The organism is Halomonas sp. TH-94 (assembly GCF_057473365.1).
Window position 1 is genome coordinate 1 of the sequence record NZ_JBYCKL010000080.1, and the last position, 56,701, is coordinate 56,701.

Annotated in this window: 53 protein-coding genes and 5 tRNA genes (1 of these 58 cut by a window edge); 26 read left to right on the plus strand and 32 right to left on the minus strand. The window is 62.5% G+C overall.

Translation table 11 applies throughout. The features are described from left to right. The 4 genes from AC2VNO_RS14865 to AC2VNO_RS14880 all read right to left on the minus strand — a co-directional run. A partial coding sequence (locus AC2VNO_RS14865) for a proton-conducting transporter transmembrane domain-containing protein (protein ID WP_486934863.1) occupies window positions 1–768 on the minus strand: 768 nt, incomplete at its 3' end. Further along, window positions 765–1,112, minus strand: coding sequence for a Na+/H+ antiporter subunit C (locus AC2VNO_RS14870; protein WP_114480077.1), 348 nt, complete (start codon window positions 1,110–1,112; stop codon window positions 765–767). The genes AC2VNO_RS14865 and AC2VNO_RS14870, both read right to left, overlap by 4 nt. 51 nt (window positions 1,113–1,163) lie before the next feature. After that, window positions 1,164–1,595, minus strand: coding sequence for a Na+/H+ antiporter subunit B (locus AC2VNO_RS14875; protein ID WP_486934864.1), 432 nt, complete (start codon window positions 1,593–1,595; stop codon window positions 1,164–1,166). Continuing rightward, on the minus strand, window positions 1,588–3,921 hold the full coding sequence (locus AC2VNO_RS14880; RefSeq protein WP_486934932.1) for a putative monovalent cation/H+ antiporter subunit A: 2,334 nt from the start codon (window positions 3,919–3,921) through the stop codon (window positions 1,588–1,590). The genes AC2VNO_RS14875 and AC2VNO_RS14880 overlap by 8 nt, the downstream gene beginning before the upstream one ends. A gap of 445 nt (window positions 3,922–4,366) precedes the next feature. Here AC2VNO_RS14880 and AC2VNO_RS14885 point away from each other — a divergent pair, with 445 nt between their 5' ends. From AC2VNO_RS14885 to AC2VNO_RS14910, 6 genes are read left to right on the plus strand one after another with little or no spacing between them, the layout of a single operon-like run. Then, a complete protein-coding gene (locus AC2VNO_RS14885; protein WP_486934865.1) occupies window positions 4,367–7,177 on the plus strand; it encodes a monovalent cation/H+ antiporter subunit A in 2,811 nt (936 codons plus the stop codon). Next, window positions 7,177–7,521: a Na+/H+ antiporter subunit C gene (locus AC2VNO_RS14890; RefSeq protein ID WP_228578114.1), complete on the plus strand. Its 345-nt coding sequence runs from the start codon at window positions 7,177–7,179 to the stop codon at window positions 7,519–7,521. The genes AC2VNO_RS14885 and AC2VNO_RS14890 overlap by 1 nt, the downstream gene beginning before the upstream one ends. Further along, window positions 7,518–9,074 carry a monovalent cation/H+ antiporter subunit D gene (locus AC2VNO_RS14895; RefSeq protein WP_486934866.1) on the plus strand — a complete coding sequence of 519 codons (1,557 nt, stop codon included), beginning with the start codon at window positions 7,518–7,520 and terminating at the stop codon, window positions 9,072–9,074. Before AC2VNO_RS14890 ends, AC2VNO_RS14895 begins: the two co-directional genes overlap by 4 nt. Further along, window positions 9,071–9,568, plus strand: a complete 498-nt coding sequence (locus AC2VNO_RS14900; protein ID WP_486934867.1) for a Na+/H+ antiporter subunit E — start codon at window positions 9,071–9,073, stop codon at window positions 9,566–9,568. The genes AC2VNO_RS14895 and AC2VNO_RS14900 overlap by 4 nt, the downstream gene beginning before the upstream one ends. Continuing rightward, window positions 9,562–9,831: a K+/H+ antiporter subunit F gene (locus AC2VNO_RS14905; protein WP_228578108.1), complete on the plus strand. Its 270-nt coding sequence runs from the start codon at window positions 9,562–9,564 to the stop codon at window positions 9,829–9,831. The genes AC2VNO_RS14900 and AC2VNO_RS14905 overlap by 7 nt, the downstream gene beginning before the upstream one ends. 10 nt (window positions 9,832–9,841) lie before the next feature. Beyond that, complete coding sequence (locus tag AC2VNO_RS14910) at window positions 9,842–10,276, plus strand: Na+/H+ antiporter subunit G (RefSeq protein WP_486934868.1); 435 nt, start codon at window positions 9,842–9,844, stop codon at window positions 10,274–10,276. Between the two features lie 49 nt (window positions 10,277–10,325). Here AC2VNO_RS14910 and hemH read toward each other — a convergent pair whose 3' ends face one another. The 11 genes from hemH to rnr all read right to left on the minus strand — a co-directional run bounded on the left by hemH (window position 10,326) and on the right by rnr (window position 21,018). Beyond that, a complete protein-coding gene (gene hemH / locus AC2VNO_RS14915; RefSeq protein ID WP_486934869.1) occupies window positions 10,326–11,399 on the minus strand; it encodes a ferrochelatase in 1,074 nt (357 codons plus the stop codon). A 118-nt stretch (window positions 11,400–11,517) separates the two neighbouring features. Then, on the minus strand, window positions 11,518–11,820 hold the full coding sequence (locus AC2VNO_RS14920) for a DUF6482 family protein (RefSeq protein WP_228578102.1): 303 nt from the start codon (window positions 11,818–11,820) through the stop codon (window positions 11,518–11,520). Between the two features lie 151 nt (window positions 11,821–11,971). Further along, window positions 11,972–12,265, minus strand: coding sequence for a hypothetical protein (locus AC2VNO_RS14925; RefSeq protein ID WP_228578100.1), 294 nt, complete (start codon window positions 12,263–12,265; stop codon window positions 11,972–11,974). Window positions 12,266–12,341: 76 nt separating this feature from the next. Then, window positions 12,342–13,730, minus strand: a complete 1,389-nt coding sequence (gene dnaB, locus AC2VNO_RS14930) for a replicative DNA helicase (protein WP_486934870.1) — start codon at window positions 13,728–13,730, stop codon at window positions 12,342–12,344. Window positions 13,731–13,888: 158 nt separating this feature from the next. Next, complete coding sequence (locus AC2VNO_RS14935; RefSeq protein WP_486934871.1) at window positions 13,889–15,385, minus strand: carbohydrate porin; 1,497 nt, start codon at window positions 15,383–15,385, stop codon at window positions 13,889–13,891. Window positions 15,386–15,657: 272 nt separating this feature from the next. Continuing rightward, entirely contained in the window at window positions 15,658–16,104 is a 447-nt protein-coding gene (rplI, locus tag AC2VNO_RS14940; RefSeq protein ID WP_228578095.1) for a 50S ribosomal protein L9, read from the minus strand. A 15-nt stretch (window positions 16,105–16,119) separates the two neighbouring features. Next, complete coding sequence (locus AC2VNO_RS14945; RefSeq protein ID WP_486934872.1) at window positions 16,120–16,974, minus strand: hypothetical protein; 855 nt, start codon at window positions 16,972–16,974, stop codon at window positions 16,120–16,122. A gap of 12 nt (window positions 16,975–16,986) precedes the next feature. Beyond that, window positions 16,987–17,214, minus strand: a complete 228-nt coding sequence (gene rpsR, locus AC2VNO_RS14950; RefSeq protein ID WP_010629658.1) for a 30S ribosomal protein S18 — start codon at window positions 17,212–17,214, stop codon at window positions 16,987–16,989. Between the two features lie 24 nt (window positions 17,215–17,238). After that, complete coding sequence (gene rpsF / locus AC2VNO_RS14955; RefSeq protein ID WP_228578091.1) at window positions 17,239–17,625, minus strand: 30S ribosomal protein S6; 387 nt, start codon at window positions 17,623–17,625, stop codon at window positions 17,239–17,241. A 157-nt stretch (window positions 17,626–17,782) separates the two neighbouring features. Next, a complete protein-coding gene (rlmB, locus tag AC2VNO_RS14960) occupies window positions 17,783–18,538 on the minus strand; it encodes a 23S rRNA (guanosine(2251)-2'-O)-methyltransferase RlmB (protein ID WP_486934933.1) in 756 nt (251 codons plus the stop codon). A gap of 80 nt (window positions 18,539–18,618) precedes the next feature. After that, entirely contained in the window at window positions 18,619–21,018 is a 2,400-nt protein-coding gene (rnr, locus tag AC2VNO_RS14965; protein WP_486934873.1) for a ribonuclease R, read from the minus strand. 231 nt (window positions 21,019–21,249) lie between these two features. Between rnr and AC2VNO_RS14970 the strand changes: the two genes are divergently transcribed. The 3 genes from AC2VNO_RS14970 to AC2VNO_RS14980 all read left to right on the plus strand — a co-directional run bounded on the left by AC2VNO_RS14970 (window position 21,250) and on the right by AC2VNO_RS14980 (window position 21,622). Continuing rightward, a tRNA-Leu gene (locus tag AC2VNO_RS14970) sits at window positions 21,250–21,336 on the plus strand. Window positions 21,337–21,403: 67 nt separating this feature from the next. Beyond that, a tRNA-Leu gene (locus AC2VNO_RS14975) sits at window positions 21,404–21,490 on the plus strand. A 45-nt stretch (window positions 21,491–21,535) separates the two neighbouring features. After that, window positions 21,536–21,622: transfer RNA gene (locus tag AC2VNO_RS14980), tRNA-Leu, on the plus strand. A 94-nt stretch (window positions 21,623–21,716) separates the two neighbouring features. On the opposite strand, the gene AC2VNO_RS14985 is transcribed toward AC2VNO_RS14980, so the two are convergent. The 5 genes from AC2VNO_RS14985 to coxB all read right to left on the minus strand — a co-directional run bounded on the left by AC2VNO_RS14985 (window position 21,717) and on the right by coxB (window position 26,944). Next, the gene (locus AC2VNO_RS14985) at window positions 21,717–22,601 is read right to left on the minus strand and encodes a DNA/RNA non-specific endonuclease (RefSeq protein ID WP_486934874.1); all 885 of its coding nucleotides are present in this window, start codon (window positions 22,599–22,601) and stop codon (window positions 21,717–21,719) included. Window positions 22,602–22,675: 74 nt separating this feature from the next. Then, window positions 22,676–22,951, minus strand: coding sequence for an Lrp/AsnC family transcriptional regulator (locus AC2VNO_RS14990; protein ID WP_043510462.1), 276 nt, complete (start codon window positions 22,949–22,951; stop codon window positions 22,676–22,678). Between the two features lie 134 nt (window positions 22,952–23,085). Then, window positions 23,086–23,436: a hypothetical protein gene (locus AC2VNO_RS14995; protein WP_486934875.1), complete on the minus strand. Its 351-nt coding sequence runs from the start codon at window positions 23,434–23,436 to the stop codon at window positions 23,086–23,088. Further along, window positions 23,433–25,964, minus strand: coding sequence for a cytochrome c oxidase subunit I (ctaD, locus tag AC2VNO_RS15000; RefSeq protein ID WP_486934876.1), 2,532 nt, complete (start codon window positions 25,962–25,964; stop codon window positions 23,433–23,435). Before ctaD ends, AC2VNO_RS14995 begins: the two co-directional genes overlap by 4 nt. Then, the gene (gene coxB / locus AC2VNO_RS15005) at window positions 25,961–26,944 is read right to left on the minus strand and encodes a cytochrome c oxidase subunit II (RefSeq protein WP_486934877.1); all 984 of its coding nucleotides are present in this window, start codon (window positions 26,942–26,944) and stop codon (window positions 25,961–25,963) included. Before coxB ends, ctaD begins: the two co-directional genes overlap by 4 nt. Before the next feature lie 114 nt (window positions 26,945–27,058). On the opposite strand from coxB, the gene AC2VNO_RS15010 reads away from it, so the two are divergent. Then, complete coding sequence (locus AC2VNO_RS15010; protein WP_228578842.1) at window positions 27,059–27,523, plus strand: DUF2231 domain-containing protein; 465 nt, start codon at window positions 27,059–27,061, stop codon at window positions 27,521–27,523. 54 nt (window positions 27,524–27,577) lie between these two features. Here the strand turns inward: AC2VNO_RS15010 and AC2VNO_RS15015 are convergent, their stop codons facing one another. Then, window positions 27,578–27,997, minus strand: coding sequence for a CopD family protein (locus AC2VNO_RS15015; protein WP_486934878.1), 420 nt, complete (start codon window positions 27,995–27,997; stop codon window positions 27,578–27,580). A 360-nt stretch (window positions 27,998–28,357) separates the two neighbouring features. Between AC2VNO_RS15015 and AC2VNO_RS15020 the strand changes: the two genes are divergently transcribed. After that, entirely contained in the window at window positions 28,358–28,672 is a 315-nt protein-coding gene (locus AC2VNO_RS15020) for a high-potential iron-sulfur protein (RefSeq protein ID WP_486934934.1), read from the plus strand. A gap of 39 nt (window positions 28,673–28,711) precedes the next feature. Here the strand turns inward: AC2VNO_RS15020 and AC2VNO_RS15025 are convergent, their stop codons facing one another. The 8 genes from AC2VNO_RS15025 to AC2VNO_RS15060 form a co-directional block, all read right to left on the minus strand. After that, on the minus strand, window positions 28,712–30,268 hold the full coding sequence (locus tag AC2VNO_RS15025) for a SpoVR family protein (RefSeq protein ID WP_486934879.1): 1,557 nt from the start codon (window positions 30,266–30,268) through the stop codon (window positions 28,712–28,714). A gap of 17 nt (window positions 30,269–30,285) precedes the next feature. Then, a complete protein-coding gene (locus tag AC2VNO_RS15030; RefSeq protein ID WP_486934880.1) occupies window positions 30,286–31,569 on the minus strand; it encodes a YeaH/YhbH family protein in 1,284 nt (427 codons plus the stop codon). 23 nt (window positions 31,570–31,592) lie between these two features. Then, window positions 31,593–33,515: a PrkA family serine protein kinase gene (locus AC2VNO_RS15035; RefSeq protein ID WP_486934881.1), complete on the minus strand. Its 1,923-nt coding sequence runs from the start codon at window positions 33,513–33,515 to the stop codon at window positions 31,593–31,595. A 416-nt stretch (window positions 33,516–33,931) separates the two neighbouring features. Next, window positions 33,932–34,558 carry a hypothetical protein gene (locus AC2VNO_RS15040; RefSeq protein WP_486934882.1) on the minus strand — a complete coding sequence of 209 codons (627 nt, stop codon included), beginning with the start codon at window positions 34,556–34,558 and terminating at the stop codon, window positions 33,932–33,934. A 147-nt stretch (window positions 34,559–34,705) separates the two neighbouring features. Beyond that, window positions 34,706–36,649, minus strand: coding sequence for an FAD-dependent oxidoreductase (locus AC2VNO_RS15045; protein ID WP_486934935.1), 1,944 nt, complete (start codon window positions 36,647–36,649; stop codon window positions 34,706–34,708). 282 nt (window positions 36,650–36,931) lie between these two features. After that, a tRNA-Asp gene (locus tag AC2VNO_RS15050) sits at window positions 36,932–37,008 on the minus strand. A gap of 43 nt (window positions 37,009–37,051) precedes the next feature. Beyond that, window positions 37,052–37,127 (minus strand) — tRNA-Val (locus AC2VNO_RS15055). A 128-nt stretch (window positions 37,128–37,255) separates the two neighbouring features. Then, window positions 37,256–37,987 (minus strand): alpha/beta family hydrolase, encoded by a 732-nt coding sequence (locus AC2VNO_RS15060; RefSeq protein WP_486934883.1) that lies wholly within the window; start codon window positions 37,985–37,987, stop codon window positions 37,256–37,258. Between the two features lie 159 nt (window positions 37,988–38,146). Here AC2VNO_RS15060 and ccoN point away from each other — a divergent pair, with 159 nt between their 5' ends. From ccoN to fnr, 11 genes are all read left to right on the plus strand, one after another. Further along, window positions 38,147–39,571: a cytochrome-c oxidase, cbb3-type subunit I gene (gene ccoN, locus AC2VNO_RS15065; RefSeq protein ID WP_486934884.1), complete on the plus strand. Its 1,425-nt coding sequence runs from the start codon at window positions 38,147–38,149 to the stop codon at window positions 39,569–39,571. A 22-nt stretch (window positions 39,572–39,593) separates the two neighbouring features. Beyond that, window positions 39,594–40,202, plus strand: coding sequence for a cytochrome-c oxidase, cbb3-type subunit II (gene ccoO / locus AC2VNO_RS15070; protein ID WP_228578834.1), 609 nt, complete (start codon window positions 39,594–39,596; stop codon window positions 40,200–40,202). A gap of 2 nt (window positions 40,203–40,204) precedes the next feature. Continuing rightward, a complete protein-coding gene (locus AC2VNO_RS15075) occupies window positions 40,205–40,444 on the plus strand; it encodes a cbb3-type cytochrome c oxidase subunit 3 (protein ID WP_228578833.1) in 240 nt (79 codons plus the stop codon). Beyond that, the gene (gene ccoP, locus AC2VNO_RS15080; protein ID WP_486934885.1) at window positions 40,441–41,370 is read left to right on the plus strand and encodes a cytochrome-c oxidase, cbb3-type subunit III; all 930 of its coding nucleotides are present in this window, start codon (window positions 40,441–40,443) and stop codon (window positions 41,368–41,370) included. The genes AC2VNO_RS15075 and ccoP overlap by 4 nt, the downstream gene beginning before the upstream one ends. A 127-nt stretch (window positions 41,371–41,497) precedes the next feature. Then, window positions 41,498–42,937: a cytochrome c oxidase accessory protein CcoG gene (ccoG, locus tag AC2VNO_RS15085; RefSeq protein ID WP_486934886.1), complete on the plus strand. Its 1,440-nt coding sequence runs from the start codon at window positions 41,498–41,500 to the stop codon at window positions 42,935–42,937. A gap of 2 nt (window positions 42,938–42,939) precedes the next feature. After that, complete coding sequence (locus AC2VNO_RS15090) at window positions 42,940–43,449, plus strand: FixH family protein (RefSeq protein WP_486934887.1); 510 nt, start codon at window positions 42,940–42,942, stop codon at window positions 43,447–43,449. Between the two features lie 30 nt (window positions 43,450–43,479). Further along, entirely contained in the window at window positions 43,480–45,957 is a 2,478-nt protein-coding gene (locus AC2VNO_RS15095) for a heavy metal translocating P-type ATPase (protein ID WP_486934888.1), read from the plus strand. After that, on the plus strand, window positions 45,954–46,184 hold the full coding sequence (ccoS, locus tag AC2VNO_RS15100; RefSeq protein ID WP_486934889.1) for a cbb3-type cytochrome oxidase assembly protein CcoS: 231 nt from the start codon (window positions 45,954–45,956) through the stop codon (window positions 46,182–46,184). The genes AC2VNO_RS15095 and ccoS overlap by 4 nt, the downstream gene beginning before the upstream one ends. Then, window positions 46,184–46,885, plus strand: a complete 702-nt coding sequence (locus tag AC2VNO_RS15105) for a sulfite exporter TauE/SafE family protein (protein WP_486934890.1) — start codon at window positions 46,184–46,186, stop codon at window positions 46,883–46,885. The genes ccoS and AC2VNO_RS15105 overlap by 1 nt, the downstream gene beginning before the upstream one ends. A 106-nt stretch (window positions 46,886–46,991) precedes the next feature. Next, window positions 46,992–48,407, plus strand: a complete 1,416-nt coding sequence (gene hemN, locus AC2VNO_RS15110) for an oxygen-independent coproporphyrinogen III oxidase (RefSeq protein WP_486934891.1) — start codon at window positions 46,992–46,994, stop codon at window positions 48,405–48,407. A 114-nt stretch (window positions 48,408–48,521) separates the two neighbouring features. Then, a complete protein-coding gene (gene fnr, locus AC2VNO_RS15115) occupies window positions 48,522–49,268 on the plus strand; it encodes a fumarate/nitrate reduction transcriptional regulator Fnr (RefSeq protein ID WP_486934892.1) in 747 nt (248 codons plus the stop codon). Window positions 49,269–49,340: 72 nt separating this feature from the next. On the opposite strand, the gene ttcA is transcribed toward fnr, so the two are convergent. The 3 genes from ttcA to AC2VNO_RS15130 form a co-directional block, all read right to left on the minus strand. After that, window positions 49,341–50,279, minus strand: coding sequence for a tRNA 2-thiocytidine(32) synthetase TtcA (gene ttcA / locus AC2VNO_RS15120; protein WP_486934893.1), 939 nt, complete (start codon window positions 50,277–50,279; stop codon window positions 49,341–49,343). Between the two features lie 88 nt (window positions 50,280–50,367). Further along, window positions 50,368–50,997 carry a 3'-5' exonuclease gene (locus tag AC2VNO_RS15125; RefSeq protein WP_486934894.1) on the minus strand — a complete coding sequence of 210 codons (630 nt, stop codon included), beginning with the start codon at window positions 50,995–50,997 and terminating at the stop codon, window positions 50,368–50,370. Window positions 50,998–51,022: 25 nt separating this feature from the next. Continuing rightward, window positions 51,023–52,843 (minus strand): DUF294 nucleotidyltransferase-like domain-containing protein, encoded by a 1,821-nt coding sequence (locus AC2VNO_RS15130; protein ID WP_486934895.1) that lies wholly within the window; start codon window positions 52,841–52,843, stop codon window positions 51,023–51,025. 669 nt (window positions 52,844–53,512) lie between these two features. On the opposite strand from AC2VNO_RS15130, the gene AC2VNO_RS15135 reads away from it, so the two are divergent. From AC2VNO_RS15135 to AC2VNO_RS15150, 4 genes are all read left to right on the plus strand, one after another. Continuing rightward, on the plus strand, window positions 53,513–53,773 hold the full coding sequence (locus AC2VNO_RS15135; RefSeq protein ID WP_486934896.1) for a DUF4212 domain-containing protein: 261 nt from the start codon (window positions 53,513–53,515) through the stop codon (window positions 53,771–53,773). Between the two features lie 6 nt (window positions 53,774–53,779). Further along, window positions 53,780–55,576 (plus strand): sodium:solute symporter family protein, encoded by a 1,797-nt coding sequence (locus tag AC2VNO_RS15140; RefSeq protein WP_486934897.1) that lies wholly within the window; start codon window positions 53,780–53,782, stop codon window positions 55,574–55,576. 94 nt (window positions 55,577–55,670) lie between these two features. Continuing rightward, window positions 55,671–56,186 (plus strand): hypothetical protein, encoded by a 516-nt coding sequence (locus AC2VNO_RS15145; RefSeq protein WP_486934898.1) that lies wholly within the window; start codon window positions 55,671–55,673, stop codon window positions 56,184–56,186. Window positions 56,187–56,287: 101 nt separating this feature from the next. Further along, window positions 56,288–56,701, plus strand: the 5' portion of a protein-coding gene (locus tag AC2VNO_RS15150) for a hybrid sensor histidine kinase/response regulator (RefSeq protein WP_486934899.1). It continues 3,540 nt past the right edge of the window; 414 of the gene's 3,954 nt are visible here — the first part of the coding sequence; the start codon lies at window positions 56,288–56,290; its stop codon lies off the right edge, out of view.

A 56,701-nucleotide genomic window follows, 5' to 3' on the forward strand; every position in this document is an offset into this window, starting at 1 on the left:
CAGGGCGTACACGCCCACCTTGGTCAAAAGCCCGGCAAACAGCGCCGATACCGCCACCGGCGGGGTGTGGTAGGAAGCCGGAAGCCAGAAGAACAGCGGGAACGCAGCGGCCTTGATACCGAACGCCACCATGAACATCACCGCCAGTACTTCGACCATGCCCTGATGTTCCGCCACCGCCAGACGCTGGGCGGCATCCGCCATGTTGAGCGTACCGACCATGCCGTACAGCAGACCCACGGCTGACAGGAAGATCACCGAGGCCAGCAGGTTGAGGGTGACGTACTTGATCGCCCCCTCCATCTGCGCTTTCTCGCCACCCAGGATCAGCAGCGCGAAGGAGGCCACCAGCATGACCTCGAACCAGACGTAGAGGTTGAAGACGTCGCCGGTAAGAAAGGCACCGGCAACGCCTGCCAGCAGTAGGTGCATCAGCGGATAAAAGCCGAAGCGCTCGTGGCCTGGCCCGGTGGTGGCCAGCGAGTAGATCGACAGCGTCAGGCCGATGATGCCGGTCAGCACCACCATGACGGCACTGAGCATGTCGGCCACGAGGGTGATGCCGTAGGGCGCCTGCCAGCCGCCCATCTGGATGACCACGTAGCCTTCCTGGCTGACCGAAACCAGCAACCAAAGCGCCACACCGAGCAGAGCGAGGTTGCCGGCCACGGCGGTGAAACGCTGCATGGGGCGGGTACGCCAGAAGAGCAGCGAAATGGCGCCCGACAGCAGCGGGAGAAGAATGGGGAGCGCGACTTCGGGCCTCACGTATCGGTTTCCTTCATCTTGTCCAGGTCATCGGCTTTGACGATTTCATAGGCCCGACGGATCAATACCACGGCAAAAGCCAGTACGCCGAAGGCGATCACGATGGCGGTCAACACCACCGCCTGCGGCAGCGGGTCCGCCACGGGGCCCAGCGGCGCCGCAAGCCCTTCGGGTATCAGCGGCGGTGCGCCGCGGGTCATGCCGGCCGACGTGAAGATAAGCAGGTTGGCGGCATTGGAGAGCAGCATCAGTCCGATCACCAGCTTGACGATCGATCGACGCAGCATGAGAAAGATGGCGGCTGCGTAGAGCAGGCCAATGGCCACGGCCATTACCGGTTCCATAGCATTCCTCCCTGCGGAATCGGGGATAAGGCACCCGCAGCGCCCACGTGCTCAGGGTTCATCCTTGTCCACCTCCATCAGTGTCATGACCATGGCCAGCACCGAGCCCAATACGGCGAGGTAGACGCCGATATCGAAGATCAGCGGGGTCGAGGCATAGAAATCGACCCCCGGGATCGTCCACCACTGGGCCGTGAGGAAGGGCTCGTCGACGAACCAGGCCGGGAAGACCGAGATCATGCCCAGCAGCAATCCCATGCCGATCAGATCGCGAGGATCGACCATACGCAATACGTCACGCGTGGCACTGACCCCGAAAGCAAACAGGTAGAGGGTAAAGGCCCCTGCCGCTACCAGCCCGGCAATGAAGCCACCGCCAGGCTCGTCATGGCCGCGCAGCAGCAGGAACACGGAGAACAGCAGCTGCAGGGGCATCAGAATGCGTGCCGCGGTATGCAGTATCAGGGTTCCCGACTTAACCATGGCTCGACTCCTTCTCCGGCGCTGCCGGCTTGGCGGGCTTGACCGGCGCTCTCAGCTTGAGCATGGCGATGACCCCGATCGCGGCCAGGGCCAGGACGAAGATCTCGCCGAGGGTATCCAGTGAGCGATAGTCGACCAGTATGACGTTGACGATGTTGCGTCCATGGGCCAATGGGACGCTGTTCTCGATCATGTAGTCGGAAATCGGGATGAATTGATCGATGCCCCATGCCGTGAGAATGAGCAGGGTGACCAGTATACCCACGCTCCCTGCCACCAGAACGTCTCGCACCCTCTCGAGCGGCGTCGACAGACTGGCGAAACGCGGCAGGCGGAACAGCACCAGCACCAGCAGGATCACCGTCAAGGTCTCCACCAGCAGTTGGGTGATTCCGAGATCCGGGGCGCTGAAAAGAATGAAAGTGAGGGCAATGGAAAAGCCCATGATCCCGACCGACACTACGGCACTGAGCCGCGAGCGGGCGATGGCGGCAAACAGGGCGCCGAACACGATCATGGCGACCACGACCACTTCATGGAAGCGCACATCGAGTTCGAAGGCGATTTCGAGGGGATGCCTGAGCAGCAGCGAGTTTCCCAGCAGGGCGATCAGCACCAGCACCATCACCAGTATGTAGTTGCGCATGTAGCCGTTCTGGAGAATGCGCGTCTGCCAGTCGGACACCACCGTGACCCAGTGCATGAAGGCTTCGTAACCCGCCTCGGGACCGCGCGCCATGATGGGGTCGAGCCGCGCCAGGGTGGCACGTACGCGATCCCAGCGTTTGAACAGCAGGAAGCCCAAAGCCAAGGTCACGATCGACATGATCAAGGGCAGATTGATGCCGTGCCACAAGGTCAAGTTGACCGTTACCGGCTCGCCCATGACCGCCGATGCCGCAGCCGTGAGCACCCCCATGCCGGCGAGTACCGGCAAGACACCAAGCAATAGCGACAGGGCTGCCAGGCAAGCCGGGCCGAGCAGCATCGACAGCGGCGCCTCGTGAGCCACCCGCGGGGTCGCACGCCGCTCGCCGAAGAATGGCCGCAGGGCGATGATGGCCGCCACGGCAATGGTGAGGAATGCCGAAACGAAGGCGAGCAATAGAACGAGCCAGCCGAAGGCGTCCGCGTCCAGCACCGCTTCGAACATCAGCTCCTTGGCGATGAAGCCGAACAGCGGCGGCGCCCCGGCCAGCGACAGCGCCGCAATGACGGCGATGATCGCCGTTACCGGCATCAGAGGGCGCAGCCCCCCCATGGCGGTGATGTCCTTGGTGCCGGTCTCGTGGTCGAGTATGCCTGCCACCATGAACAGCGCCCCCTTGTACAGGGAGTGGGCGAGCAGGAAAGTGACGAAGGTGATCAACGCGCCTTCGGTACCGATGCCAAGCAGCATCGTCAGGGTGCCGAGCGCCATCACCGTAGAGTAGGCGAGCATCTTCTTTATGTTGGTATGACGTATGGCCAGAAAGGCCCCGGTGAACATGGTCAGGGCGCCGACCACCGAGAGAATGCCGATCCAGGCTTCGGTACCGCCCAGGCTTGGCTGCAGGCGCGCCAGCAGGTAGATGCCGGCCTTGACCATGGTGGCCGAATGCAGATAGGCCGACACCGGGGTCGGCGCCGCCATGGCATTGGGCAACCAGAAATGGAACGGAAACTGGGCCGACTTGGTGAAGGCCGCCAGTAACAGACACAGCAGCATGGGCAGGTAGAGGTCATGTTCACGCAGGTCGATGCCACCGGCACTGATCTCGGCCAGCGACCAACTACCGCCAGCGTTGCCCAGCAACACCAGCCCCGCCATCAAGGCAAGCCCCCCGCCGAAAGTGACGAACAGGCCTTGGCGTGCCGACTTGCGCGCCTCGATGTCGGCATGACTGAAGCCGATGAGCAGGTAGGAGGTGATGCTGGTCAGCTCCCAGAAGACGAACAGGGTCAGCAGGCCGTCGGCCAGCACCAGGCCCAGCATCGACACCATGAAGGCAAGAATGACGATGTGAAAACGCACCAGGTCACGGTGCCCTTTGAGGTAGCCCCCGGCATAGATGAGTACGAAAGTGCCGATTACGGTGATCAACAGCGCAAACAACAGCGCCAGGCCATCGATGACGAAACTCAGGCTCATGCCGAGAGACGGCACCCAATCGAGCTCCAGGAAGAGCACCTCGCCACTCATGATCGCCGGCATCAGGCTCAGGAACCAAAGCGCCAGCATGGCGGGAAAAGCGGCCAATACGAAACTGGCACGTTCACCGAACCAGCGATGGAGCAATGGAGCAAAGGCGGCCAGCACGAACCCCGATAGCACGGCAAATTGCATCATGCAGTTCCCTTCTGTCTGTTCATCGTCCGGACACGTTGCCTCACCACCTGACACGCACGTGCCAAGCCGTCGGCAGCCAGGCTAGCGCTGTCCGGGTGCCCCACAAAATCGTACGTCGCGATTAAAGAAATCTTGGCATCGGCCGAAAAAAAATACGCCCAAAGGATGAGCGTCGGCAGCCCGGTCCAGTCTGTTTATTGCAGCGCAAAACGATTAGACTTTGCGCCGCGGCTGGCACCGGTGAGCGTTGATTTCACGACGAAACGGCTTGCTAGTATAACGATTTTACAACGTTTCTTCATTCACCGTTCCCAACGACCGGCCCACCGATCCTCGATCGCCAAAACTTAGCCTGTGTGTGGTACTCGGGCACACTACCTCACGGCTCATCTCCGTGCCGTGGTGCGATGCACCGACCCGCCGCCAGAATGGACGAACCACCATGTCGTTGCTGTGGATTCCCCTTCTCACCATTATCGGCATCATCGTACCGGTAATGACATCACGTCACGGTCGCAGGGCCTGTGTCACCGCTACTCTAATCGCCCCCCTGCTTGCCCTCGGTCTGGTTCTCCTGCATGCACCCGCCGTCTTGGCCGGCGACGTGGTCAGCCTACGGATACCCTGGATGCCCCTGCTTGGCCTCGATCTCGCCCTGCGCATCGATGGCCTGACGCTGCTGTTCTCCCTGCTCATCCTGGGTATCGGTAGTCTGATCCTGCTCTATGCCGGTTTCTACCTCTCCGCCGAGGAGGACGACGGCCGCTTCCTCTCCTACATGATGCTGTTCATGACGGCCATGCTCGGCATCGCCATGGCGGACAACTTGATCCTGCTGTGGCTGTTCTGGGAGCTCACCAGCATCTCGTCCTTCCTGCTGATTGGCTTCTGGGGCCACCGCAGCGACGCCCGACGCGGCGCTCGCATGGCCCTGACGGTAACCGGGGCCGGCGGCCTCGCTCTGCTGGCCGGCGTCCTGCTGATCGGCCAGGCGGTAGGCAGCTTCGCCATGAGCGACGTGCTGGCTTCCGGCGATGTCATTCGTGGCTCCGACCACTATCCGCTGATTCTGGCGCTGGTCCTGCTGGGCGCCTTCACCAAGTCGGCCCAGTTTCCGTTCCATTTCTGGTTGCCTCACGCCATGGCAGCCCCCACGCCGGTCTCCGCCTTCCTGCATTCGGCCACCATGGTCAAGGCGGGCGTTCTGCTCATGGCCCGGCTCAACCCGGCCCTCGGCGACACCGCGCTGTGGGCGGTGAGCCTTTCGTTAGTGGGCCTGGCGACCATGCTCTACGCCGCCTGGTTTGCCCTGCTGGAGCGTGACCTGAAAGGCATACTGGCCTTTTCCACCGTCAGCCATCTGGGCCTGATCACCCTGCTGCTGGGGCTCGGCAGCCCGCTGGCCATCGTCGCCGCGGTGTTCCACATCCTCAACCACGCCACCTTCAAGGCGGCGCTGTTCATGATGGTGGGCATCATCGATCATGAAACCGGCACCCGCGACATCGACCGTCTCGGCGCGCTGTGGTCGATGATGCCGCTGACCGGCACCATGACCATCCTGGCCGGCTCCGCCATGGCCGGTTTCCCGCCATTCAACGGCTTCCTGTCCAAGGAGATGCTGTTCGAACAGAGCCTGATCAACAACCTGCTCGGGGCGCTCAGCATCGTCATTCCCCTGCTGGTGGTGGTGGCGGCCATGCTCTCGGTGGCCTATTCGCTGCGCCTGATCTGGAGCCTGTTCTTTGCCGAGCCCAAGCTGACCCGTGAGCAGAAGGCGCTGCCGCCGATGAAAGTCCATGACCCGTCCCGCGGCATGCTTGCACCCGGCCTGTTCCTTGCCGCCACGAGCCTGCTGGTGGGGCTTTTCCCGATGACTCTGGCCGCCCCGCTGCTGCACGCAGCGAGCCTCGCCGTTCAGGGCGAGACCACCCCGGTCGTCAGCCTGGCCTTGTGGCATGGCTTCAATCTGCCGCTGCTGATGAGCCTGTTCGCCGTCGCGGGCGGCATACTGGTGCTGCGCCAGCATCGCCGTCTTGCCGCTATCGCCGCCCTGTTCCATGAGCGCAATGCCGGCCTGATCTTCGAGGCCATGGTTCAGCGCTTGATCAAGGCCACGCTGTGGCTGACCCTGCGCCTGGAGAATGGCTCCCTGCAGCGCTACCAGGCACTGCTGATCCTGACGGCGCTGGCCATGGCCGCCATCGGCCTGACCCAGCTGGAATCGCTGACCGGCGAGCGCGGCCTGCAGCCCCTGGACGGCATGCTGTTCCTCGGCGCCGGGCTGATGGTGTTCGGCGCCATCGGCAGCGCCCTTAGCCATCGCTGGCGACTGGTATCGCTGCTGATGCTCTCGGTGGTCGGCTTGTCGGTTTCGCTGACCTTCGTGCGTTTCTCCGCCCCCGACCTGGCCCTGACTCAGCTGTCGGTGGAAGTCGCGTCGATGATCCTGATGATCCTGGCCCTGTTCTTCCTGCCTCAGCGCCCCCCGCTGCTGGTATCGGGGCGGCGCATTCTACGCGATCTCATGCTCGCCGCCTCGCTGGGCCTGGTGGTGGCCATGCTCAACTACGCCATGCTCACTCGCGAGACCCTCACCATCGCCGACTATTTCCTGCGCGAGAGCGTTCCCGGCGGCGGCGGCACCAACGTGGTCAACGTCATCCTGGTCGACTTCCGCGGCTTCGATACCTTGGGCGAAATCACCGTATTGACCCTGGCTGGCCTTGCCACCTTCAAACTGCTCAACCGTCTGCGCCTGTTCATGCCCTCGGGCAACATCGAGGGCATTCGCTGGTCGCAGCATCGCTACCCGCTGATTCTCTCGGTAGTGGCACAGATTCTGCTGCCGCTGGCGCTGCTGGTATCGGTCTATATCTTTCTGCGCGGCCACAACCAGCCGGGCGGCGGCTTCATTGCCGGCCTGATCACCGCCACCGCGCTGATTCTGCAGTACATGGCCCGCGGTCACGACTGGACCCGCGAGCGACTGCCGGTTTCCTATTCGATCATTGCCGTCTCGGGGCTGGCCATCGCTCTGGCCACGGGCCTTGGCAGCTGGCTGTTCGGCTACCCCTTCCTGACCACGGCCTTCGGTCATTTCCACTTGCCTGTGATTGGCGAGTTCGAATTGGCCACCGCCATGCTGTTCGATCTCGGCGTCTATCTGGCCGTGGTCGGCGCCACGCTGATGATTCTGATCAACCTGGGCCGCGTCACCACCATCAACCGCCCAACGCTGGAGGAACGCTGATGGAAGCCCTCTTCTCGCTCGTCGTCGGCGTGCTCACCGCAAGCGGCATCTACCTGCTGCTGCGTGGACGCACCTTCCCAGTGATCGTCGGCCTGGCCCTGCTCGGCTATGCGGTGAACCTGTTCCTGTTCTCGACCGGCGGCCTGAACACCCACGCCGCGGCCGTTGTCGGGGAATCGCTGACGCCTACCGACCCCCTGCCCCAGGCTCTGGTGCTCACCGCCATCGTGATCGGCTTCGCCATGACCGCCTTCGTCGTGATACTGGCGATTCGCGCCCGCGGCGACCTGGGCTCCGACCATGTGGACGGCCAGCAGGGTGAAGAAGGAGACGCACCGCGATGAGCCAGCATCTGCTTACCCTGCCCATTCTGTTGCCGATGCTCGGCGCTCTGGTCCTGCTGCTGTCGAGCCGGGCCAGCGACCAGACCCATCGCCGTATGAGCCTGATCTTTACCGCCCTGCTGGTGCTTGCCTCGCTGCTGCTGCTGCGCCAGGCCGCCGGGGGCGAGCTGGTCTTCTATGCGCTGGGCAACTGGCAGGCACCCTTCGGCATCGTACTGATGCTCGACCGGCTTTCGGCAATGATGGTGGCTCTGACCGCCGTACTGGCCATGGGCTGCGTGATCTTCGCCAGCGCCGGCGATGACGTTCAGGGCAGCAATTTCCACGGTATCTTCCAGCTTCAGCTGATGGGCCTCAACGGCGCCTTCCTGACCGGTGACATCTTCAACCTCTTCGTCTTCTTCGAGATCACACTGCTGGCATCCTATGCCCTGCTGATGCATGGCGGCGGCAAGGAGCGGGTCGGTGCCGGACTGCACTACGTGATTCTCAATCTGGCCGGCTCGGCGCTGTTCCTGATCGCACTCGGCGTGCTTTACGGCGCTACCGGCACCCTCAACATGGCGGACATGGGACGCCGGGTCGCCAGCATGTCCGGCGACCAGGCAGCACTGGTCACCGCGGGGGCGCTACTGCTGATCGTGGTCTTCAGCCTCAAGGCGGCCCTGTTGCCGCTCTACTTCTGGCTGCCTCGCACCTATGCTTCGGCGCCCGCCCCCGTGGCAGCGCTGTTCGCCATCATGACCAAGCTCGGCCTCTACGCCATACTGCGCGTCCACAGCCTGATTTTCGTCGACAGCGCCGCCGAGCCCGCCATTCTGGGCTGGCTGTGGTGGTCAGGGCTGGCCACCATCCTGCTGGCCGCCTTCGGGGTCCTCGCTGCCCGTGACCTGCGGCCGCTGGTGGCCTACCTCGTGCTGATCTCGATCGGCACCCTGCTGGCGGCAACCGCACTGGGCACAACCGACGCTACCACTGCCCTGCTCTACTACCTGCCTCATACCACCTTGATATGCGGCGCACTGTTTCTGATCGCCGAACTGATCGGTCAGCAGCGCGGCAAGGCAGGCACGCGCCTGGTGCGGGCACGCCGACTGCATCAGCGCTATCTCCTCGGCGGCCTGTTCCTCACCGCCGCCGTAGGCGTGGTCGGCCTGCCGCCCATGGCAGGCTCGCTGGCCAAGCTGCTGCTGATGCAGGCCACCGAGGGCGGCGCCCGCGTCTGGCTTTGGCCACTGCTGCTGCTGGCCGGCCTGTGTACCCTGATCGCCATGTCACGAGCGGGCTCGGTGTTCTTCTGGGCCAGTTACAAGGGCGAAGTGACTGCCGGAAAGGTCAGCAGGCTCCAGCTCACCGGCGTGGCCTGGTTGCTCGCAAGCGCTCCCATACTGGTCGTCTTTGCCGGCCCCATCAGCCAATACACTCATGCCGCCGCGGAACAGCTGGCCCAGCCGCAGACCGTGATCCAGCAGCTGCTGGGAGAGGCCGCTCCCAACGACCTGGTACAGAGCGCTCCCATCCCCCACGATGAAGCCCAGGGAGGCACACTATGAAGGCGCTGGGACGTTTTTTACCTACCCCCACCCTTTCCCTGGTGCTGCTGGTGGTATGGCTGCTCATGGTACGCAGTATCGCGCCCGGCCAGGTGCTGCTGGGCCTGATTCTAGCGGTGGGCATCCCCTTGCTCACTCAGGGTTTCTGGGAACCCCTGCCACGGGTCAAGCACCCGCTCAAGCTGGCGATGTTCGTGCTCGTGGTGCTGTGGGACATCGTCAAGGCCAACATCCATGTCAGCCTGCTGATTCTGCTGCCGCGCCGCGAGCCCCACCCCGGTTTCGTCGAGTATCCGCTGCAGGTGACCGATCGTCTGGCCGTTACCCTGCTGGCGAACACCATCACCATGACGCCCGGTACGGTATCGACCAACATCCGCCTGGATGGCTCATCGCTGCTGATCCATGTGCTGGATCTCGACGATGAACAGGCCTTGATCCGCGAGATTCACGAGCGCTACGAGCGGCCGCTCAAGGAGATCTTCGAATGCTAGATACTGCCTTGCTGATCACGCTGACGCTGATCGTTCTGGCCATGGCGATGAACGTCTACCGCCTGGCCATCGGTCCGGACGTACCCGACCGGCTGCTGGCTCTCGATACGCTCTATGTGAACTCCATTGCCCTGATCGTGCTGCTGGGGCTTTGGCTCAACACCAAGACCTATTTCGAGGCGGCGATCCTGATCGCCATGCTTGGCTTCATCGGCACCATGGCCGTGTGCCGCTATCTGCTTCGCGGCGACATCATCGAATAGGGGACGCCAAATGACCTTCTACGTGATTGCCGAGGGCGTTATCGCCTTCCTGTTGATTGCCGGGGGCGTTTTCGCCTTCACCGGCTCGCTCGGCATGCTGCAGTTCAAGGACTTCTTCACCCGCCTGCACGGCCCCACCAAGGGCACCACACTGGGCATCGGCTCCATCCTGGTCGCCTCGATGCTCTACTTCACCATCACCCAGCGCGAGCTGCACGTGCAGGAATTGCTGATTACGCTTTTCCTGTTCATCACCGCCCCGGTGACCGGCCACATGCTGGCCAAGACCGGACTCCACATGCACCTGCGCTTCACCACCGGCACCCGGGGTTCAGTGCCGGAGTTTCGCGATGAGGACGTAGGCCAGAGCCGCGTGGCACGTCCGGCACGCGCCAAGCACCCGTGGAAATACCGCAAGCAGAAACGCTCGCGCCTGTTCCGCTGAAACAACAAGGCCGCCTGAAGGCGGCCTGACTTGCTCCTCGCTCTACGCCTCAGACCCAGCCGCCCAACTCGTTGTCGATGATGCCGAGCAGCGCCTCGATGTGATCGTCGCGATCGTTGAGACAGGAAATGTAGGTAAACTTTTCACCCCCCGCGGACAGGAAACTGTCGCGAATCTCCTCGTTGATTTCCTCGAGCGTTTCCACGCAGTCGGAGGCGAAGGCCGGTGAAATCACGGCGATATGCTTCTTGCCCTGGCGTGCCAGCTCGGCCACGTGCTCGACCGTCTGTGGCCCAACCCACTCCTCGGGACCGAATTGCGACTGAAAGGCGGTCTGCAGCGCCTCCTGCTCCCAGCCCAGCTGCTCGCGCAGCAAGCGGGTGGTCTTCTGGCACTGGCAGTGGTAAGGGTCGCCCTCGAGCAGGAAACGCTTGGGCACACCGTGATAGGAAGCCACCAGCACCTCAGGCGGCGTCTCGGCGGCGGCATAGGCCTCGCGCACCGAATTTGCCAGCGCCTCGAGATAGGCCGGGTGCTCGAAGTAAGCCGGTACGGTACGCACGGCCGGCTGCCACTTGAGCTTCATCAGGGTACGGAACGCATGATCGTTGGCGGTGGCCGTGGTCGGCGAGGCGTACTGCGGATAGAGCGGGAAGAAGAGGATACGCTCGCAGCCCGCCGCCTGCATGCGACGCAGCACGCTGTCGGTAGAAGGATTGCCGTAGCGCATGCAGAAGTCGACCAGCACCCGGTCGCCATGGCGAGCCTTCAACCCCTCGGCCACCTTGTGGGTCTGATCCCGGGTGATGGTCAGCAGAGGGCTCTCGTTCTTCTCGGTATTCCAGATACTGCGATAGGCCTCACCCGACTTGAACGGCCTGCGCGAGAGAATAATCAGCTGCAGCAGGGGCTGCCATTTCCAGCTCGGGTAATCGACGACTCGCTTGTCGGAGAGGAACTCGCTCAGATAGCGTCGCATGGACCAGTAGTCGGTCGCATCCGGCGTGCCCAGGTTGGCCAGCACCACCCCAATCTTGGGTCGGGTGATCGCAGGATGATCCGCCGGAGCATGGGTAGGACGTAGAGGCTCCGGCGAGCCCGATTCCACTTGCGATGCCGCCATGCGCTGCGCTCCTCGTGACGAAAGACAGGGAGCGTCATTGTATCAGGCACAAGCCTGGCAGGGGCATCGAGTTATACTATGAAATCGATTTGTATAACTTGGATCAAGGTTAAAAGGCCTAGAAGACCAGCGGCATGCGTGACGTGAGCGGGTCGTGATAGTGGGCCTCGCGGCCTACGACCTCGTCTTCCGGTACGTGCTGGACCAGGAAGGCGCGATGAATGCCGGCACGCTGCAGCTCGAGGTACACGTCCTCCAGCGAGCGGAACACCATCGGCTTGCCACGCCGCGCCAGCATGTGGCGCGCCCCCTCCACATCTTCGAGCTCTACCTGATAGCAGTGGCTGCCCGAATGGGTAATGACCCGCACCTCGAAGTTGTCGTGGTGGGCGACGAACTGCTTCAACTGTTCGAATTCCATGGCTCCCTCCATGTCCTGAATCGTTCCGTAGGGTCTGTGGATATGCTTCGGGCACAGCATGACTGTGCCCGATATCAATCACATGACGCTAACGTATCGAAACTATGACAATGGAATCGCCGCGGGGTTCAAAGTCGTCTCGCCTGAATCGTCACTGATATTCCGAAGGATCGATCGCCTTGGCCAGCGAGTTGCGGTCGACCCACTTGCCCGCCTTGGTTTCCTTGTAGCGAAACACTACGCGGTCGCCCTTCGCCACGGTGAGCTCGGCGTCCTCGGTCTGATAGCTGTAAGCCTCGCCGTCGACGATCAAATGAAAACGATAGAGATCCGGCATGCCGAGCCACTCCTTGAACGGCCCTTCGCGCTCCAGCGACTCGAGTACGCCGCGTGCTTCCAGCTTGGGGGCGCGCTGACGCTTACCGCGTCTAAATCCGCCTGCCATGGTCACTCCTCGAAAAACGTCTGTCGGGGGCTCGGCATTATACGGAGCCCAACGCAAGGCTCAAGCGCTCCCGCCCTCACTCGCCGAATGCCTCACCGTAACTGTCGGGCGCCAGGTCCTCGAAGCGGGTGTACCTTCCGATGAAAGCCATGTGCACCGTACCGATGGGACCGTTACGCTGCTTGCCGATGATCAGCTCCGCCAGGCCCTGGTTGTCCGGGTTATCCGGATTGTAGACCTCATCGCGGTAGACGAAGGCAATCACGTCGGCATCCTGCTCGATGGCACCTGACTCGCGCAGGTCGGACATGACCGGACGCTTGTTGGGGCGCTGCTCCAGCGAACGGTTGAGCTGCGAGAGTGCGACCACGGGGCAGCCGAACTCCTTGGCCATACCCTTGAGCGAGCGCGATATCTCGGAGATCTCGCCGGTACGGTTCTCCGAAAAACCGGGGATCTGCATCAGCTGCAGGTAGTCGATCATCACCAGCGCCATGTTGCCGTGTTCACGCACCAGGCGACGAATGCGCGAGCGCATCTCGTTGGGCGACAGGGCCGCGGTGTCGTCGATGAAAAGCTGCTTGTCCTTGAGCAGGTTCACCGCCGACGTCAGACGCGGCCAATCCTCGTCCTCGAGCTGGCCGGTACGCACGCGGGTCTGGTCGATGCGCCCCAGCGACGAGAGCATACGCAACATCAGCGATTCGGCGGGCATCTCCATGGAGAACACCATTACCGGCTTGTCGCTGGCAATGACGGCATGCTCGACGAGGTTCATGGCGAAGGTGGTCTTGCCCATGGAGGGGCGACCGGCAATGATTACCAGATCCGACGGCTGCAGGCCCGACGTCATCTCGTCGAGATCGCGAAAGCCGGTGGAGAGCCCCGTCATCTCGCCCTTCATGTTGAACAGCTCGTCGATGCGGTCCACCGCCTTGGCCAATAGCTCGCTCATGCCGATGGGTCCGCCCGACTTGGGGCGTTCCTCACTGATCTGGAAGACCAGACGCTCGGCCTCATCGAGCAGCTCGTCGGCGGGCCGCCCCTGAGGGCTGAAGGCGCCGTCGGCGATCTGACTGGCCGCGCGGATCAGCTTGCGCAGCGTGGCCCGTTCACGAACGATGTCGGCGTAGGCGCGAATGTTGCTCGCCGAAGGCGTGTTGCGGGCCAACTCAGCCAGATAAGCCAGCCCGCCGACGGTATCGAGCTGATCGCGCCCCTCCAGCGCTTCGGAGAGGGTGACCACATCGAGCGGCTTGCTCGCTTCGGCAAGACCGGTCATGGCGTTGAAGATCAGGCGGTGCTCGTAGCGATAGAAGTCGTCGGCGACCAGGCGATCGGCCACGTTGTCCCAGGCCTGATTGTCGAGCATCAAGCCACCCAGCACCGACTGTTCCGCCTCCAGCGAGTGGGGGGGCACCTTCAGCGCAGCGGTTTCCTTGTCGAGCTCGAGCGTATCGTTCATGAAGCAACAACCTTGGTGAGAACAAGCCGAGCCATTCTACCCGATGCCCGAAGCCCGCCCTACCTCCCGGGACAACAAAAAAGCCGCGACCGAAAGCGGTCGCGGCAAGGTATCGAAGCAGCTTGCGAGCAGGGGTCCGGCAATGTGTGGCCGTTACGTCAGAACCATACCTCCGTCTGCACGCCGAAGCTCCACTGGCCACCGGTGAAACCGTCGCTGCCGAAGGCGCTGGCGCCGTAGTCGTTGAGTTCGCTCGACCAGTCGGTGTAGGAGGCGAAGGCGCGGATTTCGGGTCGCTGCCAGAAACCGCCTACCTGGGGCTTGAAGGTCGGTGCGATGGTGAGCTTGCCGAAGTCCCCGCTCACCGCGTTGCGGCCATCGAAGCCGTTGGGATCGAGGTCCATGTACTGATAGCTGGCCTCGTACTGCATCTCGAAATTCTGGGTGATCTCGTTTGCCACACGGGCACTCAGGGTCAACCACTTGTAGTCGTCACCGTCGACGTAACGATCCTTGCTCATTTCACCGAACAGTACCGGGGCAATGCGCCAGTTGGGTGCCAGGTAGGTGGTGCCGTAGATACCGAGGCGGGTGGCCTGGGCGTCATCGGTCAGGTTGCCGTCGCTGCCGAGCCCCTTTACCTCGGCGCCCAGGCCCTGGCCGTGCAGCAGCGCCACCTTGAAGTTGCCCTCGCCCAGGCCGAAGAAGCTGTCGCCGTGGTAGGCCACCATGGTATGGAAGCCGCTATCGGCGGCGGTCTGTCCTGAGCCGATGTCACGCTCGTCGTTGTCGGCTGCCGAGAGGGCATTTACCATCCACTGCCAGTTACCGAAGTAGTTGTTCGAGGTCAGGATCAGGCTGTCCGTGCTGCCATCATCCCCCGGATACTCCGGACGCACCGGAAAATCGCTGAAGCTGCGCCCGTAGAGCGAGAAGTTGGAGCGCCAGCTGTCGGCCAGCTGCACGTCATAGATACCGGCGCCGGTACCGGCGAGGAAGATGAAGTCGCTGTCGAGCCAGTGGATGTCGAAGTTGTCGCGGTCGAAGCGCTTGCCGGCCCAGATCGAGGCGTTCTCGAAGGCGCCGGTGAAGCTCGGCAGGTCACTGAACTCGGCGTATACCTGACGCACGTTGAGGTTTGAGTCGCCGTCCCAGTCGTTGCTGGTGGTAGTGCCGCTAGCCAGCATGGTGCGGTAGTGCGCCCGGGCACCGTTGTCGAACTGCATGCGGTAGTTGAGGATGGCCTCGGCGTAGGTGTCGTCCTCGTTACCCAGGCGCCCTACCGCGCCCCCCAATCCACCGGCCGGCGTCACGTAGGGCCCACCCTCGATGCTCTTGCGATCCTCGCCCAGCAGCAGCCCCGAGCGGGCATAGACGTTGAACGAGAAGCCCTCTTCACCGCTGGCCTGACGCTCCACTCGAGCCAGTCGCTCCTCCATGACCTCGTCATTGACGCGTCCCGCCGCCTGAGCCTCGGCAATTTCAGCCCGCTGCTCCGCAGAAGTGGCGCGTTGCTCGGCAGCGGCAATGCGATTCTCGAGCTCCAGAAGGCGCTGTTCAAGGGCCGAAGTGTCGGCAACGGCATGGCCGATCATGCCAAAGCTGGCCACAGCCACGGCCATGACCAGTGGAGTTCTTGGCAAGGCAGTCTTCATCGAGGTTGATCCTTTGTGTTTGTTTGATTGTGTACTCAAGGAGACGCTGGGAAGCACGGCACTGTATCGTTTAAGACAAGCATCGGATCGATACCGCATTACCTTGCTGCCCCAACCTGAACGCGATCGTCAGGCAGAAAAAACTTAATCGTTTAAGTGCGGTGACGCAAAGCCAAACCGTAATATTACTACCAATGTCTAAGACGCATACGACAAGGGGGCGCAGGCAATAATGCCTGCGCCCCCTGGGTCGGTCGAGCTAGCGGTAACGCTTACTCGGCGACGACGACCACACGAACGGTGGCATCGACTTCGGCGTGCAGATGCAGGTCGATGTCGTACTCACCGGTCTGGCGGATCGGACCTTCGGGCATACGAACTTCGCTCTTGGCGACATCGATGCCAGCCTGGCCCAGCGCTTCGGCCAGGTCACGCGGGCCGATGGAACCGAACAGCTTGCCTTCTTCACCGGCCTTGGCAACCAGCGACAGTTCGATCTCGGCCAGCTGAGCGGCACGGGATTCGGCAATCGCCTTGCGTTCGGCAGCCTGTGACTCGAGCTCGGCGCGCTGCGCCTCGAAGGCTTCCACGTTGTCCTTGGTGGCCGGCACGGCAAGACCGTAAGGCACCAGGTAGTTACGGCCGTAGCCGGGTTTCACGGTGACCTTGTCGCCCAGGCCACCCAGCTTGCCGATGTTGTCGAGCAGAATGACTTCCATCTCGTTAACCTCTTGTCAGTCGCCGCGAGGGGCCAGACGGCTGCGGAAGTCCGCAAACACATCGATGAAGGCCACCAGCAGCACTATCAGAATCATGGGCCAGGTGGTGATCAGCAGTACGTAGAATGCGATCAACCACAGCCCGTTCATACCCTTTATCCCAATGAAGCCATGCACCAGGGCGATACCGGCAACCAGCAGCGGCACCCACACCAGCATGGAGAGCGACGGCAAACCCAACACCATCCCCACCACGCCGAGCACTACCAGCAGCAAGAGTTCTCGCGGCGCCAGGCGCAACGCGTGAAACTCCTCACGAAAGCCGCCGGGGTTGTAGAGCCCCGCTTGCCAGGCCCTGGCCAGCGCCAAGCAGCCCACCGCGGCCATCAGCACGACCAAACCCGTAATACCACCGATCAGCAGCGTTGCCAGCTCTTCGGTATCCAAGCCCTGGCGTCCCAGCTCGGTCAGCATACGGTCGATCTCGGCCGACCCCTGACGCAGCTGTTCCAGCAGCGGCCCTGTGCCGCCCGGCGGCACGAAAACGCCGAGCTGGATCATCGCCGCTGCGGCCAGCGTGCCAACCACGAGCGCCTCGCTCCAGCGCATGCGGGAGCGCAGCACCACTGCCATCAGCGTGACCAGCAGTACGCTGGCCAGCGGAATGGCATCGCCCTGAGTCCACCACCAGCCGGCAGGGACGGCTGCCGCCACCATGACCGGCAAGGCAGGCGACAGGCCGCGACGCAGCGTGACCAGGGCCACGATGGCGCCACTTAGCCAGAACAGCCAGGGAATGACCGCAGCCAGCGCCGCCCCGCCTACGGCATAGGGCGTGCCGCGCATCAACCATCGGGCAATGGGCAACATCGAGTCAGCGGCTTACTGGTGGCTGTCGGTGTAGGGCAGCAGAGCCAGGTAGCGCGCGCGCTTGATGGCGGTTGCCAGCTGACGCTGGTAGCGGGCCTTGGTACCGGTAATGCGGCTGGGTACGATCTTGCCGGTTTCGGTGATGTAGGCCTTCAGCGTGTCCAGATCTTTGTAGTCGATCTGCTTCACGCCTTCAGCGGTGAAACGGCAGAACTTGCGACGGCGGAAAAAGCGTGCCATGTAGAGACTCCTCGGTACGTGCTATCAGTGGGCTTCGGCAGTTTCTTCTTCTTCAGCGCGCGGCCGCTCTTCGCGACGCGCTCGCTTGTCGTCTGCCGGCTTCATCATTGGCGAAGCTTCGGTGATGGCTTCCTTGCAGCGCACCACCAGGCTGCGAATGATGGCGTCGTTGAAGCGGAAGATGTTCTCGATCTCGTCGAGAGTCTCGCCGCTGCATTCGACGTTCATCAGCACGTAGTGAGCCTTGTGGATCTTGTTGATCGGGTAGGCCAGGTGACGACGGCCCCAGTCCTCCAGGCGATGCACGGTGCCACCGCTCTCGGTGACGATGCTGGAGTAACGTTCGACCATGGACGGCACTTGCTCGCTCTGGTCCGGGTGAACCATGAACACGATTTCGTAATGACGCATGGGATCTCCTTTCGGGTTGGCAGCTTCCGCGTGCGCGATTGGCGTCAAGGGAAGCAAGGAGGTGATTTTGAAATAGCAATGCCCGCTCACGCAGGAACGGGCGCCTGCATTCTAGTGGCCTGCGCCGCCACATGCAAGCCAGCGGCGCACCGCCAGCTCAGCCGGCGGTGCGCCGCTGGCGCACGACCTCGAACAGGCAGATGCCGGTGGCCACGGAGACGTTGAGGCTCGAGACGCTGCCGGCCATGGGCAGCTTGACCAGCCCGTCACAGGCCTCGCGGGTGAGGCGTCGCATGCCCTTGCCCTCGGCACCCATCACCAGGGCCATGGGCCCTGTGAAGCCGGCCTCGTAGAGCAGCGCATCGGCCTCGCCGGCGGTGCCGGTGATCCATACGCCGAACTCCTTGAGCCGGGCCAGGGCGCGGGCCAGGTTGGTCACCTGGTAGACCGGCAGGCTCTCGGCGGCGCCGCAGGCCACCTTGCGCACCGTAGCGTTGAGCGGAGCGGCCTTGTCCTTGGGCACGATCACGCCGTGCACGCCGGCGGCATCGGCGCTGCGCAGGCAAGCACCGAAGTTGTGCACGTCGGTCACGCCGTCGAGAATCAACAGTAGCGGTGGCGTCTCGTGGGGCCAGGCTTCCAGCTTGAACCACAGCGCCGCCTCGCTCTCGAAGGCAAGCGGTGCGGCAAAGGCGACGATACCCTGGTGCGACGCTTCCTGGGCCAGGCGATCGAGGACGTCGCGCGGCTGAAGCTCGACACGCGCCCCGCCCCGCCTCGCCTGGTCGATGAGATCGGCCAGGCGTTGCTGCGCCTCCCCCTCCTGCACCCAAAGCTGTCTGGGCACTTCGCAGCGAGCCAGCAGCGCCCGCACCGCGTGCACCCCGAAAACGGCATCCAGCCCGCCGGGCATGCCCGACGGGGCGGGCTTGTGCTGCCGCCCCCTCTTCTTGGAGCCGGCATCACGGCCCGGCCCCTTTCGACCGGCCGCCATCAGCTACGCGCCTGCGACTTGCGCGGCCCCCGGCGACGCCTGCCGCCTTTACCCTTGCCGCGCTCACCCTTCTCCTCGACCTTGCCGGCGTCCGGCTTGGGGGTGAAGGTCGCCTCCGGCTCACCGCGCCGCTTGCGCGGTTGACGCTTGGGGCGCGGCTTCTCGTCTTCCAAGGCAAAGTCGATCTTGCGGTCGTTGAGATCCACACGCGCCACCTGCACCGTGACCCCGTCGCCGAGACGATAGCTCATGCCGGTGCGCTCGCCTTTCAGGCGGTGCTTCTCGGGCTCGTAATGGTAATAGTCCGAGGGCAGCGAGGTAACGTGCACCAGCCCCTCGACGTAGACCTCGTCGAGGCGTACGAAGATGCCGAACTGGGTCACCGAGGCGATGGTGCCCTCATAGACTTCGCCGAGCTTGTCGGACATGAATTCGCACTTGAGCCAATCCTCCACGTCTCGAGTGGCGTCATCGGCGCGCCGCTCGGTCATCGAGCAGTGCTCGCCGAGCTCGAGCATCTGCTCGAAGGTATAGGGACACCACTTGCTCGGCGGCTCCACCTTGGCGCCCTCGGCGCGCAGCACGGTGTTGGTCTGACGCGGCCCGCGCACCACCGAGCGAATGGCACGGTGGACCAGCAGATCGGGATAGCGGCGAATCGGCGAGGTGAAGTGAGCATAGGCCGGATAGGCCAGACCGAAATGCCCCTCGTTCTGGGGCGAGTACACCGCCTGGCTCATCGAGCGCAGCATCACGGTCTGGATTACGTCGGCATCCGGCCGCCCGCGAATCGCCTCGGCCAGCGCCTGGTAGTCCTGCGGCGTCGGTTCGTCGCCGCCGCCGACCGCAAGGCCCAGCTCGTTGAGGAACAGGCGCAGCTTGTCGAGGCGCTCCGGCGAGGGACGCTCGTGGATACGGTAAAGTGCCGGCAGGTCGTGCTTGTCGAGGAAACGTGCGGTGGCGACATTGGCCGCCAGCATGCACTCCTCGATGATCTTGTGGGCATCGTTGCGCTTGCGCGGCACGATCTTTTCGATCTTGCGCTCCTCGTTGAAGAGGATGGCCGTCTCGGTGGTCTCGAAGTCGATGGCGCCACGCTCCTCCCGGGCCTGACGCAGCACCCGGTAAAGCTCGTGCAGCCCCTGGAGTGGCTTGACCAGCTCGCGGTATTCCTCACGCAGGGCATCCGCCTCGGCATCGTCGCCATCGAGGATCGCCGCCACCTTGTTGTAGGTCAGCCGGGCATGGGAGCGGAACACCGCCTCGTAGAAGCGGTAACGGCTGATCACTCCCTGCTTTGAGATATTCATCTCGCAGACCATGGCCAGACGGTCTACGCCGGGATTGAGCGAGCAGAGCCCATTGGAGAGCAGCTCGGGCAGCATCGGCACTACCTGCCCGGGGAAATAGACCGAGTTGCCACGCCGAATCGCCTCCTCGTCGAGGGGCGTGCCGGGACGAACGTAGTGGGACACGTCAGCGATGGCGACGATCAGCTTCCAGCTGCCTGACTTGGTCTTCCAGGCGCACACCGCGTCGTCGAAATCCTTGGCGGTTTCGTCATCGATGGTGACCAGCGGAATATCGCGCAGATCGATGCGGTGCTGCTTGTCCTGCTCGGCCACCTCGGCCGACATCTCGGCAATCTGATCGTGCACCTCAGGCGGAAATTCGGCGGGAATTTCATAGCTGCGGATGGCGATGTCGATTTCCATGCCGGGGTCCATGCGCTCGCCGAGCACCTCGACCACCTCGCCCACCGGCTGCACCCGGGTTTCGGGCTGCTGCACGATCTTGGCCGACACCACCTGACCGTCCCGAGCGCCGCCGCAGGCGCTATGTGGAATGATCACCTCTTGGGTGATGCGCGGATTTTCGGGAATCAGCACGCCGAATTCGGACGTGTTTTCGCGATAGACCCCAACGATGGTCTGCGTATTGCGTGAGAGCACCTCGGCAATGGTGGCTTCGTCGCGGCCGCGACGGTCACGCCCGCTGACGCGTACCAGGACATGGTCGCCGTGGAAGACGCGACGCATCTGACGGGGCGGCAGCACCAGGTCAGGTTTCTTGCCGTCGTCACGCAGCACGAAGCCGAAACCGTCGCGATGCCCCAGCACCTTGCCCTTGATCAGGTCGAGCTTGTCGATCAGAGCATAGGCGCCAGCACGGTTGCGAAGCACCTGGCCGTCGCGCTCCATGGCTCCCAGGCGGCGGCGCACCGCCTCCTGCAGCTCCTCGTCTTCGAGTCCCAGCATGCGGCTCATCTTCTCGTGAGTCACCGGCTTGCCGTACTCCTCGAGACGTGCCAGCAGGTATTCTCGGCTGGGAGCCGGATTGTCGTATTTATGTGCCTCTCGGCTAGCGTGGGGATCGTCGCTGAGCGTCCAATGAGTCATGCGTAAGGCGTCCTTGGCAACGGGGACAGCGTTCCGGGAAGGGCGCGGGTGTCAGGCCGCGAACGTAGGATGTTGCTAATGAAGTCGTTTGTCATCCCGGCAGTATAGCGCCCGCGCGGACGCGACCCAACCATGGTCGATGCCTGGTGGCGAACATACCGGGAATTTTCTCCTTTTTCCCGCCCGACGGTCTTGCATTGGGCCGCCAATTGGGTAAGATACGCGTCGCCTGCCCAGATGGCGGAATTGGTAGACGCGCTAGCTTCAGGTGCTAGTATCCTTACGGATGTGGAGGTTCAAGTCCTCTTCTGGGCACCATCGCTCGCTTCGGGAGCCTTGGCCGGGTGGGCGTCCACGCTATTGAAAGCTCGAAAGTCTCGTGTTCGCCCAGGTGGCGGAATTGGTAGACGCGCTAGCTTCAGGTGCTAGTATCCTTACGGATGTGGAGGTTCAAGTCCTCTCCTGGGCACCATCCCAGGCACGCGAACACGGCGACAGGTACGACGAGGCATGATGCGCCCAGGTGGCGGAATTGGTAGACGCGCTAGCTTCAGGTGCTAGTATCCTTACGGATGTGGAGGTTCAAGTCCTCTCCTGGGCACCACCGCTCTCACGAGCACATAGCGTCATGCACCCCCAAGAAACCGCGACGAATCGCGGTTTTTTTGTGCCTGCGATTCCGCGCGCAGCCATTTATTTCAGAAGCGCGACGGCAGGCGCGCCACCTCCTCCAAGTCCCACCCCTCTGCCACCACCTCTCCTTCCAGCACTTCGGCGACCTCCTCGGGCAGACGCGGGAAGAAATTGAGCCCCGTGCGCGCTTCCACTTCGTCGATGCTCACCAGGTAATCGTCCAGCGGTTCATTGCCACGCACCTCCTGGGGCATGATGAAGGCCAGCGCCATGGGCTCTTCCGCCGGCACCACGATGATCTTGTAGAAGGCTTCGGGGATCTCGACCAGCCCTACCCGGTTGGTCACGTTGTCCACGAAGCGCTCGGGAAAGACCGGGCCGGTGATTACCTGCACCACGCCGAAGCGCGGCACGAAATGATCGATGACGACCGCCTCCAGGCGCTGCCAGAGGCGGCGATTGAGGTCCGGGCGCTGGGGAGAGATGTTGCTCATCAAAAACGATTGCTCCTGGGCTTCGCGCCCATGGACCACGGCAATGGCGTAGTTGGGTGCCAGGTGGCCCCGGTCGTAGCCACTGCCGGAATAGCTGTCGGCGGCAATCGGCCACAAGGTGCGCCAGTCGCGGCGAAAATCGGGCCTGGGCCCCGGGCTGCGGTCTTCCACTTCATACAGCAAATAGCTGACCCACAGCGGGTTGACGCGCACGTCCGACCAGCCCATCAGGAAGCCGTCGTTGCGCAGCACCCGGTGCACAGTCAAGGGGGTGAGGGTTTCCCAGGTGGGCACGCCCATCCAGCTCAGCTGGTCGCGATACTCCTGCTCCTGGGTGTACCACAAGCCGCTGCCGACCAGCACGAAGACGAGGGTGATACCGAATTGGCGAACACGGGAGCGCCAGCGTGGCAGCACCGAACGGCGCCTTCTACCACGTGCACGTACTGAGATCATGGAAAGTATCCGACAAGGAACCAAAGCCGGTGCATCGAGCACCGGCGTCGATGGCAGCGACTATGGGTAGCTCGTCACCAACCCAGCGAGAACATGGTTTCGAGATCGTGCCGGGAGTGCACCTGCATGGCATTGAGGGTCTCGGTATCTCGAATCCCCTCGACGGCATTGAGACGTTCGGTGACCAGCTCCGCCAGGCTCTCGAAGTCTCGCGTGCGGGCAATGGCCACCAGGTCGTATCGGCCACAGGTGGAATAGACTTCGCTGATACCTTCGACATCGGCGAGCCGCTCGGCCACCGCCTTGACCTGCCCTTTGTCGGTATTGATCAGAATCACGGCATTCTGCATCGGGCGCCCTCCCCCGTTGATGAATCCTGCGGCCTGGCATCGCCGCGCTGGCGCGAGTATAGCAGCCCCGCCGCAACGTCTGAATCGCGTCACCCTGCAATGCCGGGATTCACGCCGTCGAACCCGCCGCACCCCTAAAGGCAGGGTGGCAAGACAACCACTGGATAACCCACGAACAGCGTTCCGCCCGCCGAGAAGAGATACACCCCGGCCGAAATGTAGGCAAAGTAGCAATCGCGACGCACCTCAGCCTTGCGTGCTGTCTTGACGCTGGCCCAGGCCAACCACAGCAGCAGAGCCGTGAAGACCAGGGTGGCCAGCCCCACGCCGAGGTTGATGCCGGTCAGCATATCGCTTTCGGGGTCCGGGGGCGCCATCGAGCAGGCGATCGACAGCCCGGCGTAGATCGCCACGAACCAGATACCCCAAATGGTCAAGCCGCCCACCAGATGAATGGGATGCGACAGTCTCAGCAGCTGTTTCATGCACCACCTCGCAGCAGGGTCGGCATCACCCAGATGGCCACGAACAGGCTCCAGTAGACCACCAGGTTGTAGTACCAGAGGCGCACCACCACCACCGGTTCCATGGGCAGCTCGACGCTGACATAGCCGAAGCCCACACGCAGCCCCTGCAGGATGCAAAGCACGGCCCCCAGGGAGGAGAGAATCAGCACGTAGCACAGCGCCACGAACAGCGTGGCATCGTGGGCATTCTCGGTCGGTGACAGCTCCGCCAGCCACATCACGGCGACGATCAGCAGCGTTTGCAGCACTCCCAGGCCACCCGCGCCGTACATCGACAGGCCGAGCCCGGCTCCCTCACCGCGGCGCAGGCCGTTTACCAGCTTGCGGAGCAGAAGCGTGCCCAAGGTCAGTGCCGCGCCCGCCACCACCAGTAGCGGCATCGACAGCGGCGATGTCTCCGGCATCTGCCATTGCGGCGCCACGGTCCATAGATAGAACCAGCCGAACAGCAGCGAGAGATAGAGCGAGCCGTTGGCCAAGTGGGAAACCGACATGCACCATACGCCAGGCCCGTTCATGGTGTGGTAGTGAAGCGGTGGATCGCTGGGCTCCCGACTGGCTTCAGGATCCACATTGGGATGCACGCCGTTCTCCCAGGACCAGCGCAGCAACAGCACGACGGCCACCAGGGCCACCACCGCCGCCAGCCAGTACACCCGCACCAGCAGGCTGACGCACACCACCGCCAGTGCCAGCGAGGCAAACAAGGGCCACCATGAATTAGTGGGTAAATGGATGGTCTCGCGCAGTTTGCCGGTCAGGGCGTCGCTGCCCCAGGTTTCCCTCCGGCCATGATGGATGGTGTTGAGACCGTGCCGTCCCTCGTAGATGGTGCGTGAGAGCTCGGGCTGTTCCCATAGCGGATGGCGGGTCTCGACCTTCGGCAGGCTGACGAAATTGTAAGCCGTAGGTGGCTTGGGCATCGCCCACTCCAGGGTATCGGCGCCCCACGGGTTCTGCGGCGCCTTTCTGCCGAAGCGGAAGTGCAGCGCAATGTCGAGTATCAGCAGCGCCACGCCGGCCGACATCATGAAACCGCCCACCGAAGAGATCAGGTTGTAGATGTCCCAACCCATGGCGGTATCGTAGGTGAAGACCCGCCGACGCATCCCCAGGAGCCCGGTCCAGTGCATGATCAGGAAGGTGACATTGAAGCCAAGGAAGATCAGCCAGAAACTCCACTTGCCCAGTCGCTCCGAGGGCATGCGGCCCGATACCTGAGGCAGCCAGTAGTAGAGACCTGCCATGAGCGGGAACAGCATCCCCCCCACCAGCACATAGTGCATGTGCGCGACCACGAAGTGAGTGTCGTGGACCTGCCAGTTGAACGGCACCAGAGCAAGCATGACGCCGGTCAGGCCGCCCAGGACGAAGATCACCAGGAAACCGACGATCCACAGCATGGGCAGCGACATCCTTGGCCTACCCAGCCATAGGGTGGAGAGCCAGACGAATATCTGTATGGCGGTGGGAATCGCCACCAGCATGCTCGCCGCCGAGAAGAAAGCCAGTGCCAGCTGCGGGATACCGAGGGTGAACATGTGGTGCACCCAGAGCCCGAAGCTGACGAAGCCCATGATGATGATGGCCGCCACCACCCAGCCGTAGCCGACGATGGGCCGGCCGGCGAAAACCGGTATCAGGGTCGAGACGATACCCGCCCCGGGCAGGAAGATGATGTAGACCTCGGGATGACCGAACAGCCAGAACAGGTGCGCCCACAGCACCGGATCGCCACCGCCGGCCACCTCGAAGAAAGGCATGCCCGCGGCACGCTCCAGCTCGAGCAATATGCTGCCGAGAATCAGCGGCGGGAAACCGACCACGATCATCAACGCCATGGCCAGGATGTACCAGGCGAACAGCGGCATCTTGTGCAGAGCCATGCCTTGAGTGCGGGTACGCAGTATCGACACCACCAGCTCCACCCCGGCGGAGAGAGCGGATATTTCGACGAAGGTGATACCCAGCAGCCAGAAGTCGGAACCGGGGCCGGGCGAGTATTCTCCGCTGCTGAGCGGCGTATACATGAACCAGCCGCTGGCCGGCGCAATCTCCAGGATCATGCTGGAAGCCAGGATTATCCCGCCGAACAAATAGCAGAAGTAACCGAAGGCAGTGAGGCGGGGACACACCAGGTCGCGGGCCCCGATCATCTTGGGGATCATGTAGATCGCCAACCCCTCGAGAATGGGGATGGCGAACAGGAACATCATCACCGTGCCGTGCATGGTGAAGACCTGGTTGTAGATCTCGGGCGACATGAAGTCGTTGTCGGGGAAGGCCAGCTGAGTTCGGATCAGCATCGCCAGCAGACCACCGATCAGGAAGAAGATCGCCCCGGTGACCATGAAGCGCAGGCCGATGGTGGTGTGGTTCACCACGGTCAAGGCGCGCAGGCCTTTGGGGTTGCCCCACACCTCATCCAATCCCTTGTGCAATTGCCGGACCTCGGGGGTCAGGGTCGCGTCCTTGGTATCGCTCATGGTTCCATCGTCTCCAGCCAGTCTCCAATATCCTGCAGTGTGTCTGCCTCGATATGGTTATGGGGCGGCATTCTGTTGCCGGGTTTGAGCGTCTGGTGATGCATGAGCCAGTAAGCGATGGCCCCTTCCTCCATGGGCAATATCCCGGCTCCTAAAGTGGGGCGGGAGCCGATGTCGGTCAGGTCGGGCCCCACGATGTCATGCGCCACGTCATCGTCGACGAGCGCTTCGGGAAAGCCCGCGACCGTATGGCAGGCCGCGCAGTGTTCACCGAAAGCTTCTCGCGCCTCACTGAACTCATCATTCTGCTCGGGTGGGGCTCGGCGCTCGGCCAGCCAGGCATCGTAGTCGTCACGCTCCAACGCCTCGACGTGAAGCAACATGGCGGTATGCTGTGCCCCGCAGAACTCCGCGCACTGGGCGCCGAACACGCCGGGCGAATCGGCCTGGAGCCGAATGATCGAATGCCTTCCCGGCACCATGTCCCGCTTGCCGCCAAGGCGCGGTATCCAGAACGCGTGAATCACGTCGGCACTGATGATGCGAAAATCGACGGGCTCGCCGGCCGGCATCACCAGCCGATTGGCCGTGACGACATCAGGCTCGCCGTCGTCGCCGGGGTAGCGAATCTCCCACCACCACTGGTGGCCGACCACCTCGATGAGCTCCGCCTCGCCCTCGGGCAGTGGCAGCGGGATCATGCTGCGGCCGGTGGGGGCTCCCAGCAGCAGCAGTGCGACGATACTGACCACAGGCAGGCCGATGCCGCCGCCCAGTACCCAACGCAGCATGATGCGCTGCTCCTCGCGCGGGGTTCGCTGAGGCTGCTCGCGACGGCGAAAGGTGAAGAGCCATAGCGCGAAGAGCACCAGCGAAACGACTACGCTGACGCCGAGCATGACCCACCACACCCAGAACTGAGCGCTTGCCGCCGGCCCGGCAGGGTCGAGGATCGACATCTCGCCGGCACAGCCGGCCAACAGCCCCGTCAGCGGCAGCGACCGCCATGCGAGTCGCCGCGAGCGGTTGACCCGCTGGCGGTCAGCGCGTTGAATGCCTAAGAGACATTTGAATGGATCGCAAAGGACGCGAACATGGCTGACCAACCGAGACGCTCGATCAAGAGCCGCGCCGCCATCGCCGGCCACCCCCTCCACCCCACCATGGTGCACTTCCCCATCGCCTGCCTGATGCTGGTGGTGGGAAGCGACGCGCTGTTTCTCTATACCGGCGACACGTTCTGGGCACGCACCAGCCTGTGGCTGGCCGGCATCGGTGCCCTGGGCGGCTGGGTGGCCAGCATTGCCGGGCTGACAGACCTGGTAACGGTCAAGCGGATCCGCGACATGATCGTCGGCTGGTGCCATGCCATCCTGGCGGTGATGATGCTGTCGCTGGCTTCGCTCAACTGGCTGTGGCGCTTCCTGCATCCCACCGATCTGTTGCCCTGGGCAGTGGGCCTCACTCTGATGACGGCCGGACTCATCGTGTTGGCGGGGATTCTCGGCGGTATGCTCGTCTACGACGAGGCGGTCGGCGTCGAAATCGACGACAAGTGACAAAAATCGTACCGGGCGGGCCGAGTGGTGCATGGTGACTCTCCTTGTCATGCCTCAGTCGAATGGCTTGCTGAGCACTAGCACCAGCACGGCCAGCATCAACGAAGCCGCCAGAGCGGCAATCAAGCCGCTTGCTGGCACCAGGAACCGACGCTTGTCCTGTTCCAGCCGTGCTATCAGGGCACCGCACAGCACGTGACACAGCACCATCCCGCTCACCGCCGCCAGCTTGAGCACCAGCCAGCCGCCGACCAGCTGTGCCACGATGAACAGCAAGGTTCCGCTCATGATGGCCAACAGGGCGAATGGGGTGGCAATGTGAGTGAAAACGAAACGCAGCAACGCCGGGGCGGAATACTCGAAGGAGCTAACCGACCGGGTTCGGGCACTTGCCAGCAACATGGCCGGAAGGTAAAGAAGCGTTGCACACCAGCACAACAGCGTGGCGATGTGCAGTATCTTGATCCACGGCATCCCAGCATCCTTGCAGCAGCAGTGTGCTCCCACACTAACGAATCTCCCGCGCCGGTGCCAGAGTCACCGCATCGCGCGAGTCCTGTTCTCGCATCTTTGCGTCGCACTCTTACGTAACGCACCCCAATGCAACCTTCCGACACCGAACCGCAACGCACGGATAAATTCGGCAATTGCGCCTTCGCGCGAAAAGGTGTTTCCTCCGGCTTAACTAGAGAACTCCACCCCCGTTGTCGGGTCTCATGGCTGTCAGATGGCGAAGCAGTCGTGACACCCAGCTTGGCCCAGTACCGGAGTCTTTTCCCCTAATTAGACCGTGTCCGAGCAGGAGACCTTCACATGGCCAAAAAGAGTCGCTCCATGGCCAAACCGAGCCGACGTGACTTCTTGCGCAGTAGCCTGCTGGGCATCGCCGCCCTGCCCTTGGGAGCCGGCATACTCTCACGCCAAGCCTTTGCCGAGACATTGCCCAGACTCGACCCCAACGATGAGCAGGCCCAGGCACTGAACTATGTGGAAGTTGCCGAACAAGCCAGCGATCACCCTGCTTATGAAGAGGGCGAAACCTGCAGCAATTGCATGTTCTTCGAACGCCGCAGCCAAGGCTGTCAGCTGTTTCCCCAGAATAGCGTCGAGCCGGATGGCTGGTGCCAGTCCTGGGTAACCATGGATTGAGCGGGCCGCGTCGGCCCGCCGCGTGAACGTACTTCCGCCCTACTCCCTGACGTCCTCATCGGGCAGCGGCCACTGATAGCGCCTGGCGACCGTGCCATCCTGAGCGATCGATTCCAGGCGCACCGGGAAACCCCACAGTTGGTGCAAGTGCCGAATCACGGGATAGACGCTGCGACCCAGCGGTCGGCGGCTGTCTTGCACGTGATGCAACGTCAGTGAACGGTTACCGCGAATGTCGGCTTCGTATACCTGAATATTGGGCTCGCGCAGCGACAGGGCATACTGGACGGCCAGCGCCTCGCGTACCCGGCGATATCCTCGTTCGTCATGGATTGCGGCGACCTCGAGCATCTCCTCCTGATCGTCGTCGACGATGCTGAACAGCTTGAGGTCGCGAATCACCTTGGGCGAGAGGAACTGCTGGATGAAGGATTCATCCTTGAAATTGCGCATGGCGAAATGCACCGCCTCGAGCCAGTTGCCCCCCGCGGTTTCGGGAAACCATTCACGATCCTCGTCGGTGGGATCTTCGCACATACGCTTGATGTCACTGAACATGGCAAAGCCCAGTGCATAGGGGTTGATGCCGCTGTAGTAGGGGCTATCGAAGCCGGGCTGATTGACCACCGCAGTATGCGACTGCAGGAACTCCAGTATCAGGCCTTCGTCGACCAGCCCATCATCGTAGAGCCGGTTCATCAGGGTGTAGTGCCAGAAGGAGGCCCAGCCCTCGTTCATGACCTGGGTCTGGCGCTGCGGATAGAAGTACTGCGCCAGCTTGCGCACGATACGCACGATCTCCCGCTGCCATGGCGCCAGTAGCGGTGCGTTCTTCTCGATGAAGTAGAGCAGATTCTCCTGAGGTTCGGGCGGGTAGCGTCCTCCCACTCGGAGCCCCAGCGGGTCTTCGTCTCCCCCCAGAATGCCTGGCAAGGCGTCATCCGGCTGGCGAGCCGGTATGGTGCGCCACAGCGTGTTGACCTGGGTCTGAAGATACGCCTCCCGCTCCGCCTGACGCCGCACCTCTTCCTCGGCCGAGATGGGTGAAGGCCGCTTATAGCGATCCACTCCGTAGTTCTGCAGCGCATGACAGGCGTCGAGCAGCTGCTCGACGGCGGTGACGCCATGGCGTTGCTCGCACTCGGCCACGTACTTACGAGCGAACACCAGGTAGTCGATGATGGAACTGGCATCGGTCCAGGCGCGAAACAGATAGTTTCCCTTGAAGAAGGAGTTGTGACCGTAGCAAGCGTGGGCCATGACCAGCACCTGCATCATCAAGGTGTTCTCCTCCATCAGGTAGGCGATGCAGGGGTCGGAGTTGATCACCAGCTCGTAGGCAAGACCCATCTGGCCGCGACGGTAGGCCTGTTCGACCGCCAGGAACTGCTTGCCGAAGGACCAATGATGATAGCCCACCGGCATCCCTACGCTGGCATAAGCATCCATCATCTGTTCGGTGGTGATGATCTCGATCTGGTTGGGGTAGGTATCCAACCGATACTCGTCTGCCAGCCTGGCCAGCTCCTGCTCGAAGGTTTCGAGGATCTCGAAGTTCCAGTCGGAACCGGTAGCTATCGGCTTGCGTCGGGTCATGTTGCCTCCTCGTCACGTCAATGGGCGGCACGGCGCTTGAACAATTCCCGGAACACCGGATAGATGTCGCCGGCCTCGACGATTTGACGCATCGCGAATCGGTCGGGGTATTCGGCGGCCACGCTTTCGTACTCCTCCCACAGCGCCTGGTGGGCGTGGGGGGTAATCTCCACGTAGGTGTAGTACTGAAGGCGCGGCATCAGCGATTTGACCAGCTGCTCGCGACAGTTCACCGAGTCGTCGTCCCAGTTGTCGCCATCCGAAGCCTGGGCCACATAGAGATTCCACTGGGTGGGGGGATAGCGCCGGGTGATGATCTCGTCGACCAGGGTCAGGGCACTGGAGACGATGGTGCCGCCGGTCTCGCGTGAATAGAAGAACTCCTCTTCGTCGACCTCCTTGGCCGCGGTGTGGTGACGCACGAAGACCAGCTCGACCTTCTCGTAGTTGCGCTCCAGAAACAGATAGAGAAGCAGGAAGAAGCGTTTGGCGATGTCCTTGTGGGCCTGGGTCATGGAGCCGGAGACGTCCATCACGCAGAACATCACCGCCTTGCTGGAGGGCTGGGGCTGATTGACCAGATTGTTGTAGCGCAGGTCATAGGTATCGATGAAGGGAACCGCCTCGAGCCGCTTCTCCAGGCGCTCGATCTCCGTCTTGAGCTCACTGATTCGCGACGGATTGCGCAGCACCGGGTCCTTGCGCTCCTCCTCGTCCAGGGCCTGCTGAGCCTCACGCAACGCTCGCCGAATAGGCGCGCGCATGGCAATGCGCCGGGCATACGCCTCACGCATCGAGCGCACGATATTGATTCGCGACGGCACCCCATCGCGAGTGACCCCCGCGCGCACCGGTTTGACTTCATCGAGATCCTTGAGCGCCTTACGCTCCAGGTGCGGCAACTCCAGGCCGTCGAAGACGAAGTCGAGAAACTCCTCACGCGTCAGGCTGAAGGCGAACTCGTCCATGCCCTCACCCTGGTTGGAGGCGCTGCCTTCCCCCCCGCCTCCGCCACTGCCGCCCCCACCGGGGCGGCGCAGGCGATCCCCTTCGACAAACTCCTTGTTGCCCGGACTGACAATGGTGCGCTTGCCTCCCGGACCGTGCTGGAACACCGGCTCGGAGATATCGCGGGCGGGGATGGAAACCTTCTCCCCGCGCTCCATGTCGGTGATCGAGCGACGGTTGACGGCTTCCTCCACCGAACGCTTGATGTGCGTCCGGTAGCGGTCGAGGAAGCGCTGGCGGTTCACGGCGCTCTTGTTCTTGGCGTTGGCGCGTCGATCGATGAAATAGGTCATGCTGACCTCCTGGCTCGCGCCGCTTATTGCGATTTACGCACCCGCAGATACCACTCCGAGAGCAGCCGTACTTGCTTCTCGGTATAACCGCGGTCTTTCATGCGGGCCACGAAATCCTCGTGCTTCTTCTGGTCCGCCGTCGAGGCCTTGGCGTTGAAAGAGATTACCGGCAGCAGCTCTTCGGTGTTGGCGAACATCTTGTGCTCGATCACACCGCGCAGCTTCTCATAGGACTGCCAACTGGGGTTCATGCCGTTGTTCTGGGCACGAGCTCGCAGCACGAAGTTGACCACTTCGTGGCGGAAGTCCTTGGGATTGGAAATGCCTGCGGGCTTCTCGATCTTTTCGAGTTCCTCGTTGAGGGACTGCCGGTTGAACAGCTCGCCGGTTTCGGGATCGCGGTACTCCTGATCCTGGATCCAGAAATCGGCATAGGTCACGTAGCGGTCGAAGATGTTCTGACCATACTCCGAGTAGGACTCGAGATAGGCGGTCTGGATCTCCTTGCCGATGAAGTCGACATAGCGCGGCGCCAGGAACTCCTTGATGTAGCGCAGGTAGCGCTCGAAGGTTTCCTTGGGCAGGTGCTCCTGCTCGAGACGCTGCTCCAGCACGTAGAGCAGATGCACCGGGTTGGCGGCGATTTCGTGATTGTCGAAGTTGAACACCTTCGACAGGATCTTGAAGGCGAAGCGGGTGGAGAGCCCATCCATGCCCTCGTCGACCCCGGCGGCATCGCGATACTCCTGAATCGACTTGGCCTTGGGATCGGTATCCTTGAGGTTCTCGCCGTCGTAGACCCGCATCTTGGAGTAGACGCTGGAGTTTTCCGGCTCCTTGAGCCGCGAGAGCACCGAGAACTGCGCCAGCATGCGCAGGGTATCCGGAGCACAGGGCGCTTCATAAAGCGATGAGTGCTCCAGCAGCTTCTTGTAGATATTGATCTCTTCGGTCACGCGCAGGCAGTACGGCACCTTGACGATGTAGACGCGGTCGAGGAACGCCTCATTGTTGCGGTTGTTGCGAAACGCCTGCCACTCGCTTTCGTTGGAGTGGGCCAGCACGATACCGTCGAAGGGAATCGCCCCCATGCCTTCGGTGGGGTTGTAGTTGCCCTCCTGGGTGGCGGTCAGCAGGGGGTGCAGCACCTTGATCGGTGCCTTGAACATCTCGATGAACTCCATCAGGCCCTGGTTGGCCTTGCACAGTCCGCCGGAGAAGCTGTAAGCGTCCGGATCGTCCTGAGAGTAGAGCTCGAGCTGGCGAATGTCGACCTTGCCCACCAGCGAGGAGATGTCCTGATTGTTCTCGTCTCCCGGCTCGGTCTTGGAGATGGCGATCTGGTTGAGCCGCGACGGATAGAGACGAACCACCTTGAACTGGGAAATGTCGCCGCCGTACTCCTTGAGCCGCTTGGCCGCCCACGGCGACATTACGCTCTTCACGTAGCGGCTGGGTATGCCGTACTCCTTCTCCAGCAGCTCACCGTCCTCTTCGGGTGAGAACAGGCCCAGCGGAGACTCGAACACCGGCGATCCCTTGATGGCATAGAACGGGATGTGCTCCATCAACAGCTTCAGGCGCTCCGCCAACGACGATTTGCCGCCACCCACCGGGCCGAGCAGATAGAGGATCTGCTTGCGCTCCTCCAACCCCTGTGCGGCATGCCGGAAGTAGGCCACGATCTGTTCGATCGCCTCCTCCATGCCGTAGAACTCGGAAAATGCCGGGTAACGGCGGATGACCTTGTTGGAAAAGATTCGGGAGAGCCGCGGATCCTTGGCGGTGTCGATCACCTCGGGCTCACCGATGGCCTTGAGCATCCGCTCAGCAGCGCTGGCGTAGGCCATGGGGTCCTCGCGACACAGCTCCAAGTATTCCTGCAAGGTGAGTTCTTCCTGCTGGACACGAGAGAAGCGGTTCTGCACATGATCGAAGATGCTCATCGAAGCCTCCTGTTTGCCTTATCCCCTGACCATCGAACCGTGATGGCCGCCGCGGGTTACTTACCAGCCTAGTCACTTCAGGGCGCAGTGGCCGTCAAAGAATCAACGCAAGGGAAGGATAATCATGAGAACGCAGGACCCGCCAAGGGTTCGACGCCAGGCATTAAACGGTATCGGAATATGGTGCCGGCGGGTTGACCAAGCAGATTCAGGAGTTGCCAAAACGAACGCAGAGCTCGGCCCGTGGGCATATCGAGCAGGTGGGGGATGGCAAGCTTGCCGCCAGGGGAAAGGGAAAGGGGAGGCTAGAGATTGCAACAGCATAGCCGTCGCGAAGCGCCGTGCAATCAACGCTAGGCGAGAACTGAACTGACGCCTGGTGATACGTCGTCTATCTACCAGGCGCCGGCATTGCCTCAGCGTGCCGCTTCAGTGCGCAGTTCGTTCAGATCCCATGCCTTCAGCAGATCGACGGCGATATCCGCCGAATCGACCCCCTGGCCCTTGACTTGCATCAGGATGCGACTGTCGAGCAGCAGCGTGGCCTCGACGCGACCGCGGTCGGCTTCCCACTTGACGATGGCCGATTCGCGACCCATGCGCACGCGTTCGAGATTGGGTTGCGAGGCCACCATGGCCGGGTTGTTGAACATTGCCGCCATACCCTGAACCATGGGATTGTCGAGCATCAGCGAGGCTTCCAGACGGCCATCGCCGCCCTCTTCCCGGTAGTTTCTTTGCAGCATGGCTCCGCCGCCCATCAGCGCTGCCGCACCGCCGCCGCCGGACTCCACCTCCCCGGCGCTCCAGCCGGCAGGCGCCTCGGGGAAGGTATTGGCAAGGCGCCCCGACATCAACTGGCGAATATCGTTGATGGCGAACTCGAGCTCGGTCAGTGCCGCGCCATATTCTCCTTCCTGATAGAGCTCGAGACCCAGCTCGATCTGCTCGACGACCTCGTCGGCCTGTACGGCGGCGGTGACAGTGAGCGACAGGGCCATGCCCAGCAATGCCGTTCCGACAGGTTTCCTTTTGGCTTGCATCGGTTCTCTCCGGTTGTTGTTCTTCTCATGCGCCAGCGAACCAGACGGGAAACATAGTTCGAAGACGCGCCTCGACCAGTGTAACCCGCTTTTACAAAGCCATCGTCACAGCGCACGCCGGAGGAGCCATGGCGCTGCGGCCACTTGCTACAGCCCCGCTGCCACTCGGGTGCCCTGATCGATGGCCCGCTTGGCGTCGAGTTCGGCAGCTTCGTCAGCGCCACCGATCAGGTGCACTGCCACGCCCGCCTGCTGGAGCGGCTCGAGCAGCTCACGAACCGGGTCCTGACCGGCACAGACCACCACGCTGTCGACTTCGATCAGACGCGGCTCCTCGTTGATGCGAATATGCAAACCGTCATCGTCGATGCCAAGATACTCGCAGCCAGCCAGGGACTCGACACCGCGATGATTCAGCGACATGCGGTGAACCCAACCGGTGGTTTTCCCCAACCCCTTGCCGGGCTTGGAACGCTTGCGCTGCAGTAGAGTGACCTGACGCGGCGTATCGGGCCGTTCGGGGGGGCGTACACCGCCACGCTCCGATACATTCAGGTCCACGCCCCATTCGGCGCACCAGGCGTCGCGGTCGAGCGAAGGGTGACCCACGTGGGTAAGAAGCTCAGCCACGTCGAAACCGATGCCCCCGGCCCCGATGATCGCCACCCGCCGCCCCACGCGCTCGGGATGCCGGATTGCGGTGGGGTAGCTCATTACCTTGGGATGATCGATGCCCGGCAGTTCGAGCCGTCGCGGCCGCACGCCGGTGGCCAGGATGACCGCATCGAAACCGCGCAGCGTCTGAACGTCGGCCTCCGTACCCAGCCTTATCGAGACGCCGTATTTGGCAAGCATGACCTCGAAATAGCGCAGCGTCTCGTCGAACTCCTCCTTGCCGGGGATCTTGCGCGCCAGATTGAACTGCCCCCCCAGCTCGTCGGTACGCTCGAACAGCACCACACGATGGCCGCGACGTGCGGCCGTGAGCGCTGCCGACAGCCCCGCCGGGCCACCGCCTACCACGGCAACGTCGCGCGGCGTCTCGGCTGTCTCGACGACCAGTTCGGTTTCGTGACAGGCCTGCGGATTGACCAGGCAGGAAGTCAGCTTGCCTTGGAAGGTATGATCGAGACAGGCCTGGTTGCAGGCGATACAGGTATTGATCTCCTCGTCGCGCCCCGCGGCCGCCTTGCTCACCCAGGCCGGATCGGCGAGGAAAGGGCGTGCCATGGACACCATGTCGGCATGACCGTCGGCCAGCACCCGCTCGGCCACCGCGGGCATGTTGATGCGATTGGTGGTGATCAACGGTATGGTGAGCTCGGCCTTCATGCGCCGTGTCACCTCGGTGAAGGCCGCCCGCGGCACGCTGGTGACGATGGTGGGCACACGCGCCTCGTGCCAACCGATGCCGGTGTTGATCAGACTGGCCCCGGCCGCCTCGATGGCGCGTCCAAGGGTCACGACCTCTTCCCAGGTGCTCCCCTCCTCCACCAGATCGATCATCGACAGACGGAAGATGATCAGGAAGTCGTCGCCTACCGCCTCGCGAATGCGCGACACGATCTCGACCGCGAAGCGCATACGATTGTCGAACGTCCCGCCCCAGCGGTCATCGCGGTGGTTGGTGCGCAGGCACAGGAACTGATTGATCAGATAGCCTTCCGAGCCCATCACCTCGACGCCGTCGTAGCCGGCCTCGCGGGCCAGGGACGCACAGCGCACGTAGTCATCGATCTGCTGCTGTACCTCGTCATCGCCAAGCTCACGAGGCATGAACGGGTTGATCGGCGCCTGAATCGGCGACGGTGCCACCAATTCGGGCGAATAGGCATAGCGCCCTGCGTGCAAAATCTGTATGCAGATATGCCCTCCCTCGGCGTGCACGGCCTCGACCACACTACGATGGTCGGCCACCTGCTCGGCCCGCTCCAGGGTAGCGGCGCCCTGAAAGACCGCGCCCTCCGGGTTGGGGGCGATACCGCCGGTGACGATCAGCCCGACCCCCTCACGGGCACGCTCGACGTAGAACGCCGCCAAGCGCGCGAAACCATTCGGAGCCTCTTCCAGGTTGGTGTGCATGGAGCCCATCAGCACGCGATTGGGCAGTGTCAGATGGCCCACCTCGAGCGGACGAAATAGATGAGGATAGCGCACGCCGAACTCCTCCTTGGGTCGAGTCACGGTTATTTTCAAACAACTGTATGATAGCTGGCCGGCTGGCGCAAAGGAAAAGCGTAGTCGTGCCAAAGACGATGGGTGTCGACCCTGCGGTCGACATACCACGGATACAGGCCGAATGCGGGCCAGGCGAAGGGGAGTATAGACGATACGAAAAGGCCCCGAGCCGTGGGCTCGGGGCCTGAAATCGAATGGCGGACCGGACGGGACTCGAACCCGCGACCTCCGGCGTGACAGGCCGGCATTCTAACCGACTGAACTACCGGTCCGCTGTTTGCTTCCTACGTGATCACTCGCCATCACTTGGAGTGATGGTGGGTGGTACAGGGTTCGAACCTGTGACCCCCAGCTTGTAAGGCTGGTGCTCTCCCAACTGAGCTAACCACCCCTGGTCACGTGGCGCTGAATTCTACAGAGTTCCTTTGCCTTGTCAATGCCCTGGGCTCGCGAAGTGTCGCACGCCAGGCCCGTAATGGGAGTGATAGCCACCGCAGCCCCCGCCATTCGTGGCATCGCTCACGTCTCTGCCCGATGAGCCTGCATGAACTCGGCAATCACGGCGGCTCCCTCCTCGATCAGATCCAACTGGCTTCGACCCGACGAGCGTCGTGGTTTCCAGTCATGATCGCCGTCCGCCAGCCAATGCACGTGTACCCGTGCGGCCAGCCCGTACCCCGAGACCTCGTCCTGGGTACCGAAGGGGTCTCGACTGCCCTGCACCACCACGGTAGGGCAGTCGATCAGCGGCCAGTGCGACAGTCGCAGCTTCTCGGGCTGGTTGGGGGGGTGGAATGGGTAGCCGCACAGGACCAGTCCCGCCACACGATCGCGAGCCGCCAGCAGGCTGGCCGCACGACCGCCCATGGACTTGCCCCCCAGCCACAAAGTACCCCCTTTCGGGCGTGTCAGAATGTCGCACCACTGGGACAATTCTTCTACCAAGCGGTCGATGCGAGGTGGGGGAATACGCTTCGCTTCCCTCTGCATGCGCTGCATGTAGGCATACTCTATCGCCAGGGTCTGGACGCCCTGGGCGGCAAGCGCCTCGCGCAGGTTACGCATATAACAGGAATGCTGGCCAGCCCCCGCTCCATGGGCGATCAACAGTCGTCCGATGCTGTCGTCACCCCTCACTTCCAGGGGGCCGAAGCCTTCGACGAACCAGTTCCCGGGGGCTAGATCGAGCCCCTGTTCGCCCAGCCGATCAGGCCGTATGGTTACCGCATCTTTTTGCGCAAAGTTCGACACGCGTCAAATTCCTATACCAGTTTCAGCTGTATCCTTGTTTCAGTCTGTCAGGCGGCTGCGCTAGAATCCGCCTGCTTTCTGACCTGCATCACCCAACCGGGAGCGCCGTCGTGGCATCGCCACCGCGAGTTCTCGTTACGCGTTCGATGGGAACCTGACATGAGCACAGCATTAGAGCATCCGACCTACAACTACAAGGTAGTTCGGCAGTTTGCGATCATGACAGTGGTGTGGGGCATCGTGGGCATGCTCCTCGGTGTCATCCTTGCCGCACAACTGGTATGGCCGCAACTCAACCTCGATCTGCCTTGGACCAGCTTCGGCCGCCTGCGCCCGTTGCACACCAACGCCGTCATCTTCGCCTTCGGCGGCTCCGCGCTGATGGCGACGTCGTATTACGTGGTACAGCGCACCTGCCAGGCTCGTCTGTTCTCGGACAAGCTGGCCGCCTTCACTTTCTGGGGTTGGCAGGCAGTGATCGTCTCGGCGGTCATCACGCTGCCGCTGGGCTACACCACCACCAAGGAGTACGCCGAGCTCGAATGGCCGATCAACATCCTGATCGCCGTGGTGTGGGTCAGCTATGCCATCGTCTTCCTGATGACCGTGAAGCAGCGCAGGACTTCACACATCTACGTGGCCAACTGGTTCTTCGCCGCCTTCATCCTCACGGTTGCCGTGCTCCACATCGTCAACAACGCGGCGATTCCGGTCACCCTGATGTACTCGACCTCGATCTATGCCGGCACCATCGATGCCATGGTCCAGTGGTGGTATGGCCACAACGCGGTAGGCTTCTTCCTCACCGCCGGCTTCCTCGGCATGATGTACTACTTCGTGCCCAAGCAGGCCGAACGCCCGATCTACTCCTACCGGCTCTCCATCGTCCACTTCTGGGCGCTGATCATGATCTACATGTGGGCCGGCCCGCACCACCTGCACTACACCGCCCTGCCCGACTGGGCCCAGTCGCTGGGCATGGTGATGTCGATCATCCTGCTGGCCCCCTCCTGGGGCGGCATGATCAACGGCATGATGACCCTCTCCGGCGCCTGGCATAAGCTGCGCACCGACCCGACCCTGCGCTTCCTGGTCGTTGCCCTGGCCTTCTACGGCATGTCCACCTTCGAAGGCCCGATGATGGCGGTGAAGACGGTCAACGCCCTGTCGCACTACACCGACTGGACCATCGGTCACGTTCACGCCGGCGCCCTGGGCTGGGTGGCGATGATCACCATCGGCTCCATGTACCACCTGATTCCGCGCCTGTTCGGTCGCACCGAAATGCACTCCGTCGGCCTGATCGCCGTGCACTTCTGGCTGGCGACCATCGGCACCGTGCTCTACATCGCTGCCATGTGGGTCAACGGCATCCTGCAGGGCCTGATGTGGCGCGCCATCAACCCCGACGGCACCCTGATGTACACCTTCATGGAGTCGGTCGAGGCCAGTGGCCCAGGCTACATCGTGCGCCTCATCGGCGGTCTGTTCTGGGTCGTTGGCATGCTGATCATGGCTTACAACGTCTTCATGACCGTCCAGCGCAGCGATGCCGCTCAACAGCCGCTGCCGCAGACCGCTTGAGCAACCGGGGAAACCGACACCAATGAAACACGAGATAGTCGAAAAGAACGTTGGCCTGCTCGCGGTGCTGATCCTCGTGGTGATCAGCTTCGGCGGCCTGGCCGAGATCGTGCCGCTGTTCTTCCAGAAGCAGACCACAGAGCCGGTCGACGGGCTGCGCCCGCTCTCCGCCCTGGAGCTGGAAGGCCGCGACATCTATCGCCGCGAAGGCTGCGTCGGCTGCCATTCGCAGATGATCCGCCCCTTCCGCGCCGAGACCGAGCGTTACGGTCACTACAGCGTGGCGGGTGAGTTCATCTACGAGCACAACTTCCTGTGGGGCTCCAAGCGTACCGGGCCCGACCTGGCCCGCGTCGGCGGACGCTACAGCGACGACTGGCACCGTGCCCACATGTACAACCCGCGCGATGTGGTGCCCGGCTCGATCATGCCGGCCTATCCATGGCTTTTCGAGCGCACCCTCGACGGCAACGCCACGCCGCGCAAGATGGAGGCGCTGCGCCGCCTGGGCGTGCCCTATACCGACGAGGACATTGCCAACGCCACGCGTGACGTTCGCGGCCAGCAGGAGATCACCGCACTGGTGGCCTATCTCCAGCAGCTGGGCACCGTTCTCGAAGGCACGCGCTGATCATGGATACCGGTACCTTTCGCGGCATCATTACCGGCCTGCTGATCATCGCCTTCCTGGGCATCACCTGGTGGGCCTACTCTCGGCGCCGCAAGCCGGACTTCGAGGAGGCGGCACATCTGCCTTTCGCCGAGGACGACGAGCAAGCCAACCGTGACAGCAGCGCCTCGCAGCAGCGCTCCAAGCACGAGCCTGAAAGCGACGCCGATTCCCGTAAAGACAGGGGAGACAAAGACACATGAGCAACTTCTGGGATGACTCCCTTTCCGGGTTCTGGAGTGCCTGGATCATCGTGATAACGCTGGGCTCCATCGCCTTCGCTTTCTGGATCCTCTACGCCAACCGCAAGACCGACAAGGTGCCGGATGCCGACGGCAACGTGGAAACCACCGGTCATGCCGCCGACGAGATCGAGGAGTACGACAACCCTCTGCCGCGCTGGTGGTTCCAGCTCTATGTGGCGACGGTGGTCTTCGCCTTGGGTTACCTGTTGCTCTACCCCGGGCTCGGTAACTTCACCGGCCTGCTGGGCTGGACCCAGGAGGGTCAGTGGGAGCAGGAGGTGGCACGCGCCGAGGAGCGATTCACGCCGATCTTCGCCCAGTATCAGGAGATTCCGATTCCCGAGCTGGCACGTGACGCGGAGGCCATGCAGGTCGCCGAGCGCATCTACCAGAACAACTGTGCGGTGTGTCACGGCGCCAACGCCCGCGGCGGCTATGGCTTCCCCAACCTGACCAACGACGATTGGCTCTACGGCGGCGAACCCGAGCAGATCATGACCTCGCTGGTGCGCGGGCGTAACGGCCTGATGCCCTCCTTCCAGACGCTTGGTGCCAACAACATCGAGAACGTGACCCAGCACGTGCTGGCACTCTCTGGCCTGGAGCACGATGAAGAGCGCGCCGAGCAGGGTTCAGCGGTCTACGCCTCGGTGTGTGCCGCTTGCCACGGCCCGAGTGGAACCGGCAACACCGCGCTGGGTGCGCCGAACCTGACCAACGACACCTGGCTCTACCAGGCGCCCGGTCAGAGCGTTGCCGATGCTGTGCGTCAGACCCTGCGTAACGGCCGCAACGGCCATATGCCGGCTCAGGAGGCCTACATCGGTGAAGAGCGCGTCCATCTGGTCGCTGCCTACGTTTACAGTCTGCGCTTCCGGGACTGACGTCTCCGCCCGAGCGGGTAGTGCGACCCACGGTCGCACTACCCCGTCTCGCGACGGGCTCTCGATACAATGAAACCACTTCATTGCCTTTCCCATGCGGGCCGTCGTTGCCCGCCGCGAGTCCGACATGAGCGATAAGATTCCCACGCGTGACGTGACCCCGGATCCGGTGGGCCACCATACCCCCCGTGCCCCGGTGCAGCAGGAGATGTACGCCAAGCGGCGGCACATCTACGTGCGTGAGATAAAGGGGCTGTTTCAGCGGGTGCGACGCGTCGCGAACTGGGTACTGATGCTGGCTTTCTTCGGCCTGCCCTGGCTCACCTGGGGCGACCGGCCGCTGATCTGGTTCGACCTGCCGGGGCGCGAATTTCATATCTTCGCCGCCACGTTTTATCCGCAGGAATTCATTCTGCTGTCCTGGCTGTTGATCATCTGCGCCTTTGGCCTGTTCTTCATCACCGTATTTGCCGGCCGTGTCTGGTGCGGCTACACCTGCCCCCAGAGCGTATGGACCTTCCTCTACATCTGGGTGGAGCACCGCCTGGAAGGTTCGCGCAACCGGCGGATCAAGCTCGATCGCGAGCCCATGAACCTCGACAAGGCGTGGCGCAAGACCGCCAAGCACGTCATCTGGCTGGCCATTGCGCTGGCCACCGGCGTGGCCTTCGTCGGCTACTTCACGCCGATCCGCGACCTGGTCGTCGAGCTGCCCACCCTGCAAGCCCACGGCTGGGCCTACTTCTGGGTGGGCTTCTTTCTGGTGTTCACCTACCTCAACGCCGGATGGCTGCGCGAACAGGTGTGCATCTACATGTGCCCTTACGCCCGCTTTCAATCGGTGATGTTCGACAACGACACCCTCATCGTCTCCTACGACGCGAGCCGCGGCGAGCCACGCGGCTCACGCAAGAAGAGCCTGAGCCACGCCGAGGCGCGGGCGGCCGGTCACGGCGATTGCATCGATTGCGACCTCTGCGTCCAGGTCTGCCCCACCGGCATCGACATTCGCAAGGGTCTGCAGTACGAGTGCATCACCTGCGCTGCCTGCATCGATGCCTGCGACAGCGTGATGGATCGCATGAACTACCCGCGCGGCCTGATTCGCTACACCACCGAGAACGCCCTCGAAGGCCAGCGCTCACACATTCTGCGCCCGCGCCTGCTGGGTTACTTTGCCGCCCTCGTGGTTATGATCGGCCTGTTCGTGTGGGCACTGGGAGATCGCATGCCACTCAACGTGGAGGTGGAGCGCGAGCGCGGCCAGCTCTACCAGATGACCCGTGACGGGCGCATCAGCAATGTCTATACCTTGACGGTACGCAACCTCGACGACCGCGACCATACCTACCGCCTCGAGATCAGCGGCCTGTCCGGGCTCGAGCTCGACACCGAGACGCTGCGGGTCCCTGCCGGCGCATCGAGGCTGTTCGCCGTACAGGTCACCGCCGACCCGGAGGTGCTGCACTTGCCCAGCCACCCCATACAGATGACCTTCAGTTCCCTGGACGACGAGCGCATAGTCCTCGAACGCGATACCCGCTTCATCGGTGAAGCACGGAGATAACCATGACGACCCCTTCCCCCTGGTACAAGCAGTTCTGGCCGTGGTTCCTGCTCGGCTTGCTGTTCACCTCGATCTTCGGCAGCTCGACCCTGGCCGTCATGGCGGTGCGGACGGCAGACGGCCTGGTGCAGCAGGACTATTATGAGCATGGTCGCGCCATCAATATGGTGCTGGCCAAACAGCAGCGGGCCGAGGAACTCGATCTGACTGCCGAACTGCGCATCGACCCCATGACCAGCGACATCATCGTTCAGCTCGAAGGAGAGGAACGCCCTGAGCGTCTCTATCTGAAGCTGATCTTCCCCACCGTGGGCGGTCGCGATCAGGATATCGTCCTGGAGCACGTGCGCGACGGGCGCTATCTGGGTCAGGCTCCCGACAACCTACGCTACCGCTGGTACCTGCAGCTGCATCCCAGCGCGGAACAGCCCGAATGGCGTCTGGTCGGTGAAGGCAGCTTCCCCAGCGAAGAAGCCTTCAGCCTAAGCCCGGGGCTACCGACACGTGGCTGATATCCGACTGGCGTTAGCCCAAGAGTCGCCATGAGTCACGTCGCCACCGAGACCGAAGCCGCGACTGCCGGCTGCTACCACTGCGGCAACGTAGTGCCTCCCGGCGCGCCCTGGACGATCACGCTCGACGAGCGCAAGCACTCGCTTTGCTGCCCCGGCTGCGAGGCGGTGGCGCATGCCATCGTCGACGGCGGTCTGGCCAGCTATTACCGCTTTCGCACCGAGCTGCCCGAGCGGCCGGACGAACGTCAGGCGGTCAAGGCAGAGACCTGGGCGGTTTTCGACGATCCGGGGCTGCAGCGGCAGTTCGTGCATGCCGAAGGCGACAGTGATCGGGTCTATGCCACTCTGGCAGTGGACGGCATCACCTGCGCCGCCTGCGCATGGCTGATCGAACATCGGCTCAACGCTCTCGAGGGCGTAAGCGCCAGCGCAGTCAACCTCAGTCATCATCGGGTACGGGTGGCATGGGATCCTGCTCAGCTCAAGCTGTCGCGTATCCTCGCCGAGATGGCTGCCATCGGCTACAGCGCCCAGCCCTACGAGCCGGACGCCGCCCAGCAGCGGTTGCAGTTCGAGGAGCGCATGAACATTCGCCGCCTGATCGTGGCCGCGGTGGGCATGGCTCAGGTCATGATGTTCTCGATTCCCATCTATATGACCGCCCCCGGCGAGATCAGTGAGGACTTCTACGCCCTGTTCCACTGGCTGTCCTTCGCCCTGGCCACACCGGTGGTGTTCTTCTCGGCCATGCCCTTCTTCCGTAACGCAGTGCGCGATCTGCGCACCCGCGTACTGGGCATGGACGTGCCGGTCTCCATTGCCATCGGCGGGGCCTATCTTGCCAGCGGCTATGCGGTGATCGCCGATACCGGTGAGGTCTACTTCGACTCGGTGGCGATGTTTACCTTCTTCCTGCTCTTTGGCCGCTACGTGGAGGCCCGTGCACGGCGCCGCAGCGGCCATACCGGCAACGTCATGGCCGGCGCGCTGCCGCTCTCGGCGGTACGCCTGGAAGCCAACGGCGAGGAGCGCATCCTGCCGGCCAGCGAACTCGTCGCCGGCGACCGGGTGTTGATCAAACCCGGCCATGGCGTGCCGGCCGATGGCATCATCGAAGAGGGCGAATCGAGCCTCGACGAGTCGATGCTCACCGGCGAGTACCTGCCCGTGACCCGACGCGTCGGTGACAGCATCACCGGCGGCAGCCAGAACATCGAGAGCCCGCTGATAGTACGCGTCACCCATGCGGGCAAGGATGCGCGGGTGGCAAGCATCGTCGATCTGACCGACCGCGCCTTCGCCAGCCGCCCGCGCCTGGCCCAGTTGGCTGCGCGCATGTCGCACCTGTTCGTGCTGCGCCTGCTGATAGTCACCGTCTGCGTGACGACCGCCTGGTGGTTCATCGATCCCAGTCGCATGCTGTGGGTCATGCTCTCGGTACTGGTAGTGACCTGCCCCTGCGCCCTGGCGCTGGCAACGCCTACTGCCCTGACTGCGGGTCACGGTCAGCTGCGCCGCCGCGGCATCCTGATCACCCGTGCCGACGCCATCGAGTCGCTGTCACAGGTGGACCGTGTGATATTCGACAAGACCGGCACCCTGACCTGCGGCGAGATGCAGCTCGTCGATACTCGCCCCCTCGGGGATCTTGAGCCTGAGCGCGCCAAGGTCATCGCCGCGGCACTGGAAGCCCACTCCGAGCATCCCATCGCCCGCGCTTTCAGCCCTTGGCGACTGGCTACGGTGGATGCCGGCGACAGGGTCAGCCGCACCGGCCAGGGCGTCGAGGGCGTAATCGATGGCAAGCGCTGGCGCTTGGGCCGGCCGGATTTCGCCGCCCCGGAACAAGCGCTCGAGGCCCCGGGGGACGGCCAGTGGTTGCTGCTCGGCGAGGAGGGCCAGCCCCGAGCCTGGTTCGGCCTGCGCGACCGCATGCGTGACGATGCCCTTGAAACCGTCGCCGAGCTGAAGGCTCGCGGCATCCAGGTGGAGTTGCTGTCGGGCGACACGGTATCGGCCGTACGCGGCATGGCCGAGCAGCTGGGTATCGACACCTGGCAGGCTGGAGCCAGTCCGGAAGACAAGCTGGCAAGAATTCGTGAGCGCCAGGCGACCGGCGAGAAAGTGGCCATGATCGGCGACGGCATCAACGACGTGCCGGTGCTGGCCGGAGCCGACGTCTCGGTGGCCATGAACGGTGCCACCGATCTGGCCCGGACCAGCGCCGATGCGGTGTTGATGAGCCCGCGTCTGATGCGTATCGTCGAAGCCATCGAGATCGCCCGCGCCACAAGGCGCATCATGCGCCAGAACATGATCTGGTCGGTGTGCTACAACTTCTCGGCACTGCCCCTGGCTGCCATCGGCATCGTGCCGCCCTGGGTCGCTGCGCTGGGCATGTCAGGCAGCTCCCTGGTCGTCGTGGGCAATGCGCTGAGGCTCAACCGCTTTCGCCTGCGCCCCGCTCCGACGCCGACATCAGACATGCGACTGGTGAATGCATGACCATTCTTTATCTTCTCATTCCGCTGTCGTTGATCCTGCTCGGCCTGGCCGTGTGGGCCTTCTTCTGGGCGGTGAAGAACGATCAGTTCGAGGATCTGGAGGGCCCCGCCCATCGTATCCTGTTCGACGAAGACGATAACGATCTGACCCCGGAGGAACGGGAACGGCGGCGCCGGGCCCATCGGCGACCGGCCGACAGCGACGACGACCCCCCGGCGCAGCGCTGATGGATCCTACCGGGCTCGGCCTTCCGCCGCTGCTGGCGGCTTTCGTCTTCGGACTGCTTGGTGGCGCTCATTGCATCGGCATGTGCGGCGGTATCATGAGCGCCCTGACCTTCGCCGTACCACCCAGCATGCGTAGCCCCGCCAGACTTAGCGGGCTGCTGCTGGGTTACAACCTCGGTCGTATCGCCAGCTACATGATGGCCGGAGCACTGGTGGCTGCGCTGGGCACTGTCTTCGCACTAACCCCCGCGACGCGGGTGGTGCTGCAATTGTTCGCCGCGGTCATGCTGATTCTGATGGCGCTTTATATCGCCAACTGGTGGAAGGGCCTGCTCAAGGTGGAAGCGCTCGGTCGGCATCTGTGGCGCCACCTCGAGCCCATCGGCAAGCGCTTGATGCCGGTGGTCAGCTTGCCTCAGGCCATAGGGCTCGGGGCAATATGGGGGTGGCTGCCCTGTGGGCTCGTCTATTCGATGCTGGCCTGGAGCCTGGCCACGGCGGACCCGTTGACCGGAGCAGCGCTGATGGGCGCCTTCGGGCTTGGTACCCTGCCCTCCCTGCTGGTGACCGGCTTCGCCGCACGCCAATTGGGCACGCTGATTCGCCACCCGGCAACTCGCACCTTGGCCGCACTGACGATCATCGCTTTCGCCGTGTGGCAACTCGTCGCCTTGCTGCCTCATGGCGCCTCGGGTCATTGAAGGCCACCGCTGACACGGCATTATCACTTCGTTTGACGCAGCTCAATCCAGCTTGGCCGGTGTACCGCTAGCATTGGGCCAATCGTCAGCCTTTCGGAGTGCCATCATGTCCGTCCCCGCGATGTCCTTGCATCGAGCGATGGCCGACCCTTTCGCCTGGGACGAGGCCCTGCTGCGGCGCTACGATACCAGTGGCCCGCGCTATACCTCGTACCCGACCGCCAATTCGTTCAATGAGGCGTTTGGCGAACCGGACTATCAGGCCGCCCTGGCTCGCAGTAATGCCGACGGCCGTCCACTCTCGCTCTATGTGCACATTCCCTTCTGTCGCAAGGCCTGCCACTACTGTGCCTGCCACAAGATCACGACCAAGGCGAGCAAGGTGGCTGAGCCCTATATCTCGCGCCTGGACCGAGAGATGGTGCTGGTCAAGCCGCATCTGGACACACGCCGGGAGGTGGCTCAGCTTCACTGGGGCGGCGGTACGCCAACCTTTCTCAGCCTCGACCAGATGAGCGACCTCATCGATCGGCTCGATGCGCGCTTCGGGCTTTCCAGCGCCCGCGATCGCGACTATGCCATCGAGATCGATCCACGCGAGGCCGATGTCTTCACCCTGCGCCACCTGCAGGCGCTGGGCTTCAATCGCCTGAGCCTCGGCGTGCAGGATCTAGACCCCAAGGTCCAGCGTGCCATCAATCGCCTACAGCCGCGCATCCTGACCGAGGCATTGATCGATGAAGCGGATCGGCTGGGTTTTCGCTCGCTCAACCTGGACTTGATCTACGGGCTGCCCTTCCAGAACCGTGACAGCTTCGCTGCCACCCTGGAGCAGGTCATCGCCATGGCCCCGGCACGGCTTTCCGTCTTCAACTACGCCCATATGCCCGAGCGCTTCGCGGCTCAGCACCACATCCGTACCGAGGATCTGCCCGGCCCCGAAGAGAAGCTGGCCATCCTGCGAACCACCATCGCCATGCTGACCGATGCGGGTTACGTGCATATCGGCATGGACCACTTCGCCCGATCCGACGACAGCCTGGCCATCGCCCAGCGCGAGGGCACCCTACAGCGCAACTTCCAGGGCTATTCCAGCCATGCACAATGCGACCTCGTGGGGCTTGGGGTCTCGGCGATCTCCTGTATCGACGATGTCTACGTGCAGAATCACAGCAATCTCGCTGCCTACGAGAATGCGCTGGATGCGAGCCACCTTCCCACTGCCCGTGGCATACGGTTGTCCTTTGACGACCGGGTCAGGCGGCATGCCATCGAGCGGTTGATGTGCGACATGGAGCTGGATCTGGATGAGCTGAGCGAAACCTTCAGCGTCGACGCGCCTCGCTACCTGGCGGATGCCCTGCTGCGTCTGGAGATTCCTCGCCGGGACGGACTCGTGGTATCCGAAGGTAACCGGCTGATCGCAACTCCCATCGGCCGGCTGCTGATCCGTCATCTGGCCATGGCCTTCGACGCAAGGCTGCCGACGCAGCCCGAAGCGCAGTTCTCACGCATCTTGTAGCGTTACGGAACGAACAAAGTAACCAACCGTTGCGGTCAAAAGTCGCAAGGGGCATGTTACATGCACCAATAATGTTCCATAATGCCTCCATGACCATGATCAAGGAGGTGGAGCATGCCGGTTAACGCAGCCAATGCGCTCGGCAAGCGGCGTTCGCTACTGCATGAAACCCGCTGTCAAAACTGCAGCCTGAGCTCACTGTGCTTGCCTCTTGCTCTGGAACTCGAGGACATGGAGCAGTTCGATGCCATCATTCGGCGTCGCTCTCCGCTGAAGAAGGGCGAAGCCCTTTTTCGCCAAGGCAGCGCCTTCAGCAGCGTCTTCGCGGTACGCTCCGGCAGCCTCAAGCAGACCACCACCGAAGGCTCCGGAGAGGATCAGGTCACCAATTTCTACTTGCCCAGCGAGCTTGTGGGTCTTGACGGCATCGACGAGCAGATCTACCCCGGCAGCGTGATCGCTCTCGAAACCACTACGGTTTGCGAGATCCCCTTCGATCGGCTGGATACCCTGTCGGAACAGATTCCCGAGCTGCGCGGTCAGCTCTATCGCAGCATGAGCAAGGAGCTGCGCGACGATCGCAAGATGATGCGTCTGCTGTCGCGCAAGACCGCCGACCAGCGTCTGGCCAGCTTCTTCACCAGCCTGTCAGACCGCTTCCGTCGCCGCGGATACTCCCCCTACAGCTTCCGCCTCTCCATGTCCCGCGCCGATATCGGCAACTACCTGGGGCTGGCAGTGGAAACGGTAAGCCGGATTCTCGGCCGCTTTCAGCAGCAGGGTCTGGTGGAGGTTTCCGGACGCGAGGTGAACATACTCAATCTCGAGGCCTTGCTGGCCCAGGCCCAGGACGACCAGTAAGGCGACTCGATCCGTCGTGAAAAAACCGCCTGGCGCAAGCCCGGCGGTTTTTCGTGCGTTCAGATCGAGGACTCAATCGCGGGAGAGGTCCAGAGCGTCGATACGGCGTTCGCGCCTGTGCGCCTGCTTCGCCTCGAGCCCTTCGAAGTCGAACAGCTCGCGGTCGGCCAGCTGAGACGGCGCCACGTTGGTTACCGCCTTGAACATCGTTTCGAGGCGCCCTGGGTGCTTGCGCTCCCAGTCGGCCAGCATCTCCTTGACCACCTGGCGCTGCATGTTGGGCTGCGAGCCGCACAGGTTGCAGGGAATGATGGGGAAATCCATCAGCCTGGCAAACTCGGCGATGTCCGCCTCACGGCAGTAGGCTAGCGGCCGAATGACGATGTTCTTGCCGTCGTCGGAGAGCAGCTTGGGCGGCATCGCCTTGAGCGTGCCACCGTAGAACATGTTGAGAAACAGGGTCTCGAGGATGTCCTCGCGGTGATGCCCCAGCGCCACCTTGGTCGCACCGATCTCCTCGGCGAAGCCGTAGAGTGAGCCGCGTCGCAATCGCGAGCAGAGCGCGCAGGTGGTCTTGCCCTCCGGCGTCTTCTCCTTGACCACCGAATAGGTGTCGCGCTCGAGAATGTAGTATTCGACGCCGGCGGCCTCGAGGTATTCAGGCAGGATATGTTCGGGGAAGCCCGGCTGCTTCTGGTCCAGATTCACCGCTACCAGGGAGAAGTTCACCGGCGCGTTGCGCTGCAGATTGCGCAGGATCTCGAGCAGGGTATAGCTGTCCTTGCCGCCCGACAGGCAGACCATGACCCGGTCGCCTTCGTGGATCATGCCGTAGTCGATGATGGCATGGCCCACCTGACGCCGCAGGCGCTTCTGAAGCTTGTTGAACTCGCGTCGCCCCTTGGCGTCGAGCGACTCCAGCGGAGAGGGCTCCCTACTCGCTTCGCCCGGCCCACTCTGAGCACTGCGGTAAGCGACGGTAGGGGGATCGAAAATCACGGCGTCTTGCATGATCGGGCTGCCACGGCATGATGAATGATGGGTGGCATCCTACCATCGCCACTGTCCGGTGGCGACGCCATGAAAGGGTTTCAGCGCCTCATGCCTCTTGCCGATCCGGCATGCCGGCCCGCTCCAGCCGCAGGTACATCAGCGCCGTGGTCACCGCATCGCCAAGCGCGGTATGACGACCCATGACAGGCACTCCCAGCGACTCCGCCACCGCCTCGAAGCGCTGTGCACGAGGCTCCGGCTCCATGACGCTGCGACGCAGCTGGCGATGATACAGCTGTGCCACGTCGATACCGCTGTTGGGCAGGTCGAAACCGAAGCGCGGCCTGATCTGACGGTTGAGGATGGCCAGGTCGAACTCCAGGCGCCAGCCCAGCAGCGGGCGGTTGCCAATGTAATCGAGCAGGGTTTCCAGCGCCTCATCGACGCATACGCCGTCGTCGAGATCGATACCGCGCAGGCCGTGAATCCGGATGGAGTCGCCGGTCAGACTGGCCGGGCGTTTCAGATGCAGATGAAGCGATTCGCTTGTCAGCACCCTGTCGCCACGCACCTTGACCGCACCGATGGACACGGGCTCGGCAGTGCGTGGATCGACGCCAGTGGTTTCGCAGTCGATGGCCACTAGCTCATCCCCAGTATAAGGATGAAACAGCCAGCCGTATTCGCCATCGGCATGGCGACGACGATCGCTGGCACGGCGTAGAACTCGAAACATGCCCTTACTCCTTAAGTGCTGCCTGTCAGGTATATTCGAGGTGATAGCGTTGCGACAGGCTCTGCTTGAAATCCTTGACGATATGCAACGCCTCACGCAGCAGGTCACGCTCCAGTGAAGAGAGCTGCTGTACCACGACGCGGTCCGGGCTCTTGCCGTTGAGCTCTCCTCCGAGACGTTCCAGTTGCTGCTTCAAACGCAGCTCGGTGAACAGCGAGAGCGCCTCGGCCAGATCTTCTGCCACCCGCTCTTCCAATCGCCCGTCGGCTACCAGCGCCTCGAGCCGCTCCAGGGTAGATGTCGGTTTGATACGCCGCTCCAGCGCCATGGTGCGAACGCCATGTACGATCGGGAAGATGCCGCCTTTCTTGATGTCGATACCGTGCTGGGGTTTCTTCAGAGAACCGAACAGAGTCAGCGGTGTGGAAAAGCGCAGTGCCGTACGGGCGAAGTAGGAGAGCAGGATCTCATCACGCGAGCACTGTTCGAAGAGTGCCTTCCGCACGCGGTCGAGCAGCGCCGGATTCCCCGCGACGGCGTGAGAGTCGAGCATGATGGCGAGCTTCATCAGGCTATCGCCGTCGCGCTTCTCTGCCCAACGGGCGATGCGCTCTTGCCACTGCGACACGGAGCCCACCCACTGCGGGTTGTTCACCATGATATTGCCGGGACAGGGCGGATAGCCCAGCTCGATCAGCGTCTCGGTGAGGCGCTGCATCTGCTCGCCCACTTCCGGCCACTCCAGACCGTCGGCGAGTATCAGGCCGTTGTCCTGGTCGGTCTTGAGAATCTGCTCGCCACGCCCTTCGCTGCCCATCACCATCAGGCAGCTGTCCGGGTGATAGCGCTCCTCGATCAGAAAGCTCCAGGCCTTGGACATGATGCGTCCGTTGAGTGCCGCCAGCAGGCCCATGGCGAAGCGCAGTTTGACGCCCTGCGCCATCAGCGCCTTGACCAGCTCGGGCGTGCGCCGGCTGGCACGAAACAGGGCATCGAGACTGTCGGCCTGTTCCACTTGCAGGCTGACGACATAGCTGCGACTGGAGAAATAGCTCAGCACATCGGTCAACTCCACCACACCGATGAGCTGGGACTCCTCCATTACCACGACCCGCTCCACCTTGAAGCGGGTCATCATGACCAGCACCTCGAACAGGTACTGGTCGGGGCGCACCGTCACCAGTTGGAAGTTCGCTATATGCTTCAACTGGCTCTGCTGATCCTGCCCTTTCAACACCAGCGCTTCCAGCAGGTCGGTCTTGGTGACCATGCCCGCGCCATCCTCACCCTCCACCAGCAGGCTGTCGGCGTGGCTTTCATGCAGCCTGGCCACCGCTTCGGCAATGGTCGCTCCCGTTTCCATACATAGTGGGGGACGCATGCACTCGCTGACCCGCGCCAGCATGAAGCCGGCCATGGTCACGCCCCCCTCGGCGCGCTGTTCCGTCAGCAGACGTGCCTTGTGGGCCAGGGTTTGCCGGAAGAATTCGGCAAAGGCCGGGTAGTCGTCGCAAAGCTGCAGGAAGAGCGCCTTGGGCAGCAGGTAGCAAAGGCTTTCCTGCTCGGCGCGAAAGCGATAGCGGCTCTTGCCGTTGAGGATACTGATGGCGCCGAAGAGATCTCCTGCCGTGTAGTGGCCAAGGCGTTCACGCGCCCCGGGTTGGGTGGTATCCAGCTCGGCCACTTCGCCCTTGTGGATGAGGAAGACGTACTCACCCGGCTGGCCGGTTTCCAGAATGATCTCGTCGCGGTCGAAATAGGCCAGGTCGATGCCGTTACGGACACGCTCTCGGCCCTCCTCGTCCAGAAAGGAGAAAGGCGGTTGGGAAAGATCGACATCGACCATCTCTATACTCCCGTGCTACGGCCACCTTGCCTCGGTTCATCACGACGACCTGGAGCGGAGCGACAGCGACACCAGGTCGAGTACTAGAGCGGCACGGCAACGACGTTAATCTTTCCTTCGACGTTACTTCTCAAGCTTTGAATAGCACTCTTCGGGCAGGATAACAGCCCCACGATTTAAGAGATAACCTAGACCAACGTCCAAGGACGAGTTGTTGTGTATGGCCAGACGCCTTCCACGGCGAGTGTTCTTAACAAAACATCTTATAGACAAAAGTTTAATGATAGACAATCGTCCTATCAGCGACTCTCGTCGTCATGTAAAAACGCCAACGCAGGAACATAGAAGATTGAAAATCAAGAGAAAAAAGAAGAATCGTTTTATTACAGTTTACTCATGATACCAAAGTCTGGGATTTTATTTTCTGCATTTATTGACCAGTATTGCTCATGAGTCATACAGGGTGATCGCACCTGAAAAAAGCGACTCGACAACGGGCAAGTGGTCGTGGTGGGAAGTGAGGATCGTCCGCAGGGAGCAAGGGAGCTCAAGGCGCAAACCGGCCTTCGTTCATGCCATCCGACTCCTCTCGCTCAGTGCACCCCCTGAAGAAACCTGGCAACTCTCTGTGCGACTTCCCAACCTTAACAACAAGTGGAGAGCATCACTATGGCAGATGATAAAACCAATGCTGCTGCGTACTGGAAGGCGAACGTCCGCCTCATAACCGGATGCCTGATCGTCTGGGCATTCGTGTCCTATGGCTGTGCCATGCTGTTTCGCCCCCTGCTTTCAGGCATTCCGGTGGGCGGCACCGACCTCGGGTTCTGGTTCGCTCAACAGGGTTCCATCCTGACCTTCATCGTTCTGATCTTCTTCTACGCCTGGAAGATGAACAGGCTTGACCAGAAGTTCGGCCTTGGGGAGTAAGCCAGCATGAGTCAGTTTGCTATCAATCTGCTGTTCGTGGGTGGCTCATTCGCCCTCTATATTGGCATCGCCATCTGGGCACGTGCCGGTTCGACCAAGGACTTCTACGTTGCCGGTGGTGGCGTTCATCCGATCACCAACGGTATGGCTACGGCCGCCGACTGGATGTCTGCAGCCTCGTTCATCTCCATGGCCGGCCTGCTGGCTTCCGGCGGTTATGCCAACTCGACCTTCCTCATGGGCTGGACCGGCGGCTACGTCATCCTGGCCATGCTGCTTGCGCCCTATCTGCGCAAATTCGGCAAGTTCACCGTGCCCGACTTCATCGGCGATCGTTTCTACAGCAAGACCGCTCGCGTGGTGGCGGTAATCTGTCTGATCGTAGCCTCGGTGACCTATGTTATCGGTCAGATGACCGGCGCCGGCGTTGCCTTCTCGCGCTTCCTTGAGGTGCCCAGCAGCGTGGGCATCTGGATCGCCGCAGGTATCGTCTTCCTGTACGCCGTGTTCGGTGGCATGAAAGGCATCACCTACACCCAGGTGGCTCAGTACATCGTACTGATCATCGCCTATACCATTCCTGCGGTCTTCATCGCCATGCAGCTGACCGGCAACCCGATCCCGATGTTCGGCATGTTCAGCACGCACACCGAATCCGGCGTCCCGCTGCTGGCCAAGCTCGACGAAGTGGTCAATGCGCTCGGCTTCCGCGATTACACCGCCGACGTGGACAACAAGCTCAACATGGTGCTGTTCACCTTGTCGCTGATGATCGGTACCGCCGGTCTGCCCCACGTCATCATCCGCTTCTTCACCGTACCCAAGGTCGCCGACGCACGCTGGTCTGCCGGCTGGGCGCTGGTATTCATCGCCCTGCTCTACCTGACCGCCCCGGCAGTGGGTTCCATGGCACGCCTCAACCTGGCCACTACCATCTTCCCGGAAATGGCCGGGCAGGTAGAAGACTACGAAGAAGCTGCCGCCAACCCGATTCTCTACGAAGAGCGTCCGGACTGGATCCGCACCTGGGAAGACACCGGGCTGATCACCTTCACCGATCTCAACAACGACGGCCGCATCCAGATGTACAACGATGCCAACCCGGCGTTCCAGCCCATCGCCGCAGATCGTGGCTGGGAAGGCAACGAGCTGACGGTGAACAACGACATCCTGGTACTGGCCAACCCGGAAATCGCCAACCTGCCAGGCTGGGTCGTGGGTCTGATCGCGGCGGGCGGTATCGCAGCGGCTCTCTCTACCGCAGCGGGTCTGCTGCTGGCGATCTCTTCGGCCATCAGTCATGACCTGATCAAGAACACCATCAATCCCAGCATCTCCGAGAAGGGTGAAATGTTGGCGGCGCGAATCTCCATGGCGGGCGCCATCCTGCTGGCCACCTATCTGGGGCTCAATCCGCCAGGGTTCGCGGCGCAGGTTGTGGCACTGGCCTTCGGTATCGCTGCTGCCTCGCTGTTCCCGGTGCTGATGATGGGTATCTTCTCCACCCGCATGAACAGCAAGGGCGCCATCTGCGGCATGCTGGCCGGCCTGCTCAGCACCCTGCTGTACATCTTCATCTACCTGGGTTGGTTCTTCATTCCCGGCACCAACATGCTGGCGAATACTGCCGATAACTGGCTGTTGGGCATCTCCCCGCTCTCCTTCGGTGCGGTGGGCGCGATGATCAACTTCGCCGTGGCCTTCGCCGTCTCTTCCGCTACCGAAGAGCCGCCGCAGGAGATCCAGGATCTGGTCGAGAGCGTGCGTTACCCGAAAGGCGCTGGCGTTGCCATCGATCACTAAGCCATAATCTGCCCCCGGCCCTTCCAGGGCCGGGAACCGAATCAGATCGGGCTTCCCCATCGGGAGGCCCGATTTCATTGAAAAAGGTGGCGTCATGATATGGCACTTGATTGCGGCGATTTTTGCCGGCCTGGGGGCTGCCGGTATCGGTCTGATGCTGCGCCTGGCAAGCGGCAAGCGGCTGCCGACGTGGATCATTCCGGTATTTGCCGGTCTGGGCATGCTGGGCTACCAGATCCACTATGAATACTCCTGGTTCGAGCACAAGCAAAGCCAGCTGCCCAATACGGCTCAGGTGGTACATACCGAGCAGGACAGCATGCCCTGGCGACCCTGGACCTATTTCTATCCCATGACAAAAGCTTTCAGCGTCGTCGATCTAAGTAGCATGGTGCCGCGCCAAGTGGACGATCAGCAGCTGGTCGAGTTCATTCTCTATCGCTTCGAGAAGGAGTACATCGACCGGCTCCACCACCAGCCGTACCTGATGAACTGCACCACGTCCGAAATGGTGCCTATCAGCGAAGAGAGTCGACAGCCTCTGACAGATGCCATGCGCAGGGTGAACGAGGGTTCACGCTTGCTAGAGGCGGTCTGCTCTCCCTGGTAGCCTTGCCATAGGGGCCGCACCGTTATCGATGCCCTATCGGCCCGTATCTTCGCGGGCCGAGCTCGCTTTAGACTGGTCGGCTCTTGCCGGGGGGAGAACGCATGTTTGCCGGTTGGCTGCTGATCGTCGTCTCACTGCTCTATATCGCCGTGCTGTTCGGCATCGCCTGGCTGGGCGACCGTAACGCGCGACGCCGTGGCGCCAGTCGCAAGCGCCCGATGATCTACATCCTGGCGCTGGCCATTTACTGCACCTCCTGGAGCTTCTACGGCGCGGTGGGCCAGGCGGCTACCGCCGGCTGGTCGTTCGCCAGCATCTACGTGGGTCCGATACTGACCTTTCTGCTCTTCTGGCCAGTACTGGCCAAGATGATTCGCGTGGCGAAGCGCCAGAACATCACCTCGATCGCCGATTTCATCGCTTCGCGTTACGGCAAGGCTCAGTCGCTGGCGGCCTTTGCCAGCCTGGTAGCCCTGATTGGCACCCTGCCCTACATCGCACTGCAGCTGAAGGCG

Coding starts and splice junctions, on each gene's coding strand:
- AC2VNO_RS14985 (WP_486934874.1), bottom strand. CDS start 22,601: ATGATCTCAGTACGTGCACGTGGTAGAAGGCGCCGTTCGGTGCTGCCA.
- AC2VNO_RS15145 (WP_486934898.1), top strand. CDS start 55,671: ATGATATGGCACTTGATTGCGGCGATTTTTGCCGGCCTGGGGGCTGCC.
- AC2VNO_RS15030 (WP_486934880.1), bottom strand. CDS start 31,569: ATGACCTATTTCATCGATCGACGCGCCAACGCCAAGAACAAGAGCGCC.
- AC2VNO_RS15095 (WP_486934888.1), top strand. CDS start 43,480: ATGAGTCACGTCGCCACCGAGACCGAAGCCGCGACTGCCGGCTGCTAC.
- rnr (WP_486934873.1), bottom strand. CDS start 21,018: ATGACTCATTGGACGCTCAGCGACGATCCCCACGCTAGCCGAGAGGCA.
- rplI (WP_228578095.1), bottom strand. CDS start 16,104: ATGGAAGTCATTCTGCTCGACAACATCGGCAAGCTGGGTGGCCTGGGC.
- AC2VNO_RS15105 (WP_486934890.1), top strand. CDS start 46,184: ATGGATCCTACCGGGCTCGGCCTTCCGCCGCTGCTGGCGGCTTTCGTC.
- ccoS (WP_486934889.1), top strand. CDS start 45,954: ATGACCATTCTTTATCTTCTCATTCCGCTGTCGTTGATCCTGCTCGGC.
- AC2VNO_RS14885 (WP_486934865.1), top strand. CDS start 4,367: ATGTCGTTGCTGTGGATTCCCCTTCTCACCATTATCGGCATCATCGTA.
- AC2VNO_RS14870 (WP_114480077.1), bottom strand. CDS start 1,112: ATGGAACCGGTAATGGCCGTGGCCATTGGCCTGCTCTACGCAGCCGCC.
- AC2VNO_RS15035 (WP_486934881.1), bottom strand. CDS start 33,515: ATGAGCATCTTCGATCATGTGCAGAACCGCTTCTCTCGTGTCCAGCAG.
- ccoN (WP_486934884.1), top strand. CDS start 38,147: ATGAGCACAGCATTAGAGCATCCGACCTACAACTACAAGGTAGTTCGG.
- AC2VNO_RS15125 (WP_486934894.1), bottom strand. CDS start 50,997: ATGTTTCGAGTTCTACGCCGTGCCAGCGATCGTCGTCGCCATGCCGAT.
- AC2VNO_RS15010 (WP_228578842.1), top strand. CDS start 27,059: ATGGCTGACCAACCGAGACGCTCGATCAAGAGCCGCGCCGCCATCGCC.
- AC2VNO_RS14935 (WP_486934871.1), bottom strand. CDS start 15,385: ATGAAGACTGCCTTGCCAAGAACTCCACTGGTCATGGCCGTGGCTGTG.
- fnr (WP_486934892.1), top strand. CDS start 48,522: ATGCCGGTTAACGCAGCCAATGCGCTCGGCAAGCGGCGTTCGCTACTG.
- dnaB (WP_486934870.1), bottom strand. CDS start 13,730: ATGAACGATACGCTCGAGCTCGACAAGGAAACCGCTGCGCTGAAGGTG.
- AC2VNO_RS14945 (WP_486934872.1), bottom strand. CDS start 16,974: ATGTTGCCCATTGCCCGATGGTTGATGCGCGGCACGCCCTATGCCGTA.
- AC2VNO_RS15025 (WP_486934879.1), bottom strand. CDS start 30,268: ATGACCCGACGCAAGCCGATAGCTACCGGTTCCGACTGGAACTTCGAG.
- rlmB (WP_486934933.1), bottom strand. CDS start 18,538: ATGCCCGGCGGGCTGGATGCCGTTTTCGGGGTGCACGCGGTGCGGGCG.
- AC2VNO_RS15140 (WP_486934897.1), top strand. CDS start 53,780: ATGAGTCAGTTTGCTATCAATCTGCTGTTCGTGGGTGGCTCATTCGCC.
- AC2VNO_RS15135 (WP_486934896.1), top strand. CDS start 53,513: ATGGCAGATGATAAAACCAATGCTGCTGCGTACTGGAAGGCGAACGTC.
- AC2VNO_RS14920 (WP_228578102.1), bottom strand. CDS start 11,820: ATGGAATTCGAACAGTTGAAGCAGTTCGTCGCCCACCACGACAACTTC.
- AC2VNO_RS15130 (WP_486934895.1), bottom strand. CDS start 52,843: ATGGTCGATGTCGATCTTTCCCAACCGCCTTTCTCCTTTCTGGACGAG.
- ccoP (WP_486934885.1), top strand. CDS start 40,441: ATGAGCAACTTCTGGGATGACTCCCTTTCCGGGTTCTGGAGTGCCTGG.
- AC2VNO_RS15015 (WP_486934878.1), bottom strand. CDS start 27,997: ATGCCGTGGATCAAGATACTGCACATCGCCACGCTGTTGTGCTGGTGT.
- rpsF (WP_228578091.1), bottom strand. CDS start 17,625: ATGCGTCATTACGAAATCGTGTTCATGGTTCACCCGGACCAGAGCGAG.
- AC2VNO_RS15040 (WP_486934882.1), bottom strand. CDS start 34,558: ATGCAAGCCAAAAGGAAACCTGTCGGAACGGCATTGCTGGGCATGGCC.
- AC2VNO_RS14880 (WP_486934932.1), bottom strand. CDS start 3,921: ATGCAATTTGCCGTGCTATCGGGGTTCGTGCTGGCCGCCTTTGCTCCA.
- ttcA (WP_486934893.1), bottom strand. CDS start 50,279: ATGCAAGACGCCGTGATTTTCGATCCCCCTACCGTCGCTTACCGCAGT.
- AC2VNO_RS14905 (WP_228578108.1), top strand. CDS start 9,562: ATGCTAGATACTGCCTTGCTGATCACGCTGACGCTGATCGTTCTGGCC.
- AC2VNO_RS14890 (WP_228578114.1), top strand. CDS start 7,177: ATGGAAGCCCTCTTCTCGCTCGTCGTCGGCGTGCTCACCGCAAGCGGC.
- AC2VNO_RS14910 (WP_486934868.1), top strand. CDS start 9,842: ATGACCTTCTACGTGATTGCCGAGGGCGTTATCGCCTTCCTGTTGATT.
- AC2VNO_RS15090 (WP_486934887.1), top strand. CDS start 42,940: ATGACGACCCCTTCCCCCTGGTACAAGCAGTTCTGGCCGTGGTTCCTG.
- ccoO (WP_228578834.1), top strand. CDS start 39,594: ATGAAACACGAGATAGTCGAAAAGAACGTTGGCCTGCTCGCGGTGCTG.
- hemH (WP_486934869.1), bottom strand. CDS start 11,399: ATGGCGGCATCGCAAGTGGAATCGGGCTCGCCGGAGCCTCTACGTCCT.
- AC2VNO_RS14895 (WP_486934866.1), top strand. CDS start 7,518: ATGAGCCAGCATCTGCTTACCCTGCCCATTCTGTTGCCGATGCTCGGC.
- AC2VNO_RS15075 (WP_228578833.1), top strand. CDS start 40,205: ATGGATACCGGTACCTTTCGCGGCATCATTACCGGCCTGCTGATCATC.
- AC2VNO_RS14900 (WP_486934867.1), top strand. CDS start 9,071: ATGAAGGCGCTGGGACGTTTTTTACCTACCCCCACCCTTTCCCTGGTG.
- AC2VNO_RS14990 (WP_043510462.1), bottom strand. CDS start 22,951: ATGCAGAATGCCGTGATTCTGATCAATACCGACAAAGGGCAGGTCAAG.
- ccoG (WP_486934886.1), top strand. CDS start 41,498: ATGAGCGATAAGATTCCCACGCGTGACGTGACCCCGGATCCGGTGGGC.
- hemN (WP_486934891.1), top strand. CDS start 46,992: ATGTCCGTCCCCGCGATGTCCTTGCATCGAGCGATGGCCGACCCTTTC.
- AC2VNO_RS15020 (WP_486934934.1), top strand. CDS start 28,358: ATGGCCAAACCGAGCCGACGTGACTTCTTGCGCAGTAGCCTGCTGGGC.
- AC2VNO_RS15045 (WP_486934935.1), bottom strand. CDS start 36,649: ATGGGCTCCATGCACACCAACCTGGAAGAGGCTCCGAATGGTTTCGCG.
- AC2VNO_RS14925 (WP_228578100.1), bottom strand. CDS start 12,265: ATGGCAGGCGGATTTAGACGCGGTAAGCGTCAGCGCGCCCCCAAGCTG.
- ctaD (WP_486934876.1), bottom strand. CDS start 25,964: ATGAGCGATACCAAGGACGCGACCCTGACCCCCGAGGTCCGGCAATTG.
- rpsR (WP_010629658.1), bottom strand. CDS start 17,214: ATGGCACGCTTTTTCCGCCGTCGCAAGTTCTGCCGTTTCACCGCTGAA.
- AC2VNO_RS14995 (WP_486934875.1), bottom strand. CDS start 23,436: ATGAAACAGCTGCTGAGACTGTCGCATCCCATTCATCTGGTGGGCGGC.
- AC2VNO_RS14875 (WP_486934864.1), bottom strand. CDS start 1,595: ATGGTTAAGTCGGGAACCCTGATACTGCATACCGCGGCACGCATTCTG.